General features: G+C 40.8%; 56 protein-coding genes (2 of these 56 running past the window's edge). 49 read left to right on the top strand and 7 right to left on the bottom strand.

What is annotated here, in order from left to right; all coding sequences use genetic code 11:
* On the top strand, window positions 1-1,910 hold the 3' portion of the coding sequence (locus tag MKY20_RS11855) for a DNA topoisomerase III (protein WP_341001178.1). 253 nt of this gene lie to the left of the window's left edge; only the last 1,910 of its 2,163 coding nucleotides appear in the window; the start codon falls outside the window, past its left edge; its stop codon occupies window positions 1,908-1,910.
* A gap of 292 nt (window positions 1,911-2,202) precedes the next feature.
* Complete coding sequence (mntR, locus tag MKY20_RS11860; protein WP_251267375.1) at window positions 2,203-2,628, top strand: transcriptional regulator MntR; 426 nt, start codon at window positions 2,203-2,205, stop codon at window positions 2,626-2,628.
* Window positions 2,629-2,674: 46 nt separating this feature from the next.
* Here mntR and MKY20_RS11865 read toward each other — a convergent pair whose 3' ends face one another.
* Entirely contained in the window at window positions 2,675-2,893 is a 219-nt protein-coding gene (locus MKY20_RS11865; RefSeq protein WP_341001179.1) for a DUF3892 domain-containing protein, read from the bottom strand.
* Window positions 2,894-3,036: 143 nt separating this feature from the next.
* Here MKY20_RS11865 and MKY20_RS11870 point away from each other — a divergent pair, with 143 nt between their 5' ends.
* Entirely contained in the window at window positions 3,037-3,756 is a 720-nt protein-coding gene (locus MKY20_RS11870; RefSeq protein WP_341003329.1) for a class I SAM-dependent methyltransferase, read from the top strand.
* Complete coding sequence (locus MKY20_RS11875) at window positions 3,737-4,429, top strand: AIM24 family protein (protein WP_009332647.1); 693 nt, start codon at window positions 3,737-3,739, stop codon at window positions 4,427-4,429. The genes MKY20_RS11870 and MKY20_RS11875 overlap by 20 nt, the downstream gene beginning before the upstream one ends.
* A 92-nt stretch (window positions 4,430-4,521) precedes the next feature.
* Here the strand turns inward: MKY20_RS11875 and metA are convergent, their stop codons facing one another.
* Window positions 4,522-5,430 carry a homoserine O-acetyltransferase MetA gene (gene metA, locus MKY20_RS11880; protein WP_019379735.1) on the bottom strand — a complete coding sequence of 303 codons (909 nt, stop codon included), beginning with the start codon at window positions 5,428-5,430 and terminating at the stop codon, window positions 4,522-4,524.
* A gap of 180 nt (window positions 5,431-5,610) precedes the next feature.
* On the opposite strand from metA, the gene MKY20_RS11885 reads away from it, so the two are divergent.
* From MKY20_RS11885 to MKY20_RS11975, 19 genes are all read left to right on the top strand, one after another.
* Window positions 5,611-7,299, top strand: a complete 1,689-nt coding sequence (locus MKY20_RS11885) for a formate--tetrahydrofolate ligase (protein ID WP_341001182.1) — start codon at window positions 5,611-5,613, stop codon at window positions 7,297-7,299.
* Between the two features lie 14 nt (window positions 7,300-7,313).
* Window positions 7,314-7,844, top strand: coding sequence for a hypothetical protein (locus MKY20_RS11890; RefSeq protein ID WP_019379734.1), 531 nt, complete (start codon window positions 7,314-7,316; stop codon window positions 7,842-7,844).
* Window positions 7,845-8,073: 229 nt separating this feature from the next.
* On the top strand, window positions 8,074-11,142 hold the full coding sequence (locus MKY20_RS11895; RefSeq protein WP_019379733.1) for a GNAT family N-acetyltransferase: 3,069 nt from the start codon (window positions 8,074-8,076) through the stop codon (window positions 11,140-11,142).
* A 10-nt stretch (window positions 11,143-11,152) separates the two neighbouring features.
* Window positions 11,153-12,007, top strand: a complete 855-nt coding sequence (locus tag MKY20_RS11900) for an amidohydrolase family protein (protein ID WP_009332642.1) — start codon at window positions 11,153-11,155, stop codon at window positions 12,005-12,007.
* 97 nt (window positions 12,008-12,104) lie between these two features.
* The gene (locus tag MKY20_RS11905; RefSeq protein ID WP_019379731.1) at window positions 12,105-12,953 is read left to right on the top strand and encodes a DegV family protein; all 849 of its coding nucleotides are present in this window, start codon (window positions 12,105-12,107) and stop codon (window positions 12,951-12,953) included.
* A 176-nt stretch (window positions 12,954-13,129) separates the two neighbouring features.
* Complete coding sequence (locus tag MKY20_RS11910; RefSeq protein ID WP_341003332.1) at window positions 13,130-13,780, top strand: HD domain-containing protein; 651 nt, start codon at window positions 13,130-13,132, stop codon at window positions 13,778-13,780.
* Window positions 13,777-15,657 carry an ABC-F family ATP-binding cassette domain-containing protein gene (locus tag MKY20_RS11915; RefSeq protein WP_071157252.1) on the top strand — a complete coding sequence of 627 codons (1,881 nt, stop codon included), beginning with the start codon at window positions 13,777-13,779 and terminating at the stop codon, window positions 15,655-15,657. The genes MKY20_RS11910 and MKY20_RS11915 overlap by 4 nt, the downstream gene beginning before the upstream one ends.
* 125 nt (window positions 15,658-15,782) lie before the next feature.
* Window positions 15,783-16,919, top strand: coding sequence for a conserved virulence factor C family protein (locus MKY20_RS11920; RefSeq protein WP_251156219.1), 1,137 nt, complete (start codon window positions 15,783-15,785; stop codon window positions 16,917-16,919).
* 376 nt (window positions 16,920-17,295) lie between these two features.
* Entirely contained in the window at window positions 17,296-18,966 is a 1,671-nt protein-coding gene (gene ilvD / locus MKY20_RS11925) for a dihydroxy-acid dehydratase (protein ID WP_033196461.1), read from the top strand.
* Window positions 18,967-19,173: 207 nt separating this feature from the next.
* Window positions 19,174-19,608 (top strand): BrxA/BrxB family bacilliredoxin, encoded by a 435-nt coding sequence (locus tag MKY20_RS11930; protein WP_009332636.1) that lies wholly within the window; start codon window positions 19,174-19,176, stop codon window positions 19,606-19,608.
* Between the two features lie 79 nt (window positions 19,609-19,687).
* Window positions 19,688-20,461 (top strand): class I SAM-dependent methyltransferase, encoded by a 774-nt coding sequence (locus tag MKY20_RS11935; RefSeq protein WP_009332635.1) that lies wholly within the window; start codon window positions 19,688-19,690, stop codon window positions 20,459-20,461.
* A 317-nt stretch (window positions 20,462-20,778) separates the two neighbouring features.
* Window positions 20,779-21,957: an LL-diaminopimelate aminotransferase gene (locus MKY20_RS11940; protein ID WP_071157258.1), complete on the top strand. Its 1,179-nt coding sequence runs from the start codon at window positions 20,779-20,781 to the stop codon at window positions 21,955-21,957.
* Between the two features lie 21 nt (window positions 21,958-21,978).
* Entirely contained in the window at window positions 21,979-22,566 is a 588-nt protein-coding gene (locus tag MKY20_RS11945) for a YpjP family protein (protein WP_019379726.1), read from the top strand.
* Window positions 22,567-22,675: 109 nt separating this feature from the next.
* A complete protein-coding gene (locus MKY20_RS11950; RefSeq protein WP_009332632.1) occupies window positions 22,676-23,257 on the top strand; it encodes a TerD family protein in 582 nt (193 codons plus the stop codon).
* Between the two features lie 87 nt (window positions 23,258-23,344).
* Window positions 23,345-24,118: a TerC family protein gene (locus tag MKY20_RS11955; RefSeq protein ID WP_341001188.1), complete on the top strand. Its 774-nt coding sequence runs from the start codon at window positions 23,345-23,347 to the stop codon at window positions 24,116-24,118.
* A gap of 125 nt (window positions 24,119-24,243) precedes the next feature.
* On the top strand, window positions 24,244-25,455 hold the full coding sequence (locus tag MKY20_RS11960) for an HpcH/HpaI aldolase/citrate lyase family protein (protein ID WP_341001190.1): 1,212 nt from the start codon (window positions 24,244-24,246) through the stop codon (window positions 25,453-25,455).
* Window positions 25,385-26,758, top strand: a complete 1,374-nt coding sequence (locus tag MKY20_RS11965) for a phosphoribosyltransferase family protein (protein ID WP_341001192.1) — start codon at window positions 25,385-25,387, stop codon at window positions 26,756-26,758. Before MKY20_RS11960 ends, MKY20_RS11965 begins: the two co-directional genes overlap by 71 nt.
* Window positions 26,751-27,857, top strand: coding sequence for a cysteine protease StiP family protein (locus MKY20_RS11970; RefSeq protein ID WP_341001194.1), 1,107 nt, complete (start codon window positions 26,751-26,753; stop codon window positions 27,855-27,857). Before MKY20_RS11965 ends, MKY20_RS11970 begins: the two co-directional genes overlap by 8 nt.
* Entirely contained in the window at window positions 27,857-28,660 is an 804-nt protein-coding gene (locus tag MKY20_RS11975) for an HAD family hydrolase (RefSeq protein ID WP_341001195.1), read from the top strand. The genes MKY20_RS11970 and MKY20_RS11975 overlap by 1 nt, the downstream gene beginning before the upstream one ends.
* On the opposite strand, the gene MKY20_RS11980 is transcribed toward MKY20_RS11975, so the two are convergent.
* A complete protein-coding gene (locus MKY20_RS11980) occupies window positions 28,657-28,905 on the bottom strand; it encodes a hypothetical protein (protein WP_217034202.1) in 249 nt (82 codons plus the stop codon). The genes MKY20_RS11975 and MKY20_RS11980 overlap by 4 nt on opposite strands.
* Before the next feature lie 293 nt (window positions 28,906-29,198).
* Here MKY20_RS11980 and MKY20_RS11985 point away from each other — a divergent pair, with 293 nt between their 5' ends.
* From MKY20_RS11985 to MKY20_RS12015, 7 genes are all read left to right on the top strand, one after another.
* Entirely contained in the window at window positions 29,199-30,836 is a 1,638-nt protein-coding gene (locus tag MKY20_RS11985) for a YceG family protein (RefSeq protein WP_445293101.1), read from the top strand.
* 2 nt (window positions 30,837-30,838) lie between these two features.
* Window positions 30,839-31,945 carry a toxic anion resistance protein gene (locus tag MKY20_RS11990; protein WP_341001198.1) on the top strand — a complete coding sequence of 369 codons (1,107 nt, stop codon included), beginning with the start codon at window positions 30,839-30,841 and terminating at the stop codon, window positions 31,943-31,945.
* 52 nt (window positions 31,946-31,997) lie between these two features.
* Complete coding sequence (locus tag MKY20_RS11995; RefSeq protein WP_019379717.1) at window positions 31,998-32,609, top strand: TerD family protein; 612 nt, start codon at window positions 31,998-32,000, stop codon at window positions 32,607-32,609.
* Window positions 32,610-32,841: 232 nt separating this feature from the next.
* Window positions 32,842-33,543 carry an anthrax toxin lethal factor-related metalloendopeptidase gene (locus MKY20_RS12000; RefSeq protein WP_019379716.1) on the top strand — a complete coding sequence of 234 codons (702 nt, stop codon included), beginning with the start codon at window positions 32,842-32,844 and terminating at the stop codon, window positions 33,541-33,543.
* A 91-nt stretch (window positions 33,544-33,634) separates the two neighbouring features.
* Window positions 33,635-34,429 carry a thymidylate synthase gene (locus tag MKY20_RS12005; RefSeq protein WP_341001200.1) on the top strand — a complete coding sequence of 265 codons (795 nt, stop codon included), beginning with the start codon at window positions 33,635-33,637 and terminating at the stop codon, window positions 34,427-34,429.
* Entirely contained in the window at window positions 34,426-34,911 is a 486-nt protein-coding gene (locus MKY20_RS12010; RefSeq protein WP_009332621.1) for a dihydrofolate reductase, read from the top strand. The genes MKY20_RS12005 and MKY20_RS12010 overlap by 4 nt, the downstream gene beginning before the upstream one ends.
* 118 nt (window positions 34,912-35,029) lie before the next feature.
* On the top strand, window positions 35,030-35,761 hold the full coding sequence (locus MKY20_RS12015; protein WP_251175470.1) for a lysophospholipid acyltransferase family protein: 732 nt from the start codon (window positions 35,030-35,032) through the stop codon (window positions 35,759-35,761).
* A gap of 53 nt (window positions 35,762-35,814) precedes the next feature.
* Here the strand turns inward: MKY20_RS12015 and MKY20_RS12020 are convergent, their stop codons facing one another.
* Entirely contained in the window at window positions 35,815-36,051 is a 237-nt protein-coding gene (locus tag MKY20_RS12020) for a hypothetical protein (RefSeq protein WP_009332619.1), read from the bottom strand.
* Window positions 36,052-36,224: 173 nt separating this feature from the next.
* Here MKY20_RS12020 and ilvA point away from each other — a divergent pair, with 173 nt between their 5' ends.
* From ilvA to MKY20_RS12075, 11 genes are all read left to right on the top strand, one after another.
* On the top strand, window positions 36,225-37,493 hold the full coding sequence (ilvA, locus tag MKY20_RS12025; RefSeq protein WP_009332618.1) for a threonine ammonia-lyase IlvA: 1,269 nt from the start codon (window positions 36,225-36,227) through the stop codon (window positions 37,491-37,493).
* A gap of 145 nt (window positions 37,494-37,638) precedes the next feature.
* Window positions 37,639-37,836: a twin-arginine translocase TatA/TatE family subunit gene (locus MKY20_RS12030; RefSeq protein WP_009332617.1), complete on the top strand. Its 198-nt coding sequence runs from the start codon at window positions 37,639-37,641 to the stop codon at window positions 37,834-37,836.
* 97 nt (window positions 37,837-37,933) lie between these two features.
* On the top strand, window positions 37,934-38,671 hold the full coding sequence (gene tatC / locus MKY20_RS12035) for a twin-arginine translocase subunit TatC (protein WP_009332616.1): 738 nt from the start codon (window positions 37,934-37,936) through the stop codon (window positions 38,669-38,671).
* Between the two features lie 89 nt (window positions 38,672-38,760).
* Complete coding sequence (locus MKY20_RS12040) at window positions 38,761-39,012, top strand: DUF2535 family protein (RefSeq protein ID WP_019379714.1); 252 nt, start codon at window positions 38,761-38,763, stop codon at window positions 39,010-39,012.
* Between the two features lie 142 nt (window positions 39,013-39,154).
* The gene (locus MKY20_RS12045) at window positions 39,155-40,000 is read left to right on the top strand and encodes a DegV family protein (protein WP_009332614.1); all 846 of its coding nucleotides are present in this window, start codon (window positions 39,155-39,157) and stop codon (window positions 39,998-40,000) included.
* 249 nt (window positions 40,001-40,249) lie between these two features.
* A complete protein-coding gene (locus tag MKY20_RS12050) occupies window positions 40,250-41,866 on the top strand; it encodes a sensor histidine kinase (protein ID WP_026041551.1) in 1,617 nt (538 codons plus the stop codon).
* Window positions 41,867-41,949: 83 nt separating this feature from the next.
* Window positions 41,950-42,930 carry a nucleoside hydrolase gene (locus MKY20_RS12055; RefSeq protein WP_019379713.1) on the top strand — a complete coding sequence of 327 codons (981 nt, stop codon included), beginning with the start codon at window positions 41,950-41,952 and terminating at the stop codon, window positions 42,928-42,930.
* 158 nt (window positions 42,931-43,088) lie between these two features.
* A complete protein-coding gene (locus MKY20_RS12060; RefSeq protein ID WP_009332611.1) occupies window positions 43,089-43,670 on the top strand; it encodes an SCO family protein in 582 nt (193 codons plus the stop codon).
* Window positions 43,671-43,779: 109 nt separating this feature from the next.
* Window positions 43,780-45,138 carry an IS1182 family transposase gene (locus MKY20_RS12065; RefSeq protein WP_251266574.1) on the top strand — a complete coding sequence of 453 codons (1,359 nt, stop codon included), beginning with the start codon at window positions 43,780-43,782 and terminating at the stop codon, window positions 45,136-45,138.
* Window positions 45,139-45,376: 238 nt separating this feature from the next.
* Window positions 45,377-46,216 carry an SGNH/GDSL hydrolase family protein gene (locus tag MKY20_RS12070; RefSeq protein ID WP_034296459.1) on the top strand — a complete coding sequence of 280 codons (840 nt, stop codon included), beginning with the start codon at window positions 45,377-45,379 and terminating at the stop codon, window positions 46,214-46,216.
* On the top strand, window positions 46,206-46,787 hold the full coding sequence (locus tag MKY20_RS12075; protein ID WP_009332609.1) for a YpmS family protein: 582 nt from the start codon (window positions 46,206-46,208) through the stop codon (window positions 46,785-46,787). Before MKY20_RS12070 ends, MKY20_RS12075 begins: the two co-directional genes overlap by 11 nt.
* A 57-nt stretch (window positions 46,788-46,844) precedes the next feature.
* On the opposite strand, the gene MKY20_RS12080 is transcribed toward MKY20_RS12075, so the two are convergent.
* Window positions 46,845-47,603 (bottom strand): DUF4397 domain-containing protein, encoded by a 759-nt coding sequence (locus tag MKY20_RS12080; RefSeq protein ID WP_019379711.1) that lies wholly within the window; start codon window positions 47,601-47,603, stop codon window positions 46,845-46,847.
* 339 nt (window positions 47,604-47,942) lie between these two features.
* Between MKY20_RS12080 and rsgA the strand changes: the two genes are divergently transcribed.
* The 4 genes from rsgA to MKY20_RS12100 all read left to right on the top strand — a co-directional run bounded on the left by rsgA (window position 47,943) and on the right by MKY20_RS12100 (window position 50,641).
* Window positions 47,943-49,001 (top strand): ribosome small subunit-dependent GTPase A, encoded by a 1,059-nt coding sequence (gene rsgA, locus MKY20_RS12085; protein ID WP_009332607.1) that lies wholly within the window; start codon window positions 47,943-47,945, stop codon window positions 48,999-49,001.
* A 147-nt stretch (window positions 49,002-49,148) separates the two neighbouring features.
* Window positions 49,149-49,685 (top strand): peptide-methionine (S)-S-oxide reductase MsrA, encoded by a 537-nt coding sequence (gene msrA / locus MKY20_RS12090; RefSeq protein WP_009332606.1) that lies wholly within the window; start codon window positions 49,149-49,151, stop codon window positions 49,683-49,685.
* Window positions 49,685-50,125 (top strand): peptide-methionine (R)-S-oxide reductase MsrB, encoded by a 441-nt coding sequence (msrB, locus tag MKY20_RS12095; protein WP_009332605.1) that lies wholly within the window; start codon window positions 49,685-49,687, stop codon window positions 50,123-50,125. The genes msrA and msrB overlap by 1 nt, the downstream gene beginning before the upstream one ends.
* 18 nt (window positions 50,126-50,143) lie before the next feature.
* On the top strand, window positions 50,144-50,641 hold the full coding sequence (locus MKY20_RS12100; RefSeq protein WP_019379710.1) for a PTS sugar transporter subunit IIA: 498 nt from the start codon (window positions 50,144-50,146) through the stop codon (window positions 50,639-50,641).
* A 46-nt stretch (window positions 50,642-50,687) separates the two neighbouring features.
* On the opposite strand, the gene MKY20_RS12105 is transcribed toward MKY20_RS12100, so the two are convergent.
* Window positions 50,688-51,287, bottom strand: coding sequence for a DUF502 domain-containing protein (locus MKY20_RS12105; protein WP_009332601.1), 600 nt, complete (start codon window positions 51,285-51,287; stop codon window positions 50,688-50,690).
* 31 nt (window positions 51,288-51,318) lie between these two features.
* A complete protein-coding gene (locus MKY20_RS12110; protein WP_019379708.1) occupies window positions 51,319-52,410 on the bottom strand; it encodes an SGNH/GDSL hydrolase family protein in 1,092 nt (363 codons plus the stop codon).
* A gap of 190 nt (window positions 52,411-52,600) precedes the next feature.
* Here MKY20_RS12110 and MKY20_RS12115 point away from each other — a divergent pair, with 190 nt between their 5' ends.
* The 4 genes from MKY20_RS12115 to MKY20_RS12130 form a co-directional block, all read left to right on the top strand.
* Window positions 52,601-52,771 (top strand): YjcZ family sporulation protein, encoded by a 171-nt coding sequence (locus MKY20_RS12115; protein ID WP_009332599.1) that lies wholly within the window; start codon window positions 52,601-52,603, stop codon window positions 52,769-52,771.
* Between the two features lie 228 nt (window positions 52,772-52,999).
* On the top strand, window positions 53,000-54,466 hold the full coding sequence (locus tag MKY20_RS12120) for an NAD(P)/FAD-dependent oxidoreductase (protein WP_341001211.1): 1,467 nt from the start codon (window positions 53,000-53,002) through the stop codon (window positions 54,464-54,466).
* A gap of 129 nt (window positions 54,467-54,595) precedes the next feature.
* A complete protein-coding gene (locus tag MKY20_RS12125; protein WP_019379706.1) occupies window positions 54,596-55,573 on the top strand; it encodes a S66 family peptidase in 978 nt (325 codons plus the stop codon).
* A gap of 120 nt (window positions 55,574-55,693) precedes the next feature.
* On the top strand, window positions 55,694-57,671 hold the 5' end (the start) of the coding sequence (locus MKY20_RS12130; protein WP_341001213.1) for a tetratricopeptide repeat protein. The gene runs 2,228 nt beyond the window's last position; only the first 1,978 of its 4,206 coding nucleotides appear in the window; the start codon lies at window positions 55,694-55,696; its stop codon lies beyond the right edge, outside the window.

Here is a 57,671-nt window from a genome sequence, read left to right on the forward strand (position 1 = left end):
AAGCAAAACAATTTAATATAATCAAACAGCTTGCTTCTAATCCTAACTTAACAGAAATTATCCATGCTGGTGATGCAGGGAGAGAAGGCGAGCTTATCATCCGGAATATTCTAAGGCTTACCGGTACCAGAGTGCCCATGAAAAGGCTCTGGATCTCTTCCTTGACACCTAAAGCCATAAAGGAAGGGTTTCTTACCCTGCTGGATGAAAGTGACACAAGGAACTTATATTATGAAGCCTATACGAGAGCATGTGCCGACTGGATCGTTGGCATGAATGCTTCACGATTATACAGTCTTCTTCTGCAGCAGAAAGGCTTCTCGGATGTTTTTTCAGTAGGAAGGGTTCAGACTCCCACTTTAGCTTTAATCGTAAAAAGGGAACAGGAAATCCAGAATTTTGTTTCCGAACCTTTCTGGGAAGTAAATGCACAGTTTAAAGTAAACGGGAAAAAATATACCGGCAAGTGGGAAAAAGATGGGGAATCAAGAATTAAGACGAAGGAGCTTGCCGAAAAGATTGCGGCATTCTGCAGGGACAAAGATGCACAGGTAGAAGATGTGCAGGCCGAAAAAAAAGAATTCCTGCCGCCGATGCTTTATAACCTTTCTGCATTGCAGGCAGAAACCAACCGCAGATTCAAATTCCCGCCCAAAAAAACACTTGATGTATTGCAGAAGCTTTATCAAAAAGGAATCGTTTCATATCCTCGCTCAGATTCCAGGCATGTAACAGAAGGAGAAGCGGAAATGTTTCCGGAGATCCTCAGGAAAATGGAAACAAAAGATGAGTATAAGGAATTTTTCCCTTTGCCTTCAAGCTCGATTTTGCAGAATAAACGGTATGTGAATGATAAAAAGGTAACTGATCACTATGCTATTATTCCGACCGAACAAGTGCCCGACCTGGTAAGATTATCTTCGGATGAAAAAATTCTCTATGACCTGATCGTTAGGAGCTTAATAGCTGCACATTATGGAAAAGCTGTAACAGAATATACAACTATTAAAACCCTTGCAGATGGAAGAGCTTTGTTTTTATCCAAGGGAAAAGTACAGCTTGAAGAAGGCTGGAGAAAAGTGATTCCGCAGCAGGAGAAGGAAAAGGAACCGATTCTGCCTTTATTGCAGGCGGGTGATCAAGGTACAGTGTTAAAGGCGGATGTAAAAGAAAGCAAAACCCAGCCGCCAAAAAGGTATACGGAAGGCCAGCTGATTACACTGATGAAAACGGCCGGGAAGCAAATCGAAGATAAGGAACTTGAGAAGGTCCTGATGAAGACGGAAGGCCTTGGAACGGAAGCTACAAGGGCGGGAATCATCACAATGCTGAAGGAGCGCAAATACATTGATATAAAGAAGAATCTTGTATATGCAAACTCAAAAGCAAAAATCCTGATAGAAGCAATAGGCACAGAAATACTGGCTTCTCCAGAAATGACAGCCAAATGGGAACAGCGGCTGAAGGATATTTCGGATGGTCAGGCATCCCCCAAACAATTCATGGAGCAAACCAATAAAATGGTTGGCCATTTGATTTCCGCCTCCATTGAACATGCGGGAAAGTGGACATTCTCTGAGGAAGATAAAGAGGGGTTCACGCCCGGGAAATTCAAGCAAAAAAGAGCAGTCAATCTGGGCAAATGCATGCTGTGTGATGGTAAAGCTGTTGATAAGGGGAGCTTTTATGGCTGCTCCAATTATAATAAAACAAAATGCACTTTCACTATTTCCAAAAACATTATGGGCAAGACGGTGACTCAGAAACTGATCAAACAGCTACTGAAGGATGGGGAAACAGACTTAGTTGAAGGTTTTACAAGCAAAGGAAAGGATAAAACATTTTCAGCTAAATTAACCTGGGACCGACAGGAGAATAGAGTCAAATTTCTCTTCCCGCAAAAGACCTGAATTGGCTTGCAGCAGCGTATTTCCTTGTCTCCATTTTCCAACTGTAGTAAAATCGTTAAAGTCTTATAATTGTTAATGAATGAAATAAAGTGGACATGGCGCTCTGCGCATTTATAATATCTGAATTTATATCTTTGAATTTTGAGAATGGTCTAGCTCGAGCGGCTACCCCCTCGAGATCACAAGTCAATCCTCCCAAAGAGGCAAAGAACGCCTTTCTGATAGGCTCGTCTTGTGTTTGTCGGGGGTGGGCAAGGCGCTTGCGCTTTTCTAATTGGCAGGAGGTTGCGTAATGCCAACACCAAGTATGGAAGATTACATTGAACAAATATATATGTTAATCGAGGACAAAGGATATGCCAGAGTTTCTGATATTGCCGAGGCTCTCTCTGTACATCCCTCTTCTGTGACAAAAATGGTTCAGAAGCTTGATAAGGATGAGTATCTAGTTTATGAAAAGTATCGAGGGCTTATTTTAACGGCAAAAGGAAAAAAAATCGGCAAGAGGCTTGTATATCGGCATGAACTTTTAGAACAGCTCCTGCGTATTATTGGAGTTAAAGAAGAAAATATTTATGAAGATGTGGAAGGCATTGAACATCACCTGAGCTGGGATGCCATCGATAGGGTTGGCGACTTGGTTCAGTTTTTTGAAGAGGATGATAGCCGCATTGGAGTGCTGAGGGAAATCCAGCGTAAAAATGAAGAAGAACAGTAAAAACCTGACTGCTTTGCGTCAGGTTTTTTTCATGCACCGGACTTTTTTAATAGAAGCTGGGAAAATCATCAAAAGATGACGCAAAGGAAGGATTCAGATATATCGAACCATCTTCGTTTTCATAAATTTGAATACCTTCAATCAAGCCTTCTTTAGCCTCCAATAGTGCTTTCCGATAAGAAATGATCCTTCCTCCGGAAGTCAGGAATGAAATAATCTCTTCATTGTTGTTTCTGTATACTGCAGTCAGCTGTTCGCCGTTCATATAAACACTCCTTATTCATTTTCTATCAGTATTGTTGACTTTTTTAACATTTTATAATCAGAGGTATTTTTGATAATCTTAGCGAATTTAAAATATTGGGAACTTTTTTAATGAACAATCGTATGCATACACGGGGGGATATGATGAGCACTTTTAACTGGTCTGCAGAAGCAGAGAGGCTTTGGGATGAAAATTCGGAATCATGGAATGCAAAGAGTGCAGCAATGTGGGAGGAAGGGAGCCGAAAGGATATCATCTCCTTCTTCGAAAAGCATGTCAAAAAGGGATCTGCCGTATGTGACCTTGGATGCGGTGATGGGTATGGTTCATATAAACTTGCTTTGGCTGGCTATAAAGTTATCGGGATTGATGTCTCTGAAGAGATGATACATAAAGCAGAAAAATTGAACGAAAAAACAGGTGCGGTATTTAAGAAAGAAGACATTTCAGATCTTACCCTTGAAGAGAATGCACTTGATGCGGTCCTTGCCATCAATTCACTGGAATGGACAGAGAGCCCGCTGGATGTATTAAAAGAAATTCGGCGAACTGTTAAGCCGGGCGGAAGGGCATGTATAGGCATTCTTGGTCCAACAGCTGCACCCAGGGCTAACAGCTACCGCAGGCTTTATAAGGAAAAAGTTATCTGCAATACCATGATGCCGTGGGAGTTTGAACGGCTTGCAAAAGAAAACGGATGGTCAAAGATTGATGAACTTGGTGTTTATAAAAAAGCATCAGACCAGCTTTCAAAAGGCTCGCTGACGGATGAGCTAAAGCAATCATTATCTTTTATGTGGATCTTTATGCTTGAAAACAGGAAAAATGAAGGATGGGAAGAGAATGAGCAGATATTCAATTGAAGAGTTTGTAAAGCAGACAAAACAGCAGGATAAAGGAGAAGGATTATTTGAACTTGAAACACCAAGGATGCTCGAAATTAATTTAACCAGCCAGGTTTGGGCTAAAGCAGGCGGGATGGTTTCCTACCGCGGCCAAATTAAGTTTGAACGCGAGGGGATACTCGAGCATGGCTTAGGAAAAATGTTTAAAAAGGCACTTACTGGAGAAGGGGCAGCTTTAATGAAAGCTACGGGCAACGGAAAGCTGTACCTTGCAGACCAAGGAAAGAAAATTTCAATTCTGAATCTCGATGGAGATGCCATCTTTGTAAATGGGAATGATCTGCTTGCATTCGAGCCTTCTATCAGCTGGGACATTAAGTTAATGAAGAGGATGGCAGGCATGCTTGCAGGAGGTTTGTTCAACGTTCGTTTAGAAGGAACAGGAATGGTGGCTATCACTTCTCACTATGAGCCGCTGACACTCTTGGTTACTCCTGATAATCCGGTGTATACAGATCCAAATGCGACAGTTGCATGGTCAGGTACACTGCAGCCGGAATTTGTGACAGATATCTCATTTAAAACGTTCCTTGGAAGAGGAAGCGGAGAGTCGATCCAAATGAAGTTTTCAGGCAACGGCTTTGTAGTAGTTCAGCCATTTGAAGAAGTGTATTATGCTCAGCAATCATAAGGAAAAGCCGGTATTTGAGAGGGGCAAACCTCTCAAATACCGGCTTTTTTCATGCTTTTTGATGCAAATTAAGTTATCCGTTCACTGCACTATTAATCCCAATCATAAGGAGTTTCCTGGTAAACATAGTAGTTCAGCCAGTTGGAAAACATTAAATGGGCATGTGACCGCCATTTATTATGGGGGGTTCTGCCGGGATCATTATTCGGGAAATAGTGTTTTGGCATGGGGACCTGCAGGCCTCTGGTTCTGTCTCTTGTGTATTCTTCCGCAAGTGTGCCTGCTTCATATTCCAGGTGTCCTGTTACCATGATTTGTCTTCCGCCGTTGGCACTCATGATGAAAGGACCCGCTTCCTCAGATGATGACAGGAGCTTGACTTCCGGGTGTTTCAGCAATTGCTCTGTATAAACATCAGTATGGCGCGAATGCGGAGCAAAGTAGATGTCATCGAATCCTCTCAATAATTTCTCGCTTCTGTCATGGACTTCATGAAGGTAAACGCCTGAGCACTTTTCAGGCAGCTCATATTTTCCAATTCCAAAGTGATAGAATAACGCTGCCTGTGCTCCCCAGCATATATGCAGGGTGGAAGTAACATTCGTTTTCGTCCACTCCATAATTACGGTTAGTTCCTCCCAATAGTCCACTTCTTTAAAGTCGAGAAGCTCTACAGGTGCTCCAGTTATGATCATCCCGTCAAATTTGCGGTTTCGGACTTGCTCAAACGTAGTATAGAATTGTTCGAGATGCATAGGACTGGTATTTTTTGATTGATGTGTGGCAGTTTTTAAAAACGAGATGTTCACCTGTAAAGGCGTATTTCCAAGGAGTCTTAAAAGGTGTGCTTCGGTTTTTTCTTTTTCAGGCATCAAATTCAGGATGAGGATATTTAATGGGCGAATATCCTGCTGTTTGGCACGATCCTCATCCATGATAAATATATTTTCTTCCTCTAAGATCTCCCTTGCAGGAAGCAGCTTAGGAATTTTTATTGGCAAGTGATCATCTCCCTGTGCAAAAATTCAATTAAACTTATTATAAAGACGATTCGAAATTGTATCAATGCTTCACTGTGTGAAAATGCGAAAATATCAAAAGTAAATGACAATATTTCGATTCGGGGATGGTACAATATAGCTGTAAGGAACCTATACATATTGGATTCTAGGGGGATAAAAATGAATGTGAAACCGATTGTAAAATCAGACATTGAAATTGCCCAGGCATCTGCAATGAAGCCTATTGCGGAAATAGCTGAAAAAATCGGGCTCTTAGAGGATGATCTGGAGCTTTTCGGCAAGTATAAAGCAAAATTATCCGCTGATACCTTAAAGAAATTAAGTACGAAAGAAAGCGGAAAAATAATTCTTGTCACCTCCATTAATCCGACACCTGCAGGAGAAGGAAAATCCACAGTAACAGTCGGTCTTGCCGATGCTTTCAACAGACTTGGCAAAAAAGCTATGGTCGCGATGAGGGAACCTTCTCTTGGGCCAACTATGGGAATCAAGGGCGGAGCAACCGGCGGAGGGTATTCGCAGGTTCTGCCGATGGAAGACATCAATCTGCATTTTACCGGTGATCTTCACGCAATCACTACAGCCAATAATGCATTGGCTGCCCTGATTGATAATCACCTCCAGCAGGGGAATCTGTTAAATATTGACCAGAGAAGGATAGTATGGAAGCGTGCCCTGGATTTGAACGACCGTGCATTAAGAAAAATAGTCATTGGCCTTGGAGGGCCTGTACAAGGTGTTCCGAGAGAAGATGGATTTGATATCACTGTGGCTTCAGAAATTATGGCCGTCCTATGCCTTGCCTCCGACCTTCAGAACTTGAAGGAAAGACTGGGGAAAATGGTGATAGCATACAATTATGATAAACAGCCGGTAACAGTAGCCGATCTTGGAGTGGAAGGAGCTCTTACCTTGCTTCTTAAAGAAGCAGTCAAACCTAATCTGGTGCAGACAATTGAACATACACCGGCATTGGTTCATGGCGGCCCGTTTGCCAATATTGCTCATGGATGCAACAGTGTGATTGCAACTGCCGCTGCCTCCAAGCTGGCTGACTATGTAGTGACAGAAGCCGGTTTTGGCGCGGATCTTGGTGCAGAAAAGTTTTTAAATATTAAAGCCAGAACAGAGGGCATTGACCCTGAAGCAGTGGTGATTGTAGCTACAATCCGTGCTCTAAAAATGCATGGCGGCTTGTCAAAAGCAGAATTGGGCAAAGAAGATACTGAAGCACTCACTAAAGGCTTTGCTAATTTAAAAAAGCATATTGAAACAATTGAAAGTTTTGGCCTTCCGTATGTAGTGGCTATTAACCGGTTTATTTCCGATAGCGAGAATGAAATAGAGGTCCTTACAGAACTTTGCAGTGAGGCCGGCATGCCAGTGGCGCTGACAGAGGTTTGGGAAAAAGGCGGGCAGGGAGGAATTGAGCTGGCCGAGAAGCTCCTGGGAATTTTGGATGAAAAAGCAGCGAATTTCAGCCACCTATATGATTTATCTTTGCCTCTTGAGGAGAAAATTCTAACAGTAGCCCAGACGGTTTATGGCGCAAGCAAAATGGAATACTCAACTAAAGCCAAAAAGCAGATAAAAGACTTTGAAAGCTTTGGCTGGGGCGTCCTGCCGGTTTGTATGGCTAAAACACAATATTCATTATCTGATGATCCTTCAAAGCTTGGAAGGCCATCAGATTTTACCATTACTATACGCGAGCTGAAGCCATCTATTGGTGCAGGATTCATTGTAGCACTCACCGGTGATGTGATGACTATGCCTGGATTGCCTAAAGCCCCTGCAGCCATGAACATGGATGTAGATGAAGATGGGAATGCTGTCGGCCTATTTTAAGGGGGAATTAGCCCATGTTTGACCCAACGGCCTTTGAGAATATGAAGGTTGTAATGGAAGGCGGATTCTATGACCGGGATCTGGACGGTGAAATAAGAATCGTTGATCGAAATGACATATTAAACTCAGCTAAAATGAGCCGGAGGTATGACATTACTTTCACAGACATTGCAAAAGGGCTGGCAGAGATTTTCTGTACCTTTACAATGGAAGCGGGATTGGATAATCTCGCAGCTGAGCTATTGCCTCAAGGGAAATCTGAGAAGCTGGCAGGCTGCCGGATTAATGTAAAATTTACAATTAAGCATCCACAAGATTCAAAAGCATTTCTGCAAATCCGTGAAGTTCTGCGTCATATCTGGGGCAGCGGACGGAAGGTCGAACAGACTGTAAAATACAACCCTGAAAATATGAAGGCCTTGGCTGAAACAGAAACCGTCATTTCTTTTAACCGGCTTATTCATGAAGAACAGATAGATGATCTGAATGAAATGATCACTTATATGACCGCTTCGATGAAAGCTTTAAGAAAAGTCTATATTTAATATGAATGCGTCTTGCCGAAAATAGCAAGGCGCTTTTTTCGTATGGAATTTATACGGAAAATTCAAAATTATATTTACAATCATTTACTCTGATAATACGATTAAGAAGGAATGGAAAAACATTCCGAATAATATCAAAAGGAGGAGAGGCAAATGGTTTTGGTTATCATTGAAGGAAAAGGAATTGAGAAGGGTAGACAAGACGTAACCTAGTCAGGAGGACAAAGGTATGATTCAAAGTACAGACAAAATAGTCATTGCAGAGTATCATGAGGGCTTTGCGGCAGGAATAGCAAAAATGTGGAACTTGAGCAGAGACAGCTGGGGCGGAGATACCAGTGTAATGACTGAAGAACAAGTAAAAACGAAGGAAGCGAATAATGGCAATATTACTTTATACTTAGCGCTGGATGGTGAAGAGGTCGTAGGCTATTGCGGGTTATCGGAATATAAAGAAGATACGGGATCCCTATACATCCCTCTTTTAAATGTAAGGCCGGATTACCATGGACGGAAAATAGGAAAGATGCTTGTGCTGAAAGCGCTGCAAAAAACAATTGAATTGGGCTGGCCGCGCCTTGACTTGTATACATGGCCAGGAAATGTGAAAGCTGTCCCGCTTTACAAAAAATGCGGTTTCTTCTGGGAAGACAGAGATGATACAACACACTTAATGAATTTTATTCCGGCTGTTCATCAGACACAGCTTTTGAAACCTGCCTTCGAAAAGCTTGATTGGTATAGCAGCAGCATGAGAGAAATTGACGTGAAGCCAGATGGAATCAAAGAAAGCGGCTTTACATTTTACGAGTATTTATGGGAGAGCGGGGAAGTGTCTGCGAGAGTCAGGTTTGAAAGAACGGGCAGAGGAATCAGTTTAATAGAAACGGATGATTACCTTCTAGAACTATCCATGGATCATCATGAAGTAATCGAAAATGAAATCCAAAATTTCCAGCTCAAACTCATCAATAAGACGGGAGTTCCTGTTTCTTTTAAGGCTGAAGGCAGTAACCAGGGAAGAGTCGAAGCTGTTTTCGAACATGACCTGATGGCCGAGAGTGACGCGGTAATTACCGGACAATTCATAGTGCATGAAGGGGAAGAGCCTAGTATCTGGAAAACGCATCCTTCATTAGAAGTTAAGGTGTGGGTAAATGGTGAGGAGTGTGAATTGCGCCTTGGTCTGCTGCCTAAGCAGCCAGCCAAAATTACAGGCGGTTCTAAAGGGAATCTCAGGTTTATAAATCAGGAAGCTGAATTGGAAATTGAGGTTGAGAACAACCTTGAAGAAGACGCCGTATTTCACCTTTCATTTCCTGTAAGTGATCTTGTCGAATTAGAAGAGCGGGACTTTAGAATAGAGCTTCACAAAAAAGGGCGTAAATTGCTGAAGGTGCCTTTCATTGTTAAAAAATATGGCTTTTATCAGCCGGAAATGGCAATATTGGCAACAAAGGAGAATGGAGACGACCTCGCTTTTTCATGCAGCTCAATGGGCATCCCCATTAAAAGCTTCGGTCAAAAGTTCGGGGGAGAGTCAAAGGATTATTGGCATATCTGCAATGGAATCTGCCAGGTGAATATCCGTAAATTGGATTATAAAATAACGGCTGGCAGGAACGAAAGTGTTAACCAGCCTTTCGCGTTTTTTGCTCCTAAACTTGGGAAACCCTTTTCAGCTGAATTTTCAAAGGCAAAGCCGGCGGCAGCTGAGTGGTTTACAGATGACACGGCAATCACTTTCAAATTGGTATTCAAGTCTGAAGCATTTACAGGTATTCTTGTATCATTGTTTACATCCCTATATGGTGAAGGCCTTGTTAAAATATGGGCTGAATTGACAAACGAAGGGGATGAAAAATATGAGAATCTGTATTTCAGCCAGCCGTTATATTATGAAATGCAGAAGCCGTATTTCCCCCTGGATAATGAAGTAATCGAGTTTTCTGACATAAAAGAATTGGGGTTCATGGAGTTATCAGGTATAACCGAAAATTGGTTTTTCGCCGATCATAACGGCGAGCCGGTTGGATTCTGCTGGCCGAAAAATGCGAAGTCCAATCCTGATGGGTGGCAATTTTACTATCAGCAGGAAACTGGCTGCATTGAATCGGGAGATCAGATAGTATTGGCACCTGGCTATTTATCAATAGGAGCTTTCCGGACATGGGAAGAAATGCGGCATTTTGCAGGTGTCGGGACAGAGTATAAAAAAAATGTTTACCAAGAAAAAGCACTAATTATCAATAGGGGAAATCCAGTTGCAAAAGAACAGGATACAGCAGAATTCACTCTTAAAACATATCGTTCTAGTTATCTTAATGGCACTATTGATTTATATTTAAATACAGATAAAAAACAAACCTCAAATTTCAGTCAAGAACAGGAATTAAGTGTGTTCAAATCCAATTTTCCTATTAAGGATACGGAACCTCTATCTATTATAAATGCTGAAATTACCCTTGACAGTGAAAAGAAGCAAGTAAGGGAACTTCTGCTTGTGCCCCGGGGTAATGTCCGTATGCTTACGGAAGAGCATGGCGGCAAGACTGTTTATATCATGGATAATGGCATCATTAGTTTAAAAGGTGCACCGGATTTTTATCCTGGCTTATTCTCATTAACCTATAAAGAGAGGGAGTGGCTTGATTCATCCTTTCCCGAACCGGTTGCCAAAGGATGGTGGAACCCATGGACTGGCGGCATGAAAACTGTGCCATCGCAAATGAGTGTGTTCTCGCTATTGAAGGAGTCATCTTCTGCTGAATTTACCAGTGTTAAAGATTCGTATGGAAACGAATGGTCTGCATTGGCCATCCGTACGAAAGTTGTCCATCACTCCATATGGAAAGGCCTTGAATATACACAGTATTTCGCGTTATTGCCGGGAGTGCCGCTCCTTGCCCATTGGGTAAAAGCGGAGAATGCAGGCGGGAAGTACCTGTTAAATGAAAAATGGATTACAGATTTATTTATAGCCGGTAGCTCATTAAAGGATCTTACTCTTACAGTAAGTGACAAAGGAGCAGAATCAGCATATCAGGCCGGAGTTGAGGAGCAGTCATTTGTTCTAATTGATGGATCCCGTATTTCCAGCTGCCTGTCTCCTGAAAATATGTATGTAATGAGAAGTAAAGATAATGAATTCCTTGGAGCATATATGAATAAAGAAGCATTCGAAGTTATTTCGGAACGAAAAGCAGGCCCATTGGCCAAACCGGGCTTTATTGCATTTGATGAAAGAAGCTTCGAGGGCAGACTGCTTAATAGACTCCACAACCTGGAATTCTGCTAAAGGAGAAATTATGAAAGTCATAGATGCACATATTCATTTTTCTGATATTAAATCATTTCATCATACTGCCAATGAACTCTCACTTGTAGATTATTCATACCATGGGCATCAGCAGGAGTTCCAAAAAGCTAATGTAGTCTTGAGCATTGCAATGGGGCTTACAGAAACAGAAAATATGGGCTTTCCGGATTATGAAGCAAGAACGCCTATGGGGCTTGACCTGGATGATAAGATACCGGCTAATGTTGTTTACTGCGCTGGCATCAATCCATATGATCTCAATGAAGGAGCTCTTCAAAGGCTGGAGGATAATCTGCAAAAGCCGAACGTGGCAGGGATCAAGATTTACCTGGGATATTATCCTTTCTACGCCTATGATGATGTTTATGAACCTGTGTACGAACTCGCTGCAAAATATGGAGTTCCTGTTGTATTTCATACAGGAGATACTTATTCAGAAAGGGGATTGCTTAAGTATTCTCACCCGCTGGCTATTGACGAGGTTGCTGTTAAACACCGGAATGTTAATTTCATGATGGCTCATTTTGGAGACCCATGGACTTTGACAGGAGCTGAAATCATATACAAGAATCCAAATGTCTATGCGGATCTTTCAGGCCTGATTGTCGGTACAGAAAAAGAATTGAAGAAGCGCAGCAAAGGAAGATTTTTGGATCATCTGAGGCATGCTTTAGTGTTTGCAGATTCTTACGATAAATTGCTGTTTGGAACCGATTGGCCTCTTGCGCCAGTAGGTCCTTATATTGAATTTATAAAAGAACTCATACCTGAAGAGCATCATGAAGATGTATTTTACAATACCGCTATAAAGGTTTTTCCTAAAATCAAGCCTTTTCTGCCATAGAACCTGCGGCTGGAAGAGAAATCTTTCACTTCCAGCCTTTCAAATAGTCTTAATTACATACATACACGTATAAATATCTTAAAAGGGGGCGGCTATAGTGGATAAAATTGCATGGGTAACAGACAGCACTGCTTTTTTAAATAACGAGTTAAGAAACCATCCTCACATGTACCAGATTCCGATGACCATCATTATGGATGGCAAAGAATATACAGATGGAGTTGATTTAACACCGGAAGAACTTTATGCGAGCTTAAAAACCCTTGATACTCCTCCAAAAACTTCCCAGCCATCCATTGGTGCTTTTCAGGAGTTATATGAAAATCTGCAGAAGGACTATGACTGTATTATCGCAGTGCTGGTATCGGCAAAACTCAGCGGGACTGTTTCTTCCAGTGAACAGGCCGCCCAGCTGGTTGATATACCAGTATACAGCATAGACTCCAAGATATTATCATACCCTTTAACAAGATTAATCCTTAAGGGGATGGAATTGGCAGAAGCCGGACTGGATATTAAAGAAATTATCCGCAGGCTTGAGGCACTCCGCGATACGGGAGAAACCTATGTCCTCATTGGGAGTCTTGAACAGCTTCATAGAAGCGGCAGGATGTCCGGAGTTCAGTTTTTCCTGGGCAGCATGCTAAATGTAAAGCCGATCATTTCAGTTCGTGATGGGGAATTAAGCGTAAAAGAGAAAGCCAGAAGCGAAAGAAAGGCAAAAGACAAAATTGTGAATCTGCTCAAGGGTGCACATGAGAGAAAACTGCTGAAGGAAGTATTCATCCTATACGGTTTGCATCCGGAAGAAGCGGAGGCATGGAAGAAGGAGCTCCAGGAAGAATTTAATGGAGTTGAATTTGGATGCTATTCTTTGGGGGCTACCATTGGCGTCCATGCAGGAGAAAATACACTTGGCATCAGCTGGCTGAATGGCCTGGAATAAAATAGCTTAGGGACCTGGTGCAGGAAATCAAATACTGGTTTTCTGCACCATTTTTTTATCGGTGCAGTCTTTAAGAATGAATCCAATAAATGGTTCTATAGATATGGCATTACCTTGCCATCGTTTCTTTTTGGGACTAATGTTAAAATGGAGTGTGGAGTTTGAAAGCAGGTGAAATAATGAAGGAAAAAAATATACATTTAACAGAAAAATTCGTCCGGGATACACTCGGAGAAGATTCGACCGGGCATGACTGGCATCATATTGAGCGGGTGAGAAAAAATGCCCTTTACATAGCTAAAAAGGAACAAGCAGGAGATCCTTTTTTAATTGAAATGGCAGCACTGCTTCATGATATACCCGATGCTAAACTGAACACTTCAAGGGAAGCTGGAGAAAGGAAGCTATCTGATTTTCTGCAGGAAATTGAGATTGCAGAAGAAGCTTCCAGCAGCATTAAGACAATTATTGATTCAGTTTCTTTTAAAGGAGGCAATAACAAGAAGGTCTTAACCGTGGAAGCTAAAATAGTCCAGGATGCGGACCGATTGGATGCGATTGGTGCTGTGGGGATTGCACGGGCATTTGCCTATGGCGGCAAAAAAGGGCAGCCAATTCATGATCCCGGCCTTGAAATCAGAAAAGTAATGACTGAAGATGAATACCGGAATGGTAAGTCATCATCCATCAATCATTTCTACGAAAAGCTATTGAAGCTGAGAGACCTGCTAAATACTGACACTGCCAGGGAAATGGCAGAAGAGCGGCATCAAATTATGGAGAAATATCTGCATCAATTTTTTATAGAATGGAATGGTCAAGCATGAAGATGATCTCTGTGGAAAATGTTACAAAAACATATGGAGAGAAAGAACTTTTTAATGATATATCTTTTACAATCGCTGAAAAAGAAAGAGCAGGACTGATCGGTGTAAACGGTACAGGGAAATCTTCCCTGCTTAAAGTGATTGCCGGTGTTGACCTGCCAGACTCTGGAGAAATAGTCACTCCTAGAGATTACACCATTTCATATTCAGCACAGCAGCCTGAACTCAACTATGATTTAACAGTTCTCGAGCAGGTTTTTGCAGGAGATGCGCCAATTCTTGTACTGCAGAGAGAATATGAACAAGCCCTGCTGGAGCTTAGCATGCACCCCGAAGATTCAGACATTCAGCAAAATCTTTTCGAACTTCAAAAAAGAATGGATACCCTTGATGCCTGGGAAGTGAACACCGATGCAAAAACGATACTCACTAAGCTGGGTATCGAGGAGTTCAGCAAAAAGATTGGAGAGCTTTCTGGCGGGCAAAAAAAACGGGTTGCCCTGGCACAAGTATTGATCCAGTCACCTGACTTGCTGATTCTTGACGAGCCGACAAATCATCTTGATTTTGAATCGGTCAAATGGCTGGAAGAATATCTGGGCAGGTACAGGGGGGCTCTGCTCCTTGTAACACATGATCGTTATTTCCTTGACCGGGTTACAAATAGAATGTTTGAACTTGAAGGCGGAAATCTATACAGCTATAAAGGGAATTATGCTGCATTCCTTGAAGCAAAGGCGGTAAGAGAGGAAAATGAGGCGGCAGCCATCGATAAGCAGAAAAATCTGTTCAGAAGGGAACTGGAATGGATCAGAAGAGGTGCAAAAGCCCGTACCACCAAACAAAAAGCCAGAATCCAGCGGTTTGAAACCCTTGACAGCCAGCTTGCTTCAGTTAAATCCTCCGAAAAATTGGATATGTCCCTAAGCGGCAGCCGCCTAGGAAAACAGGTATTTGAACTCGAATCTGCTTCAAAAAAGTATGGCACTCAAACGATTCTGGATCATTTTGATCTTCTTGTAAAACCAGGGGATAGAATAGGGATTATCGGAAGAAATGGAACGGGGAAATCTACTCTGCTTAACATACTGGCAGGCCGGATTCCGCTTGACTCAGGTAAGCGCATTATTGGGCAGACAGTAAAAATCGCTTACTATACACAGGAAAGCGAAGATATGGATGAGAACAAGCGCATGATCGAATACCTCAAAGAAACAGCAGAAGTGGTTGAAACATCCGATGGCAAAACGATTTCTGCAGCTCAAATGCTTGAGCGCTTCCTATTTCCGGCCTATTCTCACGGCACTCCTATCCGCAAGCTTTCCGGCGGGGAAAAACGCAGGCTGTATTTATTGAAAATCTTAATGTCTGAGCCTAATGTTCTTCTGCTTGATGAGCCGACCAATAACCTTGATACTCAAACCCTAACGGTTCTCGAAGATTATCTTGAAGATTTTCCCGGTGTAGTCATTACAGTTTCGCATGACCGCTACTTCCTGGATAAAGTGGCTGAGCAGCTTCTTGTATTAAAAGGCGAGGGCAAAATCGAATCCTACTATGGAAATTACAGTGAATTTCTTGAAAGCGAGAATGCCAAGCCTGTTCAGGAAGCTGATCATGCCCCCAAAAAAGCGAGGGAAACTAAGCCGAAAAAGAAGAGAATGAGCTACAAAGAAAAAAAGGAATGGGAAGAAATCGAGGGTAAAATTGAAGCGGCTGAATCCCGTCTCGAAGCGATTTCCTCAGAAATGGCCAGCATCGGCAGTGACTTTGAAAAGGGTCAGGCCTTAGTAGAAGAAGAAACAAAGCTGAATGAAGAGCTTGAATACTTGATTGAGAGATGGAGCTATCTTTCAGAAGCAGCTGAAAATGAATAATTCATACCCGGGGATTTTTCCCGGGTTTCTTTGCATATTCAGAAACAGCTAAAATGCCTCGATAATCTCCTTATGTTAAAATAATACCAGTTACCATCGTGAATATATAAAAAAGGGTGATACTTTTGAGAATAAAAGCAATCGAACCAACACCAAGTCCAAACACTATGAAGGTTATTCTTGATGAAGAGCTTCCGATGGGGAAGGCCAATAATTATAAAAAGGAAAAAAAAGAAGGAGCTCCAAAGATTATTCTAGATATACTTGAAATTGAAGGAATCAAAGGGGTGTACCATGTTGCCGATTTCCTTGCTGTCGAAAGAAATGCGAAATATGACTGGAAAGAGCTTCTCCCTCAAGTAAGATCCGCTTTTGGCGAGGATGTGGAAAATGAAGGCACAGAAGACAACGGCATCGATGAACATTTTGGCGAAGTCCAAGTGTTAGTCCAAATGTATAAAGGAATTCCCATGCAGGTGAAACTGACTGACGGCACAGAAGAAAAGCGCTTTGGACTTCCTGAAAACTTTATCAGTGCTGTTTCAGAGGCCCAGGATCCTGCAGATAACGTTGTCATGGTCCGCAAGTGGAAAGAATTCGGTGTCCGCTATGGAGACTTTGACCAAGTTGGCCATGATATTGTTGAAGAACTAATGGCTGCCTATCCAGAAGCAAGACTCCAGATACTTGTTAAAACGGCAAAAAGCCCGGATAAAGCGGAGGAAAAACACGCACGTTCCCTTCTTAAACTGTCTGTCGAAGATCTGGATTCCCCAGATTGGCGGGAGCGCTATCAAAAACTCGAACAGATGGATGATCCTGAACTGGAGGACCTGCCTGTGCTTGAAAAAGCGCTTAAAGATGAGAAGGCTTCAATCAGAAGACTTGCGACAGTTTATCTTGGGATGATTGAGGAAAAGAGTGTCCTGCCTCTCCTCTACAAAGCATTAAAGGATAAAACGGTCACTGTAAGACGTACAGCAGGGGATTGTTTGTCAGACCTGGGATTTGAAGAAGCAATGGACGCCATGAAGGAAGCACTGCAGGATGACAGTAAACTTGTGCGCTGGCGTGCGGCTATGTTCCTTTACGAAGTGGGTGATGAAAGTGTGCTTCCTGCTTTAAAAGCAGCAGAAGACGATCCGGAATTCGAAGTCAGCATGCAAATCAAATTGGCTATTGAAAGAATTGAACATGGAGAAGAAGCAAAAGGGTCAGTTTGGAAACAGATGACTGAATCCCGGAAACAGGGCCAGGAATAATTACAGGAAAAAAACCGCTCACAGAATGAAAATCTGGAGCGGTTTTTTTGTTGGGCATATAAGGAATTGTTCCCGGCGTCTTAGGAAAGATGGCAGCAGGAATAAGGTAACGACTGAAGCAAAATTGTGTGCCCGGCTTTTTATAGAATGTCCCGTCCCCAATTATTGAATTCCATAACTCACACACACTGCAGTTTCACCCATTTAAAGCGAAAAATTATAATAAATTTTTAAAAATTATTGAAATTATCCGAAAAAGGGTCTATATTGGAAAGAAAATATTTGGGAGCAGGAGGCTTATCATATTATTCCCATAGAATAAGAGATTATGAATCTAGGGTAAACGGAGGTATTACATACTATGACTGGCTCACAGATGAGAAGTGATATGATCAAAAAAGGCACAGACCGGGCTCCGCACCGCAGCTTGCTGCGTGCTGCCGGGGTAAAGGAAGAGGATTTCGGAAAACCATTTATTGCTGTGTGCAATTCCTATATTGATATCGTACCTGGACATGTGCATTTGCAGGAATTCGGTAAAATTGTTAAAGAAGCAATCCGTGAAGCAGGAGGAGTTCCATTTGAATTTAATACCATCGGAGTAGATGATGGAATTGCCATGGGCCATATTGGCATGCGCTATTCTCTGCCAAGCCGCGAAATCATTGCAGACTCACTTGAAACAGTTGTTTCTGCACACTGGTTTGACGGAATGGTCTGTATCCCGAACTGCGATAAAATTACGCCTGGAATGATGATGGGGGCCTTAAGGGTTAATATTCCAACCGTTTTTGTCAGCGGAGGCCCGATGAAAGCTGGCGTTGATTCAAGCGGAAAACCTTTATCTTTAAGCTCTGTCTTTGAGGGTGTAGGTGCCTTTGAATCTGGACAAATCGATGAAAAAAGGCTTCAGGAAATCGAGCAGGTTGCCTGTCCGACTTGCGGATCATGTTCCGGAATGTTCACTGCAAATTCTATGAACTGTCTGGCAGAAGGGCTGGGTCTTGCACTTCCTGGCAATGGGACGATTCTGGCAGTATCAGAAGAGAGAAAAGAGTTTGTTAAACGTTCAGCCAAGCAGCTGATGGAATTAATAAAAAAAGATATCAAGCCGCGCGATATCGTTACAATTGATGCGATTGACAATGCATTTGCCCTGGATATGGCAATGGGCGGGTCAACCAATACAGTTCTTCACACATTGGCACTTGCTCACGAAGCCGAATTTGAATATCCGATTGAACGAATTAATCAGATTGCCAACCGGGTTCCGCATTTAGCGAAGATTGCTCCTGCTTCAGATTATCATATTGAAGATGTTCATAATGCGGGTGGAGTCAGTGCGATCATCAATGAATTGCTTAAAAAGCCGGACGCCCTGAATGGAGATTGTCTGACAGTTACCGGAAAGACGCTAAGGGAGAATGTTGCAGGCAGTGAAATTCTGGATAAAAACGTAATCCGTACCCTGGAGAATCCGCATTCTGAACGCGGAGGGCTGGCAGTTCTGTTTGGAAATCTTGCTCCTGAAGGATCAATTATAAAAGTCGGTGCTGTTGATGAATCAGTAGGCGGATACCATAGAGGACCAGCCATCTGCTTTGATTCGCAGGAAGAGGCATTATCCGGAATCATTACCGGTAAAGTGCAGGAAGGCCATGTTGTAGTCATTCGATATGAGGGTCCTAAAGGAGGGCCTGGAATGCCGGAGATGCTTGCACCTACTTCCCAGATTGTTGGCCGGGGACTTGGGGCAAAAGTCGGCCTGATTACAGATGGCCGTTTCTCAGGGGCTTCCAGGGGGATCAGCATTGGGCACATTTCTCCTGAGGCTGCTGAAGGCGGGCCTATTGCATTCGTGGAAAATGGAGATATCATTGAATTGGATTTGAATAACCGTACAATCAACCTGGAAATCTCCGATGAAGAATTTGAAGAACGCAAAGCCAATTGGCAAGGCTTCGAGCCAAAGGTCAAAAAAGGGTATCTTGCCCGTTATTCGAAGCTTGTAACCAATGCCAGCACAGGCGGTGTTATGAAAATTTAATAATGTTAAGAAAGCCGGTCATTTATGACTGGCTTTCTTGCTGATAAGAGTTTTTGGCCGATATGTATGTGATTTAGGACGATAGAATACCGTAATAGGACGATAAAAAGGATTACAAAGTAATACCCGGCATAGAAAAATTGCATAAAGATCATACGTTATAGTATGCTTACTTTACAAACTGCAGCTTAAGGAGGAGGCAATTTTATGTCTATGGCATATGAAGAATATATGAAACAAATGGTCAAGCCGATGCGTGAGGAGCTTGTACAGGCTGGTTTTAAAGAGCTGACGGCTTCAGAAGATGTAGAGCAGTTTATGGAAGGTCTTGAAGGAACAGCTCTTGTTGTTGTCAATTCAGTTTGCGGCTGTGCTGCTGGACTGGCTCGGCCGGCAGCTACACAGGCCGTCTTACGCAGTGAAAAGAAACCTGATCATTTAGTGACGGTGTTTGCAGGACAGGATAAAGAAGCAACAGCTAAAATGCGCGAGTACTTTGATGGATATGAGCCTTCATCTCCTTCTATGGCTGTTTTAAAAGGGAAGGAAGTTGTGCACTTCATTCACCGCCATGATATTGAAGACCATTCCATGGAAGCGATCATGGAAAATCTTCTTGCGGCTTTTGAGGCGAATTGCTGAGAATATAAAGATTAAACAAAACGGGGTGTCTGCTGGCACCCTTTTTTTATAGCAAAATTAAGAAATTCAGGTGAACACAATGATTATTACAACTGCCGGACGCACCAATGAAGCAATGAAAGAAAAAGCAAAAAAAATTGCCGAACAATTGGGTGCAGAATATATCAGCAGGAATAAAAGGTCTGTAGGAATGATCCAAAAACAAGTTCCTGAAGACTGCATAGTAGTTGGAAAAGAACGTTTGGAGCTTTTTCCGATAGGTGAAAGCCAGCCATTTTTCTTTCATCCCAGTTCAGCGATGTTCAGAGTAAAGCGTCTCCTAAAAGGAGAGGGTGATCCTTTTCTTCAGGCTGCGGGGCTTAAAGAAGGCAGCAGTATTCTAGATTGTACCCTTGGACTGGCCTCGGACAGCATAACAGCCAGTTATGCAGCAGGGAGTAAAGGCAAAGTTACAGGGCTGGAAGGAAATAAATATCTTTCCTTCCTGGTGGCGAATGGCCTTAGACAATGGGACTCCGGGCTTGATAGTATGAATCAGGCAATGAGAAGAATAAAGGTGGAGTCGTCAATGGCCCTTCCTTATTTGAAAAAATTGCCCCCGGACAGTTATGACGTTGTATATTTTGATCCCATGTTTGAAGAAAAAATCCTTGAGTCAGAGGGGATTAAAGCACTGAGGAACTTTGCTGTTTATGAGGACCTGTCAGAGGAAGTTATTTTTCATGCAAAAAGAGCAGCCAGACAGAGAGTGGTTCTGAAGGATCACTTTAGAAGTTCAAGGTTTGACCGATATGGCTTCAAAGTAATTGAAAGAAAGTCATCGAAATTTCATTTTGGGGTAATTGAAAAATAAGAAAAAGTGCCTGAATACCAGGCACCTTCTTATTTAATCTGCGATGGCCAGATAAACAAAGTAAGCCATCAGCAAAAGGCTTGCAATAACAAAGAATACAGACCAATCCATTTGAATTTCCCCCTTTTTATTCTCCTCGGCTTGAAGAAAACGATTTGTTCTTATTATTCCCGCTTTGCTGATTTATAATCCGGCAAATATATTTTTCACTATATATCTATTGTTCTTTTTAACGATACATGAAATCAATTTAAATTTGGTTCGAAAAGAAGTATAATAGAAAAATAGAATTGAGATACATAGCGAGGAAGGATACTATGGAATTTCCTATTTCAAAAAGAATGGCTTCTTTTCCGGAAAGTGTGTTTGCTGAATTGTCCCAAATTAAGAATTCGAAACTTTCAGACGGATTTCCGGTGATTGATTTGAGCATTGGCAGCCCTGATTTGCCCCCTCCCGCTTTTGTTATGGAGGAGTTAGCAAGAGGAACCCGGGAACCAGAATCATATGGGTACTCGTTAACAGGTACAAATGAATTTCATACTGCAGTCTGCAGCTATTATAAACGAAATTTTGAAGTGAATCTTGAATCTTCAGAGGTGCTGCTTTTAATGGGTTCCCAGGACGGGCTGGTTCATTTGCCGATGGTTCTATGCAACCCTGGAGAGTATATCCTAGTCCCGGACCCGGGATATACTGCTTATGCTGCAGGTGCAGCATTGGCCGGGGCAAAGATGTACGGCATGCCCTTAAAAAAGGACAGTAGCTTCCTGCCGGATTTTGATGAAATCCCTGATGAAATACTCGCAAACACGAAATTAATGATTCTGAATTTCCCCGGCAATCCCGTTCCTGCAATGGCGACAGAAGAGTTTTTTCTTCAGGTGATCCATCTGGCAAAGAAGTACGGCTTTGCTGTATTGCATGATTTTGCTTATTCAGAACTTTATTATGAGAAGAGACCTCTAAGTTTTTTGTCTGTTACAGGGGCAATGGATGTAGGGATTGAAATGAATTCACTATCAAAAAGCTTTAATATGGCAGGATGCAGGGTGGCATATGCTGCCGGTAATCAGCAGCTTATTGCGCTGCTGGCCAACTTCAAATCCAATTTGGATTATGGGGTATTCTTGCCGGTGCAGTCAGCTGCAGTGAAAGCATTGAATGATCAGTCCTCTTTTTTGCAGGACTTGAGAGAAACATATAGAAAAAGAAGAGATGTATTATTAAAAGAGCTGAAAAATATCGGGTGGGATATCAGCAAGCCGGAGGGGTCAATGTTCTTGTGGGCAGAGGTTCCAAATGGATACAGCTCCTCCCGGAATTTTGCGGTTGACTTGATTAACCGCGCCGGCGTAGTCGTAACCCCTGGAAGTGCCTTTGGCCAATGGGGTGAGGGATATGTTCGGATTGCACTTGTTCAGCCCGAAGATGTATTAAAGCAAGCTGCCGCAAATATTGAAAAAAGCGGCATATTTAAGAAAATCCTTGCTTAGCAGAAAGGAAGGCGAAAAAACATGCCGAATTGGCTGAGAAAATCCTTTGTTGTACTTGTTACCATTTTAACATTTGGCCTCGTCACACCTTCTCAGGCTTTTCTATATGAAAATACCAGCCAGTTAAAAGCCTCTAGAGCTTCTGATGTGGAAAACTCGGAAAACAGTGCAGAACTTGCTGAAGAGGAAGATACTAATTTTGATAAGGATGACTTTATCAGGCAAATGCTTATAGAAGCTGAGGCACAATCATATGAGAAGTTTGGCGCAAAGATAGGCCCTGTTATTGAAGATGAGTTTAACGAGGTGATACTTCCAAATATTGAGAAAGCCATCCACGAGGTGGCGGTGCAATTTCCCGAAGAAAGCCTTGCTAACTTAAAGGTTACAGAAACTCCGGGGGGCGGATTGTCGGAAAAAATCTTCCATATCACCAATAGCAAGGCGAATGAAGATGTCATTCGCTTCCATGTAAGAAGGGACCATCCTCCTCAGCAGGGATACTGGTTTAATTTTCACTATCATACACACCATGATAATTTTCAGGCCCATCATGAACTTGGATCAATTTACTGGAATAAAAACACTCCGCCGAAATGGATGACTTAAAGATTGAAATAAATCCTGGAATATGAAAAAATATTTTTATGGATTATGAAACTTTTCATGATTTATAGCGTAAATACATTTATTCTACATAATGGAGGTTTGAGTTGAAATGGCAGTAAGCTTATCAAAAGGACAAAAAGTTGACTTAACAAAAACAAACCCGGGTATGACTAAGGTAATAGTCGGACTTGGGTGGGACACGAATAAATACGATGGCGGAACTGACTTCGATTTGGATTCTTCTGTATTCCTCCTCGGAGACACTGGGAAGGTAACTTCTGAAAGCGACTTTGTTTTTTATAACAATACAACTGGTGCTAATGGTTCCGTTGTACATACTGGAGATAACCGTACAGGAGAAGGAGCTGGAGATGACGAGCAGGTGAAAATTGACCTTGCTAATGTGCCTGCAAACATCCAGCGTATTACGTTCACAATCACAATTCATGACGGAGAAGCACGCAATCAGAACTTTGGACAGGTATCAAATTCCTATGTAAGAATCCTTAATGAAGATACAGGCGAAGAATTGATCCGCTATGACCTGGGGGAAGATTTCTCTATTGAAACTGCACTTGTAGTTGGAGAACTATACAGACATAACGGAGAATGGAAATTCAGTGCGATTGGAAGCGGATATCAGGGCGGACTGGCTGCACTGGCAAAAGATTTTGGTTTACAGGTTGGATAAATAAGAGGTATATTTTTTTATAAGGCTCGGCAATGCCGGGTCTTTTATATGAATAAAATAGTCATCATCCGGGGGGAATAAATTAGAATGGAAATCTTAGAATCTATTATGCATACATATTCCCAGTTTTTTAACTGGGAAATGTGGGCTGAAGCTTTATCAAAGCCGGAAAGCTGGGCACTGATAGGGACACTTGTCATTTTAGAAGGCTTATTGTCTGCTGATAATGCACTCGTACTTGCTGTAATGGTAAAACATCTACCGGAAAAACAGCGCAAGAAAGCACTTTTTTATGGTCTGTTAGGTGCTTATTTCTTCAGGTTTATTGCCATTGGAATCGGTGTATTCTTAATTGAATTCTGGTATATTAAGGTATTGGGTGCAGCCTATTTAGCCTGGCTTGCAATCAAGTATTTTATTGATAAGCGCAAAGCTGAGCAAGAAGGTGATGAAGAGGCAATAGAAGGGATTAATCAGAAAGGCTTATTAATTCGCCTTTTCGGTACTTTCTGGGGAACAGTCATTGCAGTTGAATTAATGGATATTGCTTTTTCAATAGACAGTATATTGGCTGCGCTTGGAGTGAGTCAGGAAATCTGGGTGCTGTTAATTGGAGGCATGCTTGGAATTATCATGATGCGTGGTGTAGCGGGAGTATTCTTAAAGCTGATTGACAGGGTGCCTGAACTGGAAACCAGCTCATATATTCTGATCCTTCTTATTTCTGCTAAGATGATTGCCAGCGCGGCTGGAATTCATATTGACCATATTTACTTCTTTATTGTATTGGTTATCGTGTTTGCTATTACATTTATTGTTCATGCTAAGAATGCAAAAAAGGAAGCTGCAGATCAGGGCTGAACTTAAATATCTAATTGCTCAACGTTTAAAAGGGAACAGACACTTGTCCGCTCCCTTTTATTTTTATCTTTTTTGGACGAAAAAGGAAGAAAGTAGTATTTGTGTGAAGGAATGGAGCTGCAAAAATGAGACTATTTTCCGATCTCCCGGATAAAAAATTAAATCAGGTATTTTACAAAAAGCCGGGCCATTTTAACAAGAGGTCAGGCAGGGATCTTTTAGCATATGCACTTGGAGCAACTTTGTATATGCCGGCTACAAGGCCTAATATTCATCAGGATCTGCTCTCAAAAAAGCATGCAGGCCTTACATCCATGGTCATATGCCTTGAAGATGCAATTGGTGATGATGAAGTGGAACAGGCAGAAGACCTGCTGTCTTTGGAATTGGAGAATTTGAGCTCGGACCTTGCGAAGGGGCTTTGTGACGAAGAAGATCTCCCTTTGCTCTTCGTGCGTATCAGAAGCTATGAACAGCTTATTAGACTCAAAAACAGAATCCCCAATGGCATGCATCTTCTCACTGGTTTTGTCCTGCCAAAGTTCTCTCCGGCTGAAGGATGCAAAATTTTAGCTGAAATTAAAAAGCTTAATTCTTATGGTTATTGTTTATATGCCATGCCGATTCTGGAAACTAAAGAAATCATTCAAAAAGAAACAAGGCTTGATGAATTAATCGGCATTAAGAAGGTTTTGGACCAGCATTCTGAACTGATTTTGAATGTGCGGATTGGTGCCACTGATTTTAGCGGGCTATATGGAATTCGCAGAAACTCAGATACTACTGTATATGATATTGCTGTTATCAGAGATTGTATCTCAGATATCATTAATATATTTTTGCGTTCCGATCAGCCATATGTCATCTCAGGCCCGGTATGGGAATACTTCTCCTCAAAGGAGCGTCTTCTGAAGCCTCAAATCAGGCAGACTCCATTCAGGGAACGTCTTGGGCAGGATGGGCTCAAAATGAGGACGGACTTGATTGACCGGCATATGGACGGATTAATTAGAGAAATCGCGATGGATATATCAAATGGCTTAACTGGAAAAACCATTATCCATCCAACCCATATCAGGCCCGTACAGGCATTGAATACTGTCACCCTTGAAGAGTATTTGGATGCACAGAGCATCGCCGGTCAGGCCGGCGGAAAAATAGGGGTTATGAAAAGCGATTACCAAAACAAAATGAATGAAATTAAACCCCATTTATATTGGGCTAAAAAAATATTATTAAAATCAGAAGTATACGGGGTGCTGCAGGATGAGATCACATACATTGACCTACTCAAAAACGAAATATTCAATTCAGATACTCAACTCATTAACCGTTGATATTCAGATAACCGATAACCCTTATGAGCTTGCGCCTGAAGATTTGTTTGTCATGGCCGCAAGAATAAATAAAAAAAGATCCTTTTTATTTGTCAGCAAAGTACTCGGAAAACATATTCCGATTAATCCGCAAATCGGACTCCTGACAGGGGAACTGCTTGCAAGCCGTTATATGGAAAAGGTAAAGAACGTAGACACAGGAAAGGCCGCTGAGCTTCTATCTGCTTTTAAAAACGGCTCAGGCGTCATAAACAGCAGCCCTTTTATTCATGAAGAACATAACCCTGTCATTATCGGTTTTGCCGAAACAGCAACGGCACTTGGGCATGCTTTCTTTCAATCATTTAAACGTGCCGATTACTTTCACACAACAAGAGAGCAGCTGATTGATAGGAATTCTGTCATAACATTTGAAGAAGAACATTCCCATGCTACTTCCCACAGGTGTTACACAAATGAAAGCCTTTTGGATAATAAGAGAGAGATCATTCTTGTTGATGATGAAATGACAACAGGAAAAACAGCTATTAATATCATCCGATCCATTCATGAACGATTTCCCAGAAAGATTTATACAGTCGTCTCCATTCTGGATTGGCGTTCCCTAAAAAACCAGATTCTGTTTGATGATCTTGAAAAAGAATTGGGCATTATTATTCACAGTGTGTCTCTTCTAAAAGGGGAGATCGACGTTAAGGGTTCCCCTGAAGTGCATGAAAGTCAGTCATCGGATGAACTGAAAGGAAATGATGGGCTAATTTCCTATATTCATATAAATAATGAATTCCCTGAACTATTAAGCCCGGTGAATGAGCCTTCTGCTGCTCTAAGGGGTGAAGTCAAAACTATTCCTTATTTAAAAGATTCTGGCCGTTTCGGGCTGGATGCAAAACGCCAAGCCAGATTAAGTGTGTCATTAGCTGAGATCGGCCAATACCTATCAGGTAAACGGGATGGCAGGAATACGCTATGTCTTGGAACAGGGGAGTTTATGTATATCCCTATGAAACTTGCCTCATTAATGGGGGAAGGCGTAAAATTCCACTCAACAACACGCAGTCCCATATTTGTAAGTAGTGATAATGAATATGGAGCCAAATACGGCATTTCCTTTCAAAACCCTGAAAACCCTGAAATGGCACAATTTGTTTATAACATTCCAGAGGACTATTATGAAGAACTATTCCTATTTTTCGAAAGAGAGCCGGAAAAAGATTCACTTATGCCTTTTATCAATCAATTAAAGAAATATATAAAGAATATAAAAATAGTTTGCTTTAATGGGGGTGAAACAAATGAATAGAATTGCGGAAAAATTTGGTTCATATAGTAAAGATGACGTTGTATTTTTACTGAAGGATTTAAGCAGATATTCACTTGAAGGATCCATTGAGCAAAGGGAAAAAAACATTCAGTCCGGTCAGCATTATAGTGAAACACTTCCTATTGAATACCAGCCTCCTGAAAATTACCTTTCCCTGTTTTGGGAAACACTTGATGAATACAAACGAAAAACAGCATTGTCCACAGGAGTGGTTTCTGAACAAATTTGGAAGAAAAAAGGAGAAAATGCGGTTTTAGTTTCCCTGGCCAGAGCAGGGACGCCTGTCGGTATTCTAATAAAACGGTATCTTTATGAAGTATATGGAGTAAGATTGCCGCATTACAGCATTTCCATTATCAGGGACCGGGGGATCGACGAAAATGCGATAAAGCATATCTTAAACTCACATCCTGGCTGCAATATTCAGTTTGTGGATGGATGGACAGGCAAAGGGGCTATTTCTGTTGAATTAACCAAGGCCAGCAGACAATTCCATGAACATTATGGTGTTCTTCTCGATGACACTTTGGCTGTTCTTGCAGATCCAGGATTTTGCACAACACTTTATGGAACAAGGGAGGACTTTCTGATTCCAAGTGCCTGCCTCAATTCTACTGTTTCAGGATTGGTCAGCAGAACAGTATTAAATGAATCCTTAATTGGGCCGGAAGATTACCATGGCGCCAAATACTATAGGGAGCTGGAGGAAGCAGATGTTTCAAACCATTATCTCTCAGCGATTACAGAAGAGTTCTCGGCTATTAAACAGGAAGCAGCTGAACTTGCGGCCAAGATTATGGAAAACCCTGGGGAAGCATGTTTTAAAGGAATGAAAGAAGTTCAGAGAATACAAGAGGAATTTAAAATTGAATCTATTAACTTTGTAAAGCCGGGAGTCGGAGAAACCACCAGGGTTCTTCTGAGAAGGCTTCCATGGAAAATTCTGATGAGAGACCCTAAAAGCCCATATGTTCGCCATATTGTGATGCTTGCCCGGGAGAGAAATGTCGAGATTATTCATTATCCTGATATGAGCTACACATGCTGTGGATTAATTAAAAAGACGGGAGAAGAATAATGAGGATGTTTGCTTCAGACCTGGACAGGACATTGATCTACTCAAATAAAGCACTAGCTGATTTTGGTCAGACAGGAGAAAAAAATTTAATTGGGGTTGAGCGTAAAGATGGCAGGGAAGTGGCCTTTATGACGAACGAGGCGCTCTTGATGCTGAAAAGGGTATCCGCTCAAATGCTCTTTGTGCCTGTTACAACGAGAACTTACGAACAATATAAGCGCATTTTAATTTTTCAGGATGACCAACTTAATATTCCGTACACTGTCACATCGAATGGCGCAAATATCCATTATCATGGAAAGCCTCTTGAGGAGTGGTCCGGCATAGTACGAAAGCGTCTAAAGGCAGAGTGTGCATTGCTTGAGGAAATGATGGACAGATCACAATCTCTGGAACTGAACGGAAAAATAAAAACCGCTGAAAATCTTTTCTTTTACTATATTCTGAATGAACATATTACAACAGCAGCCAAAGAGGAAATAGTAAGGCTGACTGAGTCTTATGGGTGGAGAATATCCCTTCAGGGGAGAAAACTGTATTTTATGCCGAATCCCATCTGTAAAGGCGAGGCAGTAAAATTTATTAAGAATCGGGAAGAAATAAAAATTGTTTTCGGAGCAGGTGATTCAGTTCTGGACCATGATTTCTTAAAGTTCTGCGATTTCCCATATGTCCCAAACCATGGTGAGCTGGCAGCTAATCCAGCCCTCTCACATCCTTACTTGATTTCTAATAATATAGGGGCAGCAGCCGGGGAAGAAATTCTTAATGATGTTTTAAATAATATTAAAGAAAGAGTTTAGTCCGGCTGGTCCCTCAGCCATTTTTTTAAAGCGATAAATAAACAGATGCAAAACGTATAGCATCCTGTAAAGATTAAGCTGCTGATGGCAATAGACTGGTAACTAACAAAAGTGAAGACTGCAAGGATTAATGACAAGAAAAAGATGTCTGTAAAAACAAAAGAACTGGAACATAAAATATTCCTGATCATATCCAGATCATGATCAATCCCCTGATATCTCACTCTTCGAAAAAGCAGCCTCATACTGATTCACCTTCCTTTCACAGAGTACTCCAATTTATGCGGGGACAGGAATAATGGTGAAAAAGTTCATTTGAGGTTATTCAGCTATGAAAATACGGCTGAAATGAAACTTTCTTCCTGTTAAATCGTAAAGAAAGTTAACCATTTTAGAAATAGGCTGTATTCCTATGATATGATGGTAATAAGTTTACATATTTTTTCCCGTGTCATTATCCGGGAACTGAAACGCCATTTTTGAATGAAATGATAAGAATGCATCTTTCGCTCATAGAGGGAAGGGATATAAATTGAACTTGTCGTACAGTCAAATTAAAAATCACATTATAAAGATTACACATGAGAATTGGACCTCACACTTAACAAAGCCTAATCACGAGCGTGTCAGTTACAGAGAGGAACAGCAAACTTTGCATATTGGCCAGATGGTTGCCAGGTTTCTCGGAGTTCCGCTTGATGAAGATGAATATTATAATCGTCTTTTTGACCTTATTCACACAGAGAATGCAGGGCTGCTTCTTTTGAGTGAAGAACATCTGGATAAAACCATTAATAATCAGCAGTTCCAGGCGATACAAAAAGTCCTGAACATTAACCAGGAACAGGATTTATCCATAAACCGCTTTGCTGCTTTCCTTGATGGGGAACAGCTGCTGCTTAAATCATCCTCACCTTCTATGCACAGGAAGATTAGAGAAGCGATGATCAGTATGCTGAAACTTTTTTCTGAACATGAACCAGCCGGATTAAAAAACCAGGATATCCGAAGAGTGCTTGTAGATGTGATTAAGTGGTCCACTAACCATTTGGGCACAGAACTTAAAGATATTGACCCTAAAAGGGCCATGCCAAAAATCCTATGGTACGGTAATGGGAAAAAGAGTCATTTTTATTTTTTGTATTACTTAATTCAAATCGGGTGCGATATTCTTTATTTTTCTCCTTCAGGGGAAGATCTTCCGGCAAAAATGGGGCCGGTTGGTCAGGAATCTTTTGTCCATCATTACCCTGAAAAGAAAAAGCCAGAGCCTTTTCCGCAAGAAAAGAGAAGAAGGAGTGCTACAGTTGCCTATAGAGCATCCAGGGAAATAGAAACCATCCTTAACCATGAGGGATCAGGACTTTATAAGCCTTGGCAGCTGCGGGATTATACTCCTTCCTCTGTTACTTTGAAAACCACTTATGATGAGCTCTTTATTTTAATTAAAGAGAAAGCCATGATCCGCCCAAACTTCGAGGTGAAAGAAGGAAGGGTCATGATACCTTCCGTATTTTCAAAAATCCAGGGTGTAAGCAGGAACCGCAAGGAATACTGGGATCGAATACATACAATCAGCCAGTATGATGAAAGTTTGCTGATAAGGAGATTTCCTTTTACAAATAGCGTCAACAATGATTTTCGGTTCCATTATCGGAATGCACTTGACAGGGAAGGAAAGCTTGATCCTGAAAAAATCATTGCAGGGCACTATTGGAGGTATCAGCAGCTTCCTGGCGGCCTGCAAAATGGAATTGCAATGGCGATTAGAAATATGTGTGAACGTCCGCGTATAAAGCCGCTTTCCGGTGAAGCGGAAGATGAATTGAAGATTTATCTATTTAGCCAAAGCCTGCAAATTCCGCCGAGCATTCTAAAATTAATGCAGCAATTTGATTATTCGCAGGAAGTCCCTAAAATTATCCTCTATAACAACGAGCTGAACGGGACGATGGTAAGATCGGATGCCGCTCTTCTTTTGCTGCTTAATCAGTTTGGACTGGATATTGTATTGTATAATCCGCCGGGCCATAACGACATTGAAAACTTCATTGAGGAAGATTTATATGATGTCCATTGGCTTGAGGATGTTGTTTTTGAACAGGAATTTAAGGAACCATCTTTTCTAAAGAAGGTTCTCTTTCAAGGAATATTAAAAAATTTAAAGGGTGATTGAAAATGAATCCGACTAACGCAACAGATTTGAATTTAACAGCCCAGGTGCAGGATGACAAATTAACCGAAAATAAGGTATCAGAAATTAAGCTTGCTTTAAGGCAGGAGCCTGAGGTGCAAAATTTGGCCAGGTCCATCGATGAGAAGGACCAAATTCAAATACTTGAATTCGGTAAAGAGCCTGCAGTCCAGATTTCCCGCTTTTCCGATCAGATACTGAGCAACATGAGAACAACCAGGGTTGAAGATTCAGGTGAGCTTTTAAAGCAGCTCGGCAGAATTATGGATAAATTTGACAAGAAGGATTTCGAGCAGGGATCAAAAGGGATCTTTGGCAAGCTTTTCAAGCGCGGTGAAAAGATGATTGAAAAGCTTTTCGGGAAATATCAGACAATGGGCGCGGAAATTGATAAGGTTTATGTTGAAATTTCCAAATACCAAAGTGAAATGGTTGATTCCACATCCATGCTTGAACAAATGTATGAGCAAAATTATCAGTACTATCTGACGCTCGAAAAATATGCTGTGGCAGGACAGCTGAAAGCCGACGATTTAAAAGCCCATCAGCTTCCTCAGCTGGAAGAAAGGGCGGCCCAGGGGGATCAAATGGCTTCGATGCAGCTGGATACGTTAAGAAATGCCATCGAACTGCTGGAGCAAAGAGTCTATGATCTTGAAATGGCTAAAATGGTTGCCCTTCAAACTGCACCGCAAATCCGGCTGCTGCAGCGAGGCAATACTAAGCTGATCGGGAAGATTAATTCTGCATTCGTTACTACGATTCCAATTTTTAAGAATGGCCTGATTCAGGCAGTGGCAGCAAAGAGACAAAAACTTGTTGCAGATTCAATGAGCGAGCTGGACAGACGAACAAATGAAATGCTTGTGCGCAATGCCCAGAATATTTCTAATCAAAGCGCTGATATCGCAAGATTGGCAGGCGGTCCGAGCATTAAGATAGAAACCATTGAGGAATCCTGGAATATCATCATGAAAGGTATGCAGGAGACAAAATCAATAGAAGAAGAAAACAAGCGTTTACGGCAAGAAGGAACCAGGAGACTGGAACAGCTGCAGGACAATTTTAAAAAAATGAAGCAGCAGGGTTAGGCAGCTGCTCATTTTAAAATAATATATAAATAATTGATGAGGTGGAATTGATATGGCAATAAATCTTCAAAAAGGCCAGCGTGTTGACTTAACTAAAGGAAATCCCGGATTATCTAAAATTATGGTAGGATTAGGCTGGGATCCAGTACAAAAAAGCGGAGGCGGCGGTCTTCTGGGATCTTTATTCGGAGGCGGCGGCGGTGCAAATATCGACTGCGATGCTTCTGTTATCATGCTTGGTGAAAATGGAAAGCTTAAGAGTAATAAAGATGTTATATATTTCGGTAATTTAAAAAGCAGCGATGGAAGTGTACAGCATTCCGGGGACAATCTTACCGGAGCGGGAGATGGAGACGACGAGCAGGTAATGGTTGATTTAAGCAGAGTGCCGGCACACGTTCACAAAATGGTTTTTGTTGTAAATATCTATGATAGTGTAAAAAGAAAGCAGCATTTTGGCATGATTCAGAATGCATTCATCCGTGTCGTTAACTCTGGAAATAATCAAGAATTGATTAAATATAATCTTACAGATGATTACAGCGGAAAAACTAGTTTAATTGTCGGTGAGATTTATCGCCATGGAGGCGATTGGAAGTTTGCTGCAGTTGGCACTGGAACGGCTTCTCCAGGCCTATCAGATGTTGTGCGTTCATATTCTTAATAAAGATATTCATTGGCAGGGCCCGAATTTATTCGGGCCCTTTTTGAATTTTCATTTAATTTTCCCATCATTTGTTTCCTTCAACTTCTTCATTCGTATGTTATAATTTTAATAGATTAACAGAACGGTTAAAAATTTTTTCTCCATTCAGGCAGTTCCACAGCTTAGACACTTCAAAGAGCTCTGTTGCCCGTAAATTATACATCTTAGATTAGCAGAAGGGGCTTTTAAAATGCGCAAAATGGCACTGACATTTACAATCATGATGGTTTCCCTTGCACTGCTGGGGAACTCTCAGGCTGCCATGGGCGGGATCAAACTAAAAGATTATCCGAATTCCTCCCAGCTTAAAGAGTTTCTCAGTTTAAAATCTCCACGACAGCTTGGCGGCATTTTTATATTGCCGCTCGAACCTTTTGATGAGGGGGAGGCTGCAGAAATGATTTCCCGGGTGGATAATCTGCCAGCCTCCCTGCTGACCAAAATAGAGGATGAAGATATCAGGGTGAAATTATTCGTAGGAAAGCTTACTGATAATCCTACAGCCCAGCACCTTGAAGGGGTAATTCCCCGCGGCTATACAGGGGGTACCACTTGGGACGATGTCCCGGGGATTGGCGGGGCAAAAACAGTCCTTGTTAAAATAGGCTACAGTGAGAAGGGGAAAGGCCATGGATCCATTAACCTGGAACTTCATGAACTTGCCCATTCTGTTGATCGCTATGTTTACAATGGCATCCGATTTAATCAGAAGTTTCTCTCTGTCTGGAAAGCTGAGAAAGCTAAATTGTTCCCGGGTCAAAACTATTTTCTATCCTTCCCTGAAGAATATTTCGCTGAGGCTTTTGCCATGTATTTTGCAGGCGGGGAATCCAGGAAATCATTAAGTGTGAATGCTCCGAAGACCTATGATTTTATAAACAAATTAAACTAATTTCATCGTATTCTCTTAATTTTTATCCGATGTGAAATTTACGGAAATTCGTGTACAATAGCAATGAGTATTTAAAAAAGGTTGGGTTGAAATGAAACAATATTTGGATCTATGCAAGCATGTTTTGGAGAATGGGACAAAGAAAGAAGACCGCACTGGTACAGGGACAATAAGTACATTTGGCTATCAGATGCGCTTTAACCTGCAGGAAGGCTTCCCATTGGTTACAACAAAGAAATTGCATTTAAAATCCATTATCCATGAGCTGTTATGGTTTTTAAACGGTGATACCAATGTAAAATACCTTCAGGAGAATGGTGTGCGAATCTGGAATGAATGGGCTGACGAGGAAGGCAATCTTGGGCCGGTATATGGTCATCAATGGAGATCATGGACAGGTGCCGATGGAAAAACAGTTGATCAGATTAGCAGCCTGATTGACCAGATTAAAACAAATCCTGATTCCCGCCGGCTGATAGTAAATGCCTGGAACGCAGGAGAGATAGAAAAAATGGCTTTGCCGCCTTGCCACTGCATGTTCCAGTTTTATGCAGCAGATGGAAAGCTTTCCTGCCAGCTTTATCAGAGATCTGCGGATGTTTTTCTCGGGGTTCCGTTTAATATTGCTTCCTATGCTTTACTGACTATGATGGTTGCACAGGTGTGCGATCTGGAGCCTGGTGAATTCGTACATACTTTCGGAGATGTGCATATTTACCAGAATCATATTGACCAGGTAAACCTCCAGCTGAGCCGTGATCCCCGGCCGCTTCCAAAAATGATCATTAATCCGGATGTGAAAGATATTTTCAGCTTTAAGTTTGATGATTTCCAGCTGGAAGACTATAATCCCCACCCTCATATTAAAGGAGTTGTCAGTGTATGATTTCTTTAATGTGGGCAATGGATGAGAATCGAGTGATCGGCAAGGATAATAAACTTCCCTGGCATCTGCCTGAGGATTTAAAGTTCTTTAAAAGAACTACGATGGGACATCCGATTGCCATGGGACGAAAAACCTGGGATTCAATCGGAAGACCTCTGCCGGGGAGAGAGAATATTGTTATTACCCGGAATAAATCCTTTTCCTGTGAAGGATGCACAGTTGTAAATACGGTTGAAGAGCTTCTGAAGTACAGCGGTGTAAAGGAAGATGAAATCTTCGTCATTGGCGGTGCCGAGATTTTTAAAGCCATCCTTCCTGCAGCAGATCGTCTCTATTTGACTATGATTTATGACCAATTTGCAGGAGACACATACTTTCCGGAATTAGACATGTCAGAATGGGATCTCCTTTCAAGGGAGAAGGGCACCAGGGATGAAAAAAATCCATATGATTTTGAATTCCTCATTTATAAAAGAAAATAATCTTAAAAGCAGCTCGCTCCGGCGGGCTGCTTTGTTTTTATCATTTATTCTGTAAACATATAGTGAAAGGAACCTGATTATTATATAATGTAAACCATCCCAAGATCTGGAGGTCATTATGCTTCGATTAATAATCTTTTTTCTGTATATGGGCGGATATTTGGTTTATAGCCTGCCTGCACTAACCCGAATGAGGAAACTGAATGCTGCGCTCCCTGTTGAGGAACGAGACCGCATTATCCATAATGTGCCGCAGAAGTGGTCCAGGACAATTATGAAAATCTCAGGCTCTCAAGTGAAAGTTAAGGGGCAGGAATTGATTCCGGGCGGACCTGTTGTCATTGTTTGCAACCATGAAGGGGATTTTGATATTCCAGTCCTTCTTGCATCTATTGATAAACCTTTTGGTTTTATTTCAAAAGTTGAAGTTAAGAAAGCACCCATTATCTCTTCATGGATGGAAGTCATGAACTGTGTTTTTATTGATCGCAGCAATCGCAGCAAGGCTGTCAATTCTTTAAAGGATGCTGCATTACTATTAAGGCAGGGGCACTCTCTCCTGATTTTTCCGGAAGGAACCAGAAGCAAGGGCGGTCAGGTAGCGCCTTTTAAGGTGGGCGGATTCAGGCTTGCACAGGATGCAGGTGTTCCGATTGTGCCAATTTCCATTAAAGGGACAGCTGATGTGTTTGAAAAGAATGGGAGGCTCATAAAGCCGGCTAAAATAGAAATCCAGGTGTGTAAGCCTGTGAATTCCAGGATCGTTCAAAATATGGAAGCAAAGTTTCTTGCGCAGGAAGTAAGAGAAATAATCTGCAGCAGCCTTACAGGCAAGAAGATCGCGTCATAAGAAGAAGGCCCCTTTCAGTCAGGGGCCTTATTTAAATTATGCGGTTAATTAAATTAGAAATTGGGATTCACTAAATAATCTGTCATTTTCTGAATCATTCCGTGGTATTCTTTGGGATCGCAAAACTCTTCTGCTGTAAAGTTGGTTTTCACCCATTGTATTAATTCGTCAGCACTGTTGAAGTACTCTCCGCTCGTGTCGCTTTTCCGAATCATATACCTGCCGTTATCTTCATCCAATGTTACTTCTACAGGCAAAGCGCTATCCAGACTGCATAAAGAAAACTCCATTCCGGCACCCCTTTGAGATATAAATTAGCTTTTGCTTATTATATGTCAGTTTCAGCGATTTCTATCCTTAAAATAATTCGAAAAATGTAAATTTTAAAAAAAACCCGATTGAAATCATGATTTGTCATGGTATAATGTACAAATTAATAACTTGTAAAGAAGAGGGTGGCAAAATGGAACAGAAGGTAATGACAAAAAAATGGGTGCAGTTGGAAGATATTTTGATTGCATACCAGCAGCTAAAGGATATTGTTGCCCATACACCTTTACAGAAAAATGAACGTCTATCAGAAAAGTATGGGTGCAATGTCTATCTGAAAAGAGAAGATCTTCAGCATGTCCGCTCATTTAAATTAAGAGGTGCCTACTATAAAGTTAAATCTTTAACTGCGGTGGAGCTGGAAAATGGTGTTGTCTGTGCAAGTGCTGGGAACCATGCACAGGGAGTTGCCTATGCATGCAGGCATCTTGGCGTCCAGGGAAAAATTTTTATGCCGGCAACCACACCGAGACAAAAAGTAAGTCAGGTGGAGCTGTTTGGGAGGGACTCAGTGGAAATCATTCTCGTAGGAGATACCTTTGATGATTCCTATTACGAAGCTCTTAAATGTGCAGAGGCGGAAAGCAGGGCATTTATTCACCCATTTGATGATCAAATGGTGATTGCAGGACAAGGGACAGTAGCGGTGGAAATCCTTAACGACTGTGAAGAGCCTGCAGATTTTGTTTTTGCGAGTATTGGCGGAGGCGGATTAATGGCCGGACTGAGCACTTACATAAAAAGTATATCACCGGAAACACAGATGATTGGAGTAGAACCGGCAGGAGCACCATCGATGAGTGAATCTATCAGGGCTCAAGCAGTAGCGCCTCTCGAGGAAATTGATAAGTTCGTAGATGGAGCGGCAGTAAAATGTGTCGGTGAAAAAACCTATGAAATCTGCAATGAGCTTGTTGATGATATTTTCATGGTGCCTGAAGGGAAAGTGTGTACGACGATCCTTGAATTATATAATGAGCATGCGATTGTGGCTGAGCCTGCAGGTGCGCTGCCAATAGCCGCACTTGATATGTGCAGGGAGCAAATTAAAGGAAAGAATGTCGTATGTGTGATCAGCGGCGGCAATAATGATATTGGACGAATGCAGGAAATAAAAGAGAGGTCCTTGCTTTATGAAGGCCTGCTTTACCACTTTATTGTGAATTTCCCTCAGCGTGCCGGAGCATTAAGAGAGTTTCTTGACGAGGTTCTTGGCCCGGCAGACGATATTACACGTTTTGAGTACACGAAGAAAAATAATAAAGAAAATGGTCCAGCCCTTGTGGGAATTGAGTTAAAGCATAAAGAGGACTATAGTGACCTCATTTTAAGAATGAATAAAAAAGGATTTTCATACAAAGAGATAAACAAAGACAGTAACCTTTTTCATCTGCTGGTATAAGCACCCGGATGACTTGGCAGCTTCATATTATTTACTATGATTTGTGACTGAAATATGAATTTTGATGATATCTGTGACATTTCCTTTGAAAAGTACTATAATCGTATTAGATTCAGATGGGAAGTACTTAAAAGGAGATGTGAATATGCTTTCAAATATTGGTGTTCCGGGATTAATTTTAATCCTTGTTTTAGCGTTAATCATATTCGGACCAAAAAAACTGCCGGAAATTGGCCGTGCTTTTGGTGAAACACTTAGAGAATTCAAAAAATCCACCCGTGATTTAACGAGTGACGTAATGGAAGAATTTGAACAGGATTCTAAGAAAAAAACGGTTAAATAAGGTGTAAGGATATACTTCTTGCACCTTTTTGTTTTGGTTTCAGATACAGCAGGCTGGGCCATAGCCTGGTTTTTTATAAAATTAGCAGGAGAATTATATGGAAGAAAAAGAGTTAAATTTAGTCGAACATCTAGATGAATTAAGAAAAAGACTCATTATAACGGCATCAGCATTTATCCTGTTTTTTATTGCAGGCTTTGTTTTTGTGGAGGATATTTATAAATGGCTGGTAAGAGACCTGGACGTCAAATTGATTGTCCTGGGTCCAAGTGATATTATCTGGGTTTACTTTATGCTTGCTACGGTCATTGCAGTTGCAGGAACAATTCCCGTTCTGGCTTTGCAGATTTGGCTTTTTGTCAAGCCTGCCCTGACAGCCGCTGAGCGGAAGATTTCTCTTTCTTATGTGCCGGCGCTTTTTATATTGTTCATTATTGGTCTTTGCTTTGGCTATTTTGTCATTTTCCCCACAGTATTGAGTTTTCTTGTTGAATTGGGTGGAGAAATGTTTGAGGCTAATTTCACTGCGGATAAATATTTCCGCTTTGTCCTAAATATGACTTTGCCTTTTGGAGTTTTGTTTGAACTCCCTGTAGTCATCATGTTCCTGACTTCGCTTGGAATCATTAATCCTTATGTGCTTACTAAAATCAGGAAGTATGCTTATTTTGTCCTTGTCGTGATTTCAGTTGTTATATCACCTCCTGACTTCATGTCTGATATTCTTGTCACTATTCCATTGCTTCTGCTTTATGAAATAAGCATCAACTTATCTAAAATTGTTTACAAAAGAAAGCTGAAAAAGGCAGAGAATTCAGGAGAGGCATCTTCTTAAAAAAATTAATCAGATAGCATAATCAGACACATTTCGAGCCGTATTTGGGGTATAATATAAACAAACGGGTGAAAAAGAGGATTGATATTTTGCTATTTAAAAGCCTAGAGTTCAAAAATGCTGTTGGACAGAAGGTAAAAATTATTGAAATTCCTGTATTGGCAAAAGATAGCCCTTATTATTTTATGATCCAAGTCCGTTTGAAAACTTTTATTGCGGCCACTAACGCCAATGAGAAAACACTTAAGAACCATTCATTTAGAGAATATCTAAAGCGAGTTTTAAAGTGGCCCGTCTATGAAGAGATTTTTAAGACTCCAGAATTAAAAAATAACGCTTAACAACTTTGATGCCGGCAGCCAGCCGGTATTTTTTTGGCCACTTGAGGAGGAGAAATACAGGCTTTATATTTATCGCTTTATTTGTATTTTGCTTAAATGTATAATATGAACTAATTGTTAATCCAGGGGAAGTGAAAGCATAATGGCTAAAATTAAAATTGTAACAGATTCTACAGCTGACCTATCCAGCGAATTGATTGAAAAATTCGATATTGAAGTTGTCCCGCTATCTATTCACATAGAAGGTAATACATACTTGGACCGGGTTGATATTACTCCATCTGAATTCATGAGAAAAATGAAAGAAGCGGACGAGTTGCCTAAAAGCTCCCAGCCTCCTGCAGGAGTATTAGCTGAGGTGTATGACAGGTTTGGTGACCAAGGCTATGATATTCTCTCTATTCATATGACTGGCGGAATGAGCGGTACTGTTCAATCAGCAGAAAGTGCAGCAGCTATGTCACATGCAAATGTTACAGTGGTTGATTCAAGATATATATCCAAAGCACTGGCTTTTCAAGTATTGGAGGCTGCAAAAATGGCCAGCGAAGGGAAAAGTATTCAGGAAATTGTCAGCCGGCTGGAAACCATTCGCAGTAATACTAAATTATTTGTAGTAGTAGATACGCTGGAAAATCTTGTGAAAGGCGGAAGAATCGGCAAAGGCAAGGCCATGATCGGGTCCTTGCTGAATATAAAACCAATTGCCTCGCTTGAAGGCGGTGTATACACACCAGTTGCCAAAGTAAGAAGCCATACCCAGGTGGCCAAGTATTTGGCCAAGCAATTTGCAGAGGATATCAAAGGGAAAACAATAAAAGGTGTAGGCCTTGTCCATGCAGAAGGCATTGAGTTAGCTTCTAAACTGAAGAAAATGATTGAAGAGCTGGATGCTGCTGCAGAAATTGAAATCGAAGAAACAACTCCAATTATCAGTACACATACGGGACCAGGAGCAATTGGATTTATGTATCATCTGGAAGATTAATAAAACGGACGCATGGCTATCAGGCTATGCGTTTTTTTGCAGTTTAGGAATTTATAAAATATAACGATGTGAATAACTTTGATGAAAAATTATCTGCATCCAGCTCCTACCCGATCAAGGGCCTTCCGTTTTTGACCAGGATATAAATGCTGCACTTTTAAAACTTTGGCGTTTTTAGAGGATTTCAGCAGAATTTTGCCGAAAAAGGTTAGATAGCTACTTAGAATATAAGGAATCGGTGACTGCTATATGAAGGATCAAATAAAAAATCTGCCTTTGTTCAGAAAAGTACTGTTATTCTCCTTCCTCATTTCTATCTTTGTCACAGTTTTTACAGCAGGCATCAGCTTTATGGTTGAAACCCGGCATCTGGAGAAGCAGCTTACAGATAGAGTGACTGACATGGCTTCTCTTTGGAGCTCTGTTATAGAGTACAAAGATGTTGAAAAAGTAAAGGAATATCAGGATCCGTCCGATCCGGCTTATAAAAGGCTGCAACATGTTATTTCATTGGTAAATGAAAAGGCAGCCTATTCAAATGCTTCACTGCTGATGCCGGAAAAAAGTGATGATAACTCGGTAAAGTTATTAGTAACTTCCAAAAGCTCTAAAGAAATGGGCCTGGAATCATTTTCATTTTATTCGGCAAGTGACGATTTTATAGATGGTTTAACGGAAGCTGTGCAGAAGAGAAGTACTGCATCCAGTAAGGTTTATCAGGATCAGTTTGGCACCTGGATTTCTGCCTTTTCACCTATTGTGGACTCTAAAGGAAATATTATTGCCATATTATGTATCGATATTGATGCTGCTGTGCTGAAATCGATTCAAAGAGATTTAGCCCTTTATTTATCAGGCTTATTTTTAATCATTATCTTTTTAGTATATTTTGTTTTGAAACGGGGTCTTAAAAAAGTATTAGAGCCAATTAATGATATTATTTCAGGTTTTAAAGAAGTCAGCAGCGGTAACTTTAACGTAAAGTTAAAGCCTTCTAATCAAGCAGATTTAGGCATTCTTTCAGAGAGATTTAACTTTATGACCACCCGGCTGGCTATCCTTTTTGAAAGACTGTCTGCCACTTCCGAGCAATTTGGGACAGTGCCAAGGAATACTCCCTCTTCACATCGCTTTGAAGAAGCAATAGGGGAAATGGAGCATATCATGGAAAGGACAAAGATTCTTAAAGAGCTGCAAAGAGCTGAAAAGATGAACGCAATTGGCCAGCTTGCTGCTTCGGTGGCACATGAAATCAGAAACCCAATGACGGTAGTAAAAGGATTTCTACAAATTTTTTTGGCTAAGGAAGAAATGACCGAAGAAGAAAAAATGTACATAAAGCTTATGATTGATGAGATGGATAGGGCGGAAACAATCATAAATGATTATTTATCCCTTGCCAAACCTGATATAGAACAAGTAGAGGCAATTAATGCCGGAGAACTTGCTGCCGGTGTAATTGATCTAATGAACTCTTATGCCATGATGTCAAAAAATATATCTGTTGCTTCCGAGATATCTGAAGGTATATGGATACAAGGGAATGCCAGTGAGTTAAAGCAGGTTTTGATCAATATTTATAAAAACGGCATTGAAGCCATGAAAAATGGGGGCTGTTTGTCACTTTCGGTATCCACTGAAGGTATATATGGTGTTTTTGAAATTTCTGATACCGGGATTGGTATGACAAGAGAAGAAATGGATAGATTGGGAACCGCTTTTTATTCTTTGAAAGAAAAGGGAACTGGGATGGGCCTGCTGGTATGCTACCAAATTGTCGACCGGATGAAGGGACGTATTGAGGTTAATAGTGAAAAAGGAAAAGGAACGGTATTCCGGATATTCATTCCGCTGGCAATTGATTAGATTTATAGAGCTTTATCCTGTAATTGAAAATATTTGCCATTCTTGTTTATCCCCCGAATAAAATGAATTATGGGGGTGTAGGGTTGAAGAAAAAAAATGTCCTTTTATTCAGTGACTTTGGAATAGATGATTTTGTTGCGGTGATCTTTGCCTTTTTCTCAGAAGAAATCAATATCGTGGGGATTGTTGCTGATTATGGAAATGTATCAAGGGAAGATGCCATCCGAAATGCTGCATACCTGCAAGAAGTAACTGGACACAAGGAAATTCCTGTATTCAGCGGAGCTGTTTTGCCATTAACCGGGGAAGTTCCGGTGTATTATCCTGACGTCCACGGTATAGAGGGACTCGGCCCGATTGTGCCGAATCTGGAGAATTCCAATGACATATTTGAAAATTTTGATGATTTCAAAGGCCTGATCCAGAAGTATGAAAATGATATAATTATAGTAAATGTAGGCAGGCTTTCATCACTGGCTGCGGCATTTATTCTTTACCCTGGACTCATGAGTAAAGTCAGTGACTTTTACATAATGGGAGGGGCATTTAATGTTCCTGGCAATGTGACTCCGGTAGCTGAAGCAAATTTTTATGGTGATCCATATGCGGCCAATGTCGTGTTTGCGAATGCACCGAAGAAAATTCATATTCTTCCTTTGGATGTAACGATGTCTGCAATCATTACACCAGCTGTTGTCGACGCCCTTGATGCTTATTATCAGTCTGTACAAAATAAAGTAGGCTTGCTTATTAAGCCTATGGTTGATTATTATTTTCATTTTTATAAAGGAACCTCCCCTGGCATAAGCGGCAGTCCCCTGCACGATTTGTTAACCTTTTGGGCAATGCTAGAAGAAGCTGAAATTCAATATATGGAAGTCCCGGTAAAAATAATTGTCAACAGAGGGGAGGCGTTCGGCCAGAGCATTGGAGATTTTAGGAATGCACCTCCTGAAGATAAGATGAAATACCGGATTCATCGGATTGCTGTACAATTTAATTATTCAAGTTTTATCAGGAAATTTTATGAGATAATGACCAATCATAAAACGAAAACACCCTAAAAGGAAAAATGTGTTTATGCGGATGCTTCCGGCTTATCCCGCTATTTCTTAAAAAAGAGGCAAAAGCTTCTATTCACAAGTTTGTCACAAGTACTTCTTTCTTCTTTCAAGAATATTTGCTAAAATTAGCATCGTAACTAATTAAAGCAGGTGAATGTATGAGAAAAAGAGTTTTTGCCATTATCGTTTCAGTTTTTATGCTTTTAGTCCTTTCAGCATGTGGACAGAGTGGCATAAAGGATGCGTTAAACTGGGAACTTGCAGATTTTAAGTATACAAATCAGGACAATCAGGAAATTGGTTTAAAGGATCTTGAAGGCAAGGTATGGGTTGCGGACTTTATTTTTACTAACTGTGAAGATGTATGTATGCCAATGACAGCTAATATGAAGAAGCTTCAGGATTTGGCTAAGAAGGAAGGCATTAAAAATATCGAATTTGTTTCTTTCAGTGTTGACCCCAAGGTTGATACACCGGAGGTATTAAAGGAATTTGCATCAACATACAATGCAGATTTCACCAATTGGCATTTTCTGACCGGCTATTCCCAGGAAGAAATTGAAAAGTATGCTATGGAATATTTCAAAGCCATTGTGAAAAAGCCGCAAACAGGCGATCAGGTTATCCATGGAACTGATTTTTACCTTGTTGACCAGAACGGCAATGTAATGAAATATTATACCGGTCTTAATGAAATTCCATTAGATGAAATAATGAATGATATTAAAGCCTTGCAATAGACCTTGGAAAAGGTCTATTCAGACTGTCGACAAACTCGATGAAAATCGTGCTTGTCTGCAGTCTTTTTTATTTTAAAATAGAAGTAATACAAAGCTTGAGGTGATTTAAATGCTTTCAAAACATAATCCAATTCAACGGGATCAAATTGAAATGGTTGCTTTAGACGAACTTGTACCGGCGGACCATTTGGTCCGCAAAATTGAAGCGGCGATTAATTTCTCATTCATCTATGACTTGGTAAAAGATAAGTATTCAGAAAAAGGCCGCCCAAGTATTGACCCTGTAATATTAATTAAACTCACATTTATTCAATATACCTTCGGTATTCGCTCCATGCGTCAAACAATTGAAGAATTGAAAACGAATATGGCTTATCGATGGTTTTTAGGATATGGCTTTCACGATAAAGTTCCTCACTTCTCAACTTTCGGTAAAAATTATGAGCGCCGATTTAAAGACAGCGATCTCTTTGAACAAATATTTTACCGAATCTTAAAAACCGCAGCTGAAAAGAATTTAATTAGTGCTGAACACGTTTTTGTAGATTCTACTCATGTAAAAGCGAGTGCAAATAAACGCAAATTTGAAAAGAAAGTTGTTCGAAAAGAAACCCGTGCTTATCAAGAACGCCTTCAAGAGGAGATTAACCAAGACCGCGAGGATCATGGAAAAAAGCCGTTTCCACCTGATAAGTTTGATAAAGAAGAATACAAAGAAATCAAGGAAAGTACAACAGATCCAGAGAGTGGCTACTATGTAAAAGATGAGCGTACAAAACAGTTCGCTTATTCTTTCCATGCGGCTGCAGACCGCAACGGCTTCGTGTTAGGCGCAATTGTAACCCCTGGTAACACGCATGATAGTCATATTTTAGAGCCATTGGTAGAACAAGTCATTGAGAAAGTTAGTAAACCAAAAGCTGTTGCGGCAGACGCAGCCTATAAAACACCTGCTATCACGAGCTACTTATTGAAAAACGACATCACACCTGCTTTACCTTACACACGACCTCGCACAAAAGAGGGTTTCTTCAGAAAACATGAGTATGTTTATGATGAGCATTTTGACTGTTACATTTGCCCAACTGGTGAGATATTAAAATATACTACAACTACAAAGGAAGGCTATCGTCAATATAAATCAGATCCTCGAATTTGTGCTGGATGCCCTTTCTTGTCTCAATGCACACAGAGTCAAGCACATCAAAAACTGATTCAACGTCATGTGTGGGAGGAACATGTGGAAGAAGCAGATCATCTTCGCCACCATCAAGACGTCAAACCGATCTATGAAAAACGCAAAGAAACAATTGAACGAGTATTCGCAGATGCAAAAGAAAAGCATGGCATGCGTTGGACAACCCTCAGGGGACTTAAAAAAATGTCGATGCAGGCGATGCTTACTTTCGCTGCCATGAATTTGAAGAAAATGGCCAACTGGACTTGGCAAGGTCCAGAAATGGCCTAAATGATAACCTCGGAGAGGTCTGCAATTCTCTGTAATTACTTGAAGTCCTACAAAAAATCAAAAAAAGAGTTCGGAATGAGACTATTCCGAACTCTTTTTGTCTACAAACTGAATAGACCTTGGAAAAGGTCTATTTTTCTTTTCAGATAAGCCCGGGAACCTTCCGGGCAAAAGCTAATTCTTTTTAATAGTAAAGTACATGTTATAATATGATTGAATTATATAGGCAGGTGATAGTATGATAAAAAAATTCACCTTCATCTTTTTGATCATGCTTCTTCTCGCCTCCTGCAGTTCCTCAAACAACAGCGAAATCATTCATTCTGAAAAAGAATCTAAACTTGCACTTAAAGAGGAGATTCCCTTCGACTTTTTTCCAAGAAATATTACTGTTGCTGCAGTAGGGGACTCTTTAACCCAGGGGGTTGGAGACAGTACTGAACGCGGAGGCTACGTGCCCTATCTTGAAATGTCACTGGAAAAAGACAAAAGTGTGCAAGACGCTGTTTTTTATAATTTTGGAGTAAGAGGCAATCGTTCCGATCAATTATTGAAAAAGCTAGGGACTGAAGAAGTAAAAGATGTTGTGAAGAGTGCAGACGCGGTTATCATAACCATTGGCGGAAATGATGTGATGAAAGTAGTCCGCGAGAATTTTTCAAACCTAAAGCTGAGAGCTTTTGTTAAGGAAAAGAAAAAATATGAGCAGAATCTGATTGATGTTTTAGATGCGATTAAAGAGGTAAACCCTAATAGTAAAATCATTTTAATAGGATTATATAATCCCTTCTTAAAATGGTTTTCCGAAATAACGGAAATAAATGATATTCTTGAAGATTGGAATGGCACAAGCCAGACAATATTAAAAAAGTATCCGGGAACCTATTTTGTTGAAATAGATGATATTTTCGAAAATACCGATGATAATCTTTTATATACAGACTATTTTCACCCAAATGACAAAGGATATGAATTAATAGCTGACCGAGTTCATCAAATCCTCACAGAAGAAGTTCTGAAAGAAATTCCGTATAAAAGGAAAGCAGAAGGAAATGGAGAGAAGATTATTGAAAGATAGCAAATGGAAAAAGCTGTTTTTTGCGCTGCTGGTCATTAATGCACTCATCTTAATTGTGCTGTTTATTTTTATCAGCATGCCGGCAGATGATGAAGGCTATACAGCGATCACCGAGAATAGTGATAATTATGTTCCTTTTAACATAAAAGCCAATAAAGAAGACTTGAATAGAGTCATTAACCACTATCTTGAAAAAGAAGGACTGACAGGGGCAATAGATTATAAAGTTCTCTTGAATGATGAAGTTGATTTATATGGCACAATCCCTTTTTTCAGCCAGGATTTGCAAATGAAATTATCATTTGAACCAGAAGCCTTGGAGAATGGGGATGTTGTCCTCCAGCAAAAGTCCATATCTGTAGGGCAGCTGAATCTTCCTGTATCACATGTCCTAAAGCTGGTAAAAGACCGCTACAAGGTTCCAGAAGGGGTCACAATCCAGCCGCAGAAAGAACGAATTTATGTGTCGCTGCAGGAGATGAAGCTGAAAAGTGATGTGAAAGTAAAAGTGGATGAATTTAATTTAAAGCAGGATGATATTCGTTTTACCCTTCTTGTGCCGGTTAAATGAGAAAAGGGAATCCTTTCGCAAAGGATTCCTTTTTCTGTTAATGGGTATTTGAACCCATTAGTCTGGAATCAGAATTGCTTCAAGCACAGGCTCATTGGCAACAGAACCTACAGCCAATAGGGTGTAAGCCTGGTCTGCTTGAAATTGCATCCGAGGAATTGCCAGGGCTACATTGGGGGTGCCTGATATCCTTGCTTCCAAGTCGACAGTCATTGGAGTTAAGGCCAGATATTTGCTTGCCTGCCTGAAAGCGATATTGGGAAAAACGACATCCCGGTTTTTTACGGCGATATCAACCGCAGGAGCATCAGCTGAAAGATGGGCAAATCTGACTTTTGTTTCTCCAGCAGGCACTTTATGGTGGTCTTCTAAAATAACAAGCTTTAATTTCGATGCAATTCCTGCGGCAGCAATTGTATAAGCCTTACCTGCGGCAGCAATGATTTTTCTGCTTAGAAGCGTGGACACCATATTGCCTGCTCGATATATGTCTATCTGATGCTTGCCGGCTGGCAGGGAAGCATAGCCGCTTGCTTCTTTATAGTGGAAGTCCTTCAAAATACGCGTACCGTCTACATAAATATCAACCTGACCGGCATCAGGTGAACCATGAAAGATCCGTACTTTTGCCTGCTGTCCCTCAGAAGGCTGCTGGTTTTGTGTCCGCATTATTTGAAAAGCCTGATTCAGGCAATGTAAATGTTTATAGTAATAAGCAATATGCTGTGCAGGATCAATATATTTAAAATACTGCGAAAGAAGATCATACTTAGCTGCTCTTTGGAAGTACCATTGCCGATTTCTCTCTGAAGCCATGCTTCTCCCTCCTAAATCTGCTCCAATAACATATGATTCTGACTGGATGAATGCCACATGGGGAAAATGAAGTAGAGAAAAAAATAGGCTTTACTTCTGGTGCAATATTCCATATAATATAAACAAATAAACGAAAGCGGGTGATGTGCTATGAAAAGAGAAATTTATGCAAATACGTTCATTGTAAAAAATTCAGGCACAGCCCAAATGGAGATCGTTTAATCGAGCGGAACAGTTAGTTTTCCACTGCTTATTGAACCTTGCATTATTAAACCATGGGCTGATTGCCTATGGTTTTTTGTATGTAAATAAATTTCTATAAGCATGGAGGAACAAACATTGACAATCAATAAATTTGGATTTAATAACTTTTTTAAAGAGGCTTTTTCAGTGTATGAAGATAAAGATTATCAAATTGGCCGTGTTGCACTAGAGCATAAAAGAATGTATCGCGTTTGGACAGATAACTCTGAAATGCTTTGCGAAGTATCAGGGAAGTTTTCTTTCAGTGCATCTTCAAGGGAAGATTATCCAGCTGTCGGTGACTGGGTTGTCATCAAAGAAAGGGCAGGAGAACAGCGAGGGACGATTCATGCTGTCCTTCCAAGAAAAAGCAAATTTTCACGGAAAACTGCAGGGATGAATACTGAAGAGCAAATTGTAGCAGCCAATGTAGACACTATTTTCCTTGTTAATTCTCTTAACGAGGATCTTAATTTAAGGAGATTGGAACGTTATTTGCTTTTATCATGGGAAAGCGGGGCAAATCCTGTTATAGTTCTTACCAAGGCTGATCTTTGTGAAAATCTGGAGGATCAGCTTGCTGATGTGGATAGTGTCGCCATGGGTGTTCCTGTTATCTCAATCAGCGTCATTGAAGAGAAGGGAATAGACCAGCTTAAGCCTTTTTTAGAGCCAGGAAAAACAATCGCCTTACTCGGCTCTTCAGGCGTAGGGAAATCCACTCTTACAAATTACCTTCTTGGCGAGGATAAGCAAAAAGTCCAGGATATTAGGATTAGTGATGATAAAGGAAAGCATACAACTACCCATCGGGAGCTCATCCTGCTGCCTGACGGTGCCATATTAATTGATACTCCAGGAATGAGAGAGCTTCAGCTGTGGGAAAGTGAAAATGGGCTTTCTGAAAGCTTCACAGATATTGAGCAAGCCGCTGAAAACTGCAGGTTCAGGGACTGTACACATGAAAATGAGCCAGGCTGTGCTGTGCATAGGTTGATAGAGGATGGAGACATATCAGGGGAACGTCTTAACAGCTATAAAAAGCTTCTCAAGGAACTCGCTTATCTGGACAGAAAGCAGGATAAGAGAGCCCAATCTGAAGAACGCAAACGCTGGAAAAAAGTGAGTGCCGGAGCAAAGAACAAAAGAATGTGAAAATTCATAAACCTCAGAAACCTCTTCGCTAAAGAGGTTTCTTTTGCATATAAGGAATCTTTTCATTAATCTTATGTATATAGCTTTAAATTATCATTCTAAGGGAAAAAGTAAAAGATAGAAAAGTGCCGGAAAGAGGTGGAGTAAATGACAGAGAAACTATTTGAAAAGGCAACATTTGCAGGAGGCTGCTTTTGGTGTATGGTAAAACCTTTTGATGAACAGCCTGGAATTAAAGAAGTAATATCCGGATATACCGGAGGGAATGTAAAAAATCCTACTTACCAGCAAGTCTGTTCAGAAACGACTGGTCATTACGAAGCAGTTCAAATTACATTTGATCCTGTGGTTTTCCCATATGAAAAGCTTCTTGAACTATATTGGCAGCAGATTGACCCAACAGATGCAGGCGGGCAGTTCTATGATCGCGGCCAATCATATCAGACAGCGATTTTCTATCATAATGAAAAACAAAAGCAATCAGCAGTAGAATCCAAACAAAAGCTTGAAGAAACCGGACCATTTACGAAACCGATAGTTACCAGGATTCTGCCTGCTTCAGACTTTTATCCTGCAGAAGACTATCATCAGCATTATTACAAAAAAAATCCGGATAGATACAGTTCCTATCAAACCGGCTCTGGAAGAAAGGCATTTATTAATAAGCATTGGGGTGAAAGATAATGGCAAAAAATAGAGAAGATTTAAAGCAGAAACTTGATCCAATGCAATATGAAGTCACTCAGAATAATGGCACGGAGCCGCCATTCCGCAATGAATATTGGAATGAATTTAAAGAGGGAATCTATGTCGATATTGTTTCCGGCAAGCCTCTCTTCAGCTCAAAAGACAAGTATGACGCAGGATGTGGCTGGCCAAGCTTCACAAAGCCCATACAGGATGAAGAAATTGTGGAAAAAGAAGACCGCAGCCACTTTATGGTCAGAACGGAAGTGAGAAGCAAATCAGCCGATTCCCATCTTGGTCATGTTTTTGATGATGGGCCGGGACCTGAGGGCCTCCGTTATTGCATTAATTCTGCTGCACTAAGGTTTATTCCTAAGGAAAAACTGGAGGAAGAAGGCTATAAAGAATTTCTGCGATTATTTAATGATGCAAACTAAGAAATGGAAGGTGTTTTTATGTTTAAGAAATTATTTGGCAAAAAGGAAGCAGTTAAAGCAATTGAGGTTAAGGCTGCTTTGACAGGCACGGCAGTTAATCTGGAAGACGTGCCTGATCCTGTATTTGCAGAAAGAATGATGGGGGACGGTATTGCAATCGAACCTGCAGAAGGGGTGGTTGTTTCCCCGGTAAATGGAGAAGTAGTTCAAGTGTTTCCTACCAAGCATGCAATTGGCATTCGTGCTGAGAATGGTGCAGAGATTTTAATTCATATAGGCCTTGAAACGGTTTCGATGAAAGGGGAAGGGTTTGAGACCCATATTTCCGAAGGATCAAAGGTCAGTGAAGGGGATAAGCTTGTCACTTTTGATTTAGCTCTAGTTAAAGAAAAGGCAAAGAGCACTATCACTCCGATCATTGTCACTAATGGCGACCAGGTCGCTTCTCTTGAGAAGAGTGTGGAGGGACCTGTGGCTAGAGGGACATCTACGATTATGACTGTTACTGCAAAATAATTAGAAAAAGCCGCCTAATTTTTAGGCGGCTTTTTCTGATTATTTCTTAAAAACTCCGGTCCTTTTCCGGAACTCCCTTCGAGGTCATTCCTCCAGATAGAATAAATTTCATTGCATTTTCCGGCTTAACATCTATGATCTCGATTTGATCCTTTGGTATTAAGAATGTGAAGCCGGCTACCTGGAAAGTCTGCGGAACATAGACAGCCGCATATTCCTTCAGCGGGTCATAAAATTCTTCCAATTCTTCTGAAGTAATAAACCCGAGACTCTTCATTTCGGTCCCAGGGATTGTAACCAATGCTACTTTTGAGAAAGATTTCTTTTCACCCAAGAAGGAATGGACAGTATCTTTAATGACTGTGTAAATCGTTTTAACAAGAGGAATTCTTTCCAGCATTCGATCCACAAGTTTAATAATGGAACCTGTAAGGAAATTGGTGGAAAGCCATCCTAATAAAGTAATCAGGATAAGTGTAGCTATTAGTCCGATTCCAGGGATATAATCATCTTTTAAATAAGGCTTTAAGAGATTCCCCAAAATGCTGTCTAAAAACAAAAAGGTTTTTACCACAACAAATATTGCTAAAATAATGGGCACAATTGTTAGAATCCCATTGATAAAATTCTTTAATAAACTTTTCATGAATTTCTCCTCAATCGAACGAAAAACCTTCCTATTCTGATCTGCTCAGGATGGAAGAAATTTGAATAACAGCATCGTTCGTGCTGTTGTTTACTGATTTTTCATCCGATACAATAAATTTCACATGGTGCGTTCCGTGATCAAGGCCGCTAATGATATACTGGTATCGCTCTTTAGTTAATGGCCACCAAGCGGATAAAGATGTGATATATGCATCATCTATAAAAACATCCATCTTTCCGCCTTTTTCACTTCGAATCATATTGACGCCTAGGAAGGGGCCGCTAAATTGATATTCAAGACTGTCACCCGCCTTGCTGCTCTCCCAAATGCCGTCTTTGTGAATAAATGAACCCGATATGTCCGTTACATGAGGAATCGATGCTATTTCAATATCCGCATTTTCATGAATGGGGGCAGAAAGTTCAGCAATTTCTGCATGACTGCCGGCTAATTCTCTTATTTTCTTTATTAGTGTATCTGCATATATTTTGTAGCCCTCATCATTTGGATGGACCATATCCTTTGTCAGTTCCTGAGCAGGCAATCCGGATTGTCCGAACGGCTTTCTCATATCCACATTTTTTGCGCCATAGTGATTAGAAATAACAGAAATGGCCTGGACAAATGCTTCATTATCAAGCGGATTTTCTGTAATGGTTATGATCTCGGTATCAGGGTAGAGCTGTTTGGTTTTCCGGATAAGCCCTTCGTAGAAATATGAAAATTGCTTTTCATCCATATATTTGCGGTCATTCTCCCCAAACACGATAAAAGTTAAATCAATTTTCCCTAAATGTTCGGATTGCTGAAGCTTATATAAGCCTTCAAAGGCAGTGGCACCGCTTTGGACTATAGAATGCCTTCTGGCTTTGATTTCAAATTCACTATGAAGATGCCGCTCAAGCCTTGTAAACCATGCAGATGATTTGGAGGTCGCACCTGACCCCCTGCCAATGCTATCCCCGATAATGAGGTAATTGATATTCTCTTTTGATGATAACTTTTGATACACGTTAGTTGGATTTGCCCCTTCAACTTTAGATAGGCTATCAAACAAATGATACAAACCATATATAAAAGTGATGATAAAAAAATATATGCCGATCTTCCTTTTCTTCATTGGTTTGAATCCCCCGCTTCTTTTCTGAATCCTTAATGTTATCGTACCCTAATAATGGCTATGGGGGAAGATTTAAAATGGAGTTCAGCGTTTTTTTAAAAAAATGGGCAAATGCACATGCGGGTCAAGTTCTCCGCACATACATTAATATTGAAAATGCCCAAGAAATCTTGTTGAGGAGTGATTATTAATGTATAAAGGTGCAGTTGCTGGTGCTGGCTACGACCAATGTTTTCCAGGATATGGATATCCTGTAGCGGGTGCTCAATATGGAGGATGCGGATATGGCGGTTTCGCATTGATCGTCGTATTGTTCATTCTATTGATCATTATCGGAGCATGCTGCTGTGGAAATTGGTAATATAAAATGAATCTTGTGGAGGCTGCTCTTTAGGAGCAGCCTTCAGTTTGTTAAGGGGCCAGCAATTGCGGTTTATTCGCGGAATTTTACATAAACTTTTGTAAAACCGAACAATATTGATTAATTTTATTAAATAGTTCGTAAAAAGATTGACCATTTATTCAGTGTTTGATATAGTTACCTAGGGTTGATGAAATTAACGAATAATGCGTCTGGGGGAATAGGACGATGAATGCAAATTATGATGTTATTGTTGTCGGTGCTGGACCGGCTGGAATATTTACTTGTTATGAACTAACACTAAAAATGCCTGAAGCAAATATTTTATTAATTGATAAAGGTCATGATATTTATCGGAGGAATTGTCCGATTTTACAGAAAAAGATTGAGAAATGCCCGCCGGCCGCGGGAAGAAAAGAGTATGCAGGGTGTTTGCCGGCATGTTCAATCACCAATGGTTTTGGCGGAGCAGGGGCTTATTCAGATGGGAAATTCAATATTACAAGTGAATTCGGCGGCTGGATGACAGATTATCTCCCTGATTCCCAGGTTGTTGAATTGATCAAATATGTAGATGAAATTAATTTGAAACACGGTGCAACTGAAAGCATCACAGATCCAATGACGGCTGAAGTGAGAGATATTGAGCGCCGCGGTTATGCAGCGGGACTGAAACTTCTTCGTGCACAGGTTAGGCATTTAGGTACGGAGCAGAACCTTGAAATACTAAAAAGCATTTATGAATATTTACGTGAAAAAATTGATATGTCTTATAAGACAGAGGTTGAAGATCTTATAAGCGAAAAAACGCCTGATGGCCATCGCATTATGGGGGTTAAGCTTAAGTCCGGAAATGAAGTTCATGCTGATAAGGTGGTTGTAGCACCCGGGAGAGATGGATCTGTTTGGCTGGCAAACCTCCTGAAGTCCCGCCGCTTAAAGATGATCAATAATCAAGTCGACATTGGTGTCCGGGTCGAAACTTCCAATATTGTCATGGAAGAGATTAATAAACATCTTTACGAAGGAAAGTTCACATTTAATACATCTGTCGGTACAAGAGTTCGGACATTCTGCAGCAATCCTTCTGGCCATGTCGTAGTGGAAAACCACTCCGGAATCATGCTGGCGAATGGCCATGCTTATAAAGACCCTAAACTGGGAAGCCCGAATACAAACTTTGCTCTGCTTGTATCCCATACATTCTCAGAACCGTTTGATAAGCCAAATGAGTATGCACACGAAATCTCAAGGCTTGCCAACAGCCTTTCAAACGGCGGAATCATTGTTCAAAAGTATGGAGATATATTAAAAGGAAGAAGATCAACTGAGAAGAGGATTAAAGAAGGTTTCCTGGAGCCAACCTTAAAAGAGGCGGTACCTGGCGACCTAGGCCTTGTGCTTCCATATAATACAATGAAAAGCCTGATTGAAATGACTGAGGCTTTAAACCATGTATCTCCTGGTCTTGCATCAGAACATACACTTTTTTATGGCGTAGAGGCAAAATTCTACTCTGCGCGCCCAAGACTTAATAACCGTTTCGAAACGGAAATTAGCGGCCTTTATGTCGGCGGGGACGGTGCAGGCATCACTAGAGGTCTCGCACAAGCGGGAGCTTGCGGAGTCTGGATTGCAAGGGATATCGTAGAAAAGAAAAGCAATGCACCAAGAAGGGAAGCTGCAATAGTATAAAAGCAGAAAGGCCAAGCTGAAAAGCTGGCCTTTTTTCAATATGTAAAAACAGTCATTTCTTAACGAGATTGTATCTGATAAAATGTAAAAAAAATAAACAAGGCTCAAAGGAGCAAAGGAGAGGACATAATGCTTGCAGAGCGTTTAAAGCCAGGAGATGAAATCCGGGTCATTGCACCGGCAAGAAGCATGGCCATCATAAAAGGCGAACAATTGCGAATTGCCCAGGAACGGCTGAATCAGCTTGGATTCACAATAACATACGGCAAAAATGCAGAATTGCATGATGAGTTTTTCAGTACTTCTATTGAAGAGAGAATTGAAGATTTGCATGATGCTTTTACTGATCCTAATGTAAAGGGGATCCTCACAGTGATTGGCGGCTATAACGCCAACCAGCTTTTGAATTACATAGACTTCGAGATAATAAAAAACAATCCGAAAATACTTTGCGGATTTAGTGATATCACGGCACTGCAGGGAGCAATTTATAAAAAAACAGGATTGATCACCTATTCAGGCCCGCATTTTTCAAGCTTCGGTGTGAAACATGGGTTTGAGTACACTCTTGATTCTTTTATTAATGCAGTAACCAATGACGCTCCCTATGAAATCCTCGCTTCGTCAGATTGGAGTGATGATCCATGGTATCTTGATCAGGAAGACAGGCATTTCATCAAAAATAATGGGTATACGGTAATCCAGGAAGGGGATGCAGAAGGGAGATTAATTGGAGGAAATTTATGCACACTTAATTTGCTGCAGGGGACAGAATTCATGCCATCATTAAAGGATTCAATCTTATTTATTGAAGATGATGAGGAATCACATGCTCTTACATTTGATCGGGATCTTCAATCACTCCTGCACCTGCCTGATGCTCAAGGCATCAAAGGAATCCTGATTGGCAGATTTCAGAAGAATTCCCAGGTTACCGAAGAGGCACTGAGAAAGATTATTGAGTCAAAAAAAGAGCTTCACGGCATTCCTGTGATAGCTGATGTGAATTTTGGCCATGTACAGCCTTATGCCACTATCCCGATTGGAGGAAGGGCAGCAATAAAAGCAAAAGGTTTTGAAAGTGAAATTTGGATTGAACAGAGATAATTAATCCCCGGATCATATGCCGGGGTATTTTTATGCAAAGAAAAAAATACAACCATTTCCTGTAGTAAATCTCTGTAAATGTTTGTATTATATTTCTATCATACCCAAATGAGGTGCACAATGGAAATTCTGGAAAATCTAAAAGGCCTGGCAGAAGACAGGCAGTTTTTAAAGGCGCTGAATGTTCTGGCTAATGAGTTGGAAGATATGAAAAAATCAAAATTCTCAATTATTAAGAATAAATTAGCAAAAATATCTTCAGTTGAAGATTTTAAGCTGCTCATTCGATTATTTGACCGTGGAGTGATGTACCAATATAGCGGGTTTCTTGCCCGCTATGCACACAGGCGTTTTAAAACACTTCAAACCGCCATTTGGTATTGCGATGAGTTAATTGACAGTGGAAGGTCACTGGAAGCAAATTATATTATAACGGAATATTTGAAAAAGATGCCGCATGAAGCAGAAACTGAGCTGAGGATAAGTGCTTTATTTACAGAAGTACATAGCCTTCTTGAGTTAAAAAGAACAAAAGAAGCAGTGAAAAAGCTCGTTGAAATGGAGGCGATCAGCGAAAAGCCAATCTGGGATAAACTTGGATTTTATTATCTGCAGATAGGAGACCGTGCAAAGGCAGAATCTCATTTAACTGCTGGCCTGAGAGATGAAGAACGGGGACTTGCTTGTTATCTTTTGTTATCAGATCTATACGCATCAAATGGAGGAGGGGGAAAGTCTCTTCAAACGATTAAAGAAGGCATGGAAGTCCACCCGCAGGCGCCTGCATTAAAATTGGAGCTTATTCGCAGATACAGAGATTTCGGCTTGCATGAGGACATGCTATCAGAAATGAGTGAGCTCGATCGACTTGTTCCTTTTCACAGCTATGAGTGCTATTTTGAACATCTTAGAGCTCTTTCCTACTATCAAAAAGATGAACTTGAAAAATTACATCACTTTATCTCTCAGAAGAAAATGAAGGACAGTCCTTTCTCAGGAGATAAGGGGTTTTCTGAAACAGGTGATGCAGTAAAGCTCTCAATCAATCCAATTGTACAGAAAAGCAATTACTGTGTGCCTGCCAGCTTTGAAATGCTCTTTTCTTATTTTGGTAAAAAGGAAACTCAGGATGATATTGCTGAACATATTTTTGATGTGACTGGTTCAAAGCTGTCTGCATCTGCGGAATACCTTGAAAAAGAAGGTTTCGCATACCGTTTCTTTACAGGTGAAAAGGAGCGTTATAAGGCATTATTGCAGCAGGGGATACCCATCATCCTTAGTGTGGACTTTGAGGCATCTTCACATGTGCAGGTTATGATTGGGATTGATGAACGATTTGGCTTTTATTTGGTACAAGATCCAAACTTTCTTGATACAATGTATGTTCCTTATGGAGAGTTCCAAAAGCTAGCTGTAAATACTAACTTTTTGTCGATTGCGGCAGTGCCAATAGAGAGAGAGGCGGAGCTTGAATTCCTGCCTATGGATGATCACCTGTATTATAAAAAACTTCACTCCCTTTCGGAAATGGTTGAAGAAGACATAATGAAAAGTGAACCTGCTATGGCAGACTTTTTATCTTCTTCAATGAATGAGCCTTATACGCTCATATATACATTAAAATTTTTTTCCGGGGATAAACATAAAGAATTCATTATTAAATGTTCCGAAAAGCTGCTGGCCATTTTTCCTGAGTCAGACTTTTTTAAGCTGTATGCAGCTCAGGCATATATACGTTTAAACGAAATCGATCGAGCGGAAAAGACTTTATCACTTGTCAATAGAAAAACCTTTAGCCCATTATACCAATATTTGAGTGGAAGGATCCAGATGTATAAGGACCAATACTATTCTGCGATCGGCTATTTCAGAAAATCCCTTCAGCTTGACCCAGACCAATACTATATTTGGAGTTATATTGCGCTGTGCTTCCTCTATAATTCTGAGACGGAAAATGCGAAAGAAATGTCAGACATTGCACTAAATATAAATGAGCAAGACCGCTTTATTAGAGTAAATCATGCCATAATTCTTACGGATCAGGAAAAGTACAATGAAGCACGCTCGATATTCAGCCAGCTTCTTCGTGAAGATC

This window comes from Cytobacillus sp. FSL W8-0315, assembly GCF_038002905.1.
GTDB classification, from domain to species: Bacteria; Bacillota; Bacilli; order Bacillales; family Cytobacillaceae; genus Cytobacillus; species Cytobacillus pseudoceanisediminis.

What these genes read in the sequence shown, in the direction of transcription:
- mntR (WP_251267375.1), top strand. Translation starts at nt 2,203, where the DNA reads ATGCCAACACCAAGTATGGAAGATTACATTGAACAAATATATATGTTA.
- MKY20_RS11865 (WP_341001179.1), bottom strand. Translation starts at nt 2,893, where the DNA reads ATGAACGGCGAACAGCTGACTGCAGTATACAGAAACAACAATGAAGAG.
- MKY20_RS11870 (WP_341003329.1), top strand. Translation starts at nt 3,037, where the DNA reads ATGAGCACTTTTAACTGGTCTGCAGAAGCAGAGAGGCTTTGGGATGAA.
- MKY20_RS11875 (WP_009332647.1), top strand. Translation starts at nt 3,737, where the DNA reads ATGAGCAGATATTCAATTGAAGAGTTTGTAAAGCAGACAAAACAGCAG.
- MKY20_RS11885 (WP_341001182.1), top strand. Translation starts at nt 5,611, where the DNA reads ATGAATGTGAAACCGATTGTAAAATCAGACATTGAAATTGCCCAGGCA.
- MKY20_RS11890 (WP_019379734.1), top strand. Translation starts at nt 7,314, where the DNA reads ATGTTTGACCCAACGGCCTTTGAGAATATGAAGGTTGTAATGGAAGGC.
- MKY20_RS11895 (WP_019379733.1), top strand. Translation starts at nt 8,074, where the DNA reads ATGATTCAAAGTACAGACAAAATAGTCATTGCAGAGTATCATGAGGGC.
- MKY20_RS11900 (WP_009332642.1), top strand. Translation starts at nt 11,153, where the DNA reads ATGAAAGTCATAGATGCACATATTCATTTTTCTGATATTAAATCATTT.
- MKY20_RS11915 (WP_071157252.1), top strand. Translation starts at nt 13,777, where the DNA reads ATGAAGATGATCTCTGTGGAAAATGTTACAAAAACATATGGAGAGAAA.
- ilvD (WP_033196461.1), top strand. Translation starts at nt 17,296, where the DNA reads ATGAGAAGTGATATGATCAAAAAAGGCACAGACCGGGCTCCGCACCGC.
- MKY20_RS11930 (WP_009332636.1), top strand. Translation starts at nt 19,174, where the DNA reads ATGTCTATGGCATATGAAGAATATATGAAACAAATGGTCAAGCCGATG.
- MKY20_RS11935 (WP_009332635.1), top strand. Translation starts at nt 19,688, where the DNA reads ATGATTATTACAACTGCCGGACGCACCAATGAAGCAATGAAAGAAAAA.
- MKY20_RS11940 (WP_071157258.1), top strand. Translation starts at nt 20,779, where the DNA reads ATGGAATTTCCTATTTCAAAAAGAATGGCTTCTTTTCCGGAAAGTGTG.
- MKY20_RS11945 (WP_019379726.1), top strand. Translation starts at nt 21,979, where the DNA reads ATGCCGAATTGGCTGAGAAAATCCTTTGTTGTACTTGTTACCATTTTA.
- MKY20_RS11950 (WP_009332632.1), top strand. Translation starts at nt 22,676, where the DNA reads ATGGCAGTAAGCTTATCAAAAGGACAAAAAGTTGACTTAACAAAAACA.
- MKY20_RS11955 (WP_341001188.1), top strand. Translation starts at nt 23,345, where the DNA reads ATGGAAATCTTAGAATCTATTATGCATACATATTCCCAGTTTTTTAAC.
- MKY20_RS11960 (WP_341001190.1), top strand. Translation starts at nt 24,244, where the DNA reads ATGAGACTATTTTCCGATCTCCCGGATAAAAAATTAAATCAGGTATTT.
- MKY20_RS11965 (WP_341001192.1), top strand. Translation starts at nt 25,385, where the DNA reads ATGAGATCACATACATTGACCTACTCAAAAACGAAATATTCAATTCAG.
- MKY20_RS11970 (WP_341001194.1), top strand. Translation starts at nt 26,751, where the DNA reads ATGAATAGAATTGCGGAAAAATTTGGTTCATATAGTAAAGATGACGTT.
- MKY20_RS11975 (WP_341001195.1), top strand. Translation starts at nt 27,857, where the DNA reads ATGAGGATGTTTGCTTCAGACCTGGACAGGACATTGATCTACTCAAAT.
- MKY20_RS11980 (WP_217034202.1), bottom strand. Translation starts at nt 28,905, where the DNA reads ATGAGGCTGCTTTTTCGAAGAGTGAGATATCAGGGGATTGATCATGAT.
- MKY20_RS11990 (WP_341001198.1), top strand. Translation starts at nt 30,839, where the DNA reads ATGAATCCGACTAACGCAACAGATTTGAATTTAACAGCCCAGGTGCAG.
- MKY20_RS11995 (WP_019379717.1), top strand. Translation starts at nt 31,998, where the DNA reads ATGGCAATAAATCTTCAAAAAGGCCAGCGTGTTGACTTAACTAAAGGA.
- MKY20_RS12000 (WP_019379716.1), top strand. Translation starts at nt 32,842, where the DNA reads ATGCGCAAAATGGCACTGACATTTACAATCATGATGGTTTCCCTTGCA.
- MKY20_RS12005 (WP_341001200.1), top strand. Translation starts at nt 33,635, where the DNA reads ATGAAACAATATTTGGATCTATGCAAGCATGTTTTGGAGAATGGGACA.
- MKY20_RS12010 (WP_009332621.1), top strand. Translation starts at nt 34,426, where the DNA reads ATGATTTCTTTAATGTGGGCAATGGATGAGAATCGAGTGATCGGCAAG.
- MKY20_RS12015 (WP_251175470.1), top strand. Translation starts at nt 35,030, where the DNA reads ATGCTTCGATTAATAATCTTTTTTCTGTATATGGGCGGATATTTGGTT.
- MKY20_RS12020 (WP_009332619.1), bottom strand. Translation starts at nt 36,051, where the DNA reads ATGGAGTTTTCTTTATGCAGTCTGGATAGCGCTTTGCCTGTAGAAGTA.
- ilvA (WP_009332618.1), top strand. Translation starts at nt 36,225, where the DNA reads ATGGAACAGAAGGTAATGACAAAAAAATGGGTGCAGTTGGAAGATATT.
- MKY20_RS12030 (WP_009332617.1), top strand. Translation starts at nt 37,639, where the DNA reads ATGCTTTCAAATATTGGTGTTCCGGGATTAATTTTAATCCTTGTTTTA.
- tatC (WP_009332616.1), top strand. Translation starts at nt 37,934, where the DNA reads ATGGAAGAAAAAGAGTTAAATTTAGTCGAACATCTAGATGAATTAAGA.
- MKY20_RS12045 (WP_009332614.1), top strand. Translation starts at nt 39,155, where the DNA reads ATGGCTAAAATTAAAATTGTAACAGATTCTACAGCTGACCTATCCAGC.
- MKY20_RS12050 (WP_026041551.1), top strand. Translation starts at nt 40,250, where the DNA reads ATGAAGGATCAAATAAAAAATCTGCCTTTGTTCAGAAAAGTACTGTTA.
- MKY20_RS12060 (WP_009332611.1), top strand. Translation starts at nt 43,089, where the DNA reads ATGAGAAAAAGAGTTTTTGCCATTATCGTTTCAGTTTTTATGCTTTTA.
- MKY20_RS12065 (WP_251266574.1), top strand. Translation starts at nt 43,780, where the DNA reads ATGCTTTCAAAACATAATCCAATTCAACGGGATCAAATTGAAATGGTT.
- MKY20_RS12070 (WP_034296459.1), top strand. Translation starts at nt 45,377, where the DNA reads ATGATAAAAAAATTCACCTTCATCTTTTTGATCATGCTTCTTCTCGCC.
- MKY20_RS12080 (WP_019379711.1), bottom strand. Translation starts at nt 47,603, where the DNA reads ATGGCTTCAGAGAGAAATCGGCAATGGTACTTCCAAAGAGCAGCTAAG.
- msrA (WP_009332606.1), top strand. Translation starts at nt 49,149, where the DNA reads ATGACAGAGAAACTATTTGAAAAGGCAACATTTGCAGGAGGCTGCTTT.
- msrB (WP_009332605.1), top strand. Translation starts at nt 49,685, where the DNA reads ATGGCAAAAAATAGAGAAGATTTAAAGCAGAAACTTGATCCAATGCAA.
- MKY20_RS12100 (WP_019379710.1), top strand. Translation starts at nt 50,144, where the DNA reads ATGTTTAAGAAATTATTTGGCAAAAAGGAAGCAGTTAAAGCAATTGAG.
- MKY20_RS12105 (WP_009332601.1), bottom strand. Translation starts at nt 51,287, where the DNA reads ATGAAAAGTTTATTAAAGAATTTTATCAATGGGATTCTAACAATTGTG.
- MKY20_RS12110 (WP_019379708.1), bottom strand. Translation starts at nt 52,410, where the DNA reads ATGAAGAAAAGGAAGATCGGCATATATTTTTTTATCATCACTTTTATA.
- MKY20_RS12115 (WP_009332599.1), top strand. Translation starts at nt 52,601, where the DNA reads ATGTATAAAGGTGCAGTTGCTGGTGCTGGCTACGACCAATGTTTTCCA.
- MKY20_RS12120 (WP_341001211.1), top strand. Translation starts at nt 53,000, where the DNA reads ATGAATGCAAATTATGATGTTATTGTTGTCGGTGCTGGACCGGCTGGA.
- MKY20_RS12125 (WP_019379706.1), top strand. Translation starts at nt 54,596, where the DNA reads ATGCTTGCAGAGCGTTTAAAGCCAGGAGATGAAATCCGGGTCATTGCA.